General features: G+C 70.9%; 49 protein-coding genes, 2 pseudogenes and 1 riboswitch (2 of these 52 only partly in view). Of the genes and pseudogenes, 18 read left to right on the top strand and 33 right to left on the bottom strand.

Features of this window, described 5'->3' with window-relative positions; all coding sequences use genetic code 11:
- Positions 1–91: riboswitch (SAM riboswitch) on the bottom strand; it reaches 22 nt to the left of the window's first position.
- A gap of 151 nt (positions 92–242) precedes the next feature.
- Entirely contained in the window at positions 243–695 is a 453-nt protein-coding gene (locus OG446_RS35385) for a flavodoxin family protein (RefSeq protein ID WP_328897870.1), read from the bottom strand.
- A gap of 201 nt (positions 696–896) precedes the next feature.
- Here OG446_RS35385 and OG446_RS35380 point away from each other — a divergent pair, with 201 nt between their 5' ends.
- On the top strand, positions 897–2,084 hold the full coding sequence (locus OG446_RS35380) for a four-carbon acid sugar kinase family protein (RefSeq protein ID WP_328897869.1): 1,188 nt from the start codon (positions 897–899) through the stop codon (positions 2,082–2,084).
- A gap of 67 nt (positions 2,085–2,151) precedes the next feature.
- Here OG446_RS35380 and OG446_RS35375 read toward each other — a convergent pair whose 3' ends face one another.
- From OG446_RS35375 to OG446_RS35315, 13 genes are all read right to left on the bottom strand, one after another.
- A complete protein-coding gene (locus OG446_RS35375; protein ID WP_328897868.1) occupies positions 2,152–2,676 on the bottom strand; it encodes an NADase-type glycan-binding domain-containing protein in 525 nt (174 codons plus the stop codon).
- 590 nt (positions 2,677–3,266) lie between these two features.
- Positions 3,267–3,833: a phage tail protein gene (locus OG446_RS35370; protein WP_328897867.1), complete on the bottom strand. Its 567-nt coding sequence runs from the start codon at positions 3,831–3,833 to the stop codon at positions 3,267–3,269.
- 4 nt (positions 3,834–3,837) lie between these two features.
- Positions 3,838–5,808, bottom strand: coding sequence for a putative baseplate assembly protein (locus OG446_RS35365; protein WP_328897866.1), 1,971 nt, complete (start codon positions 5,806–5,808; stop codon positions 3,838–3,840).
- Positions 5,805–6,239, bottom strand: a complete 435-nt coding sequence (locus OG446_RS35360) for a GPW/gp25 family protein (protein WP_328897865.1) — start codon at positions 6,237–6,239, stop codon at positions 5,805–5,807. The genes OG446_RS35365 and OG446_RS35360 overlap by 4 nt, the downstream gene beginning before the upstream one ends.
- A 6-nt stretch (positions 6,240–6,245) precedes the next feature.
- Complete coding sequence (locus tag OG446_RS35355; RefSeq protein WP_328897864.1) at positions 6,246–6,527, bottom strand: PAAR domain-containing protein; 282 nt, start codon at positions 6,525–6,527, stop codon at positions 6,246–6,248.
- 33 nt (positions 6,528–6,560) lie between these two features.
- Positions 6,561–8,444, bottom strand: coding sequence for a VgrG-related protein (locus tag OG446_RS35350; RefSeq protein ID WP_328897863.1), 1,884 nt, complete (start codon positions 8,442–8,444; stop codon positions 6,561–6,563).
- Complete coding sequence (locus OG446_RS35345; RefSeq protein ID WP_328898518.1) at positions 8,441–9,241, bottom strand: CIS tube protein; 801 nt, start codon at positions 9,239–9,241, stop codon at positions 8,441–8,443. The genes OG446_RS35350 and OG446_RS35345 overlap by 4 nt, the downstream gene beginning before the upstream one ends.
- Positions 9,242–9,255: 14 nt before the next feature.
- Entirely contained in the window at positions 9,256–9,693 is a 438-nt protein-coding gene (locus OG446_RS35340) for a phage tail protein (RefSeq protein ID WP_148016756.1), read from the bottom strand.
- Between the two features lie 71 nt (positions 9,694–9,764).
- Positions 9,765–11,387: a hypothetical protein gene (locus OG446_RS35335; protein ID WP_328897862.1), complete on the bottom strand. Its 1,623-nt coding sequence runs from the start codon at positions 11,385–11,387 to the stop codon at positions 9,765–9,767.
- A gap of 130 nt (positions 11,388–11,517) precedes the next feature.
- Complete coding sequence (locus tag OG446_RS35330; protein WP_328897861.1) at positions 11,518–11,661, bottom strand: DUF6760 family protein; 144 nt, start codon at positions 11,659–11,661, stop codon at positions 11,518–11,520.
- Entirely contained in the window at positions 11,658–12,101 is a 444-nt protein-coding gene (locus OG446_RS35325; protein WP_328897860.1) for a hypothetical protein, read from the bottom strand. Before OG446_RS35325 ends, OG446_RS35330 begins: the two co-directional genes overlap by 4 nt.
- Complete coding sequence (locus OG446_RS35320) at positions 12,101–12,544, bottom strand: phage tail protein (RefSeq protein WP_148016754.1); 444 nt, start codon at positions 12,542–12,544, stop codon at positions 12,101–12,103. The genes OG446_RS35325 and OG446_RS35320 overlap by 1 nt, the downstream gene beginning before the upstream one ends.
- Positions 12,545–12,613: 69 nt before the next feature.
- Positions 12,614–14,140: a phage tail sheath family protein gene (locus OG446_RS35315; RefSeq protein WP_328897859.1), complete on the bottom strand. Its 1,527-nt coding sequence runs from the start codon at positions 14,138–14,140 to the stop codon at positions 12,614–12,616.
- 275 nt (positions 14,141–14,415) lie between these two features.
- Here OG446_RS35315 and OG446_RS35310 point away from each other — a divergent pair, with 275 nt between their 5' ends.
- The gene (locus OG446_RS35310; protein WP_328897858.1) at positions 14,416–18,048 is read left to right on the top strand and encodes a phage tail protein; all 3,633 of its coding nucleotides are present in this window, start codon (positions 14,416–14,418) and stop codon (positions 18,046–18,048) included.
- A gap of 45 nt (positions 18,049–18,093) precedes the next feature.
- On the top strand, positions 18,094–18,792 hold the full coding sequence (locus tag OG446_RS35305) for a hypothetical protein (protein ID WP_328897857.1): 699 nt from the start codon (positions 18,094–18,096) through the stop codon (positions 18,790–18,792).
- Positions 18,793–18,988: 196 nt separating this feature from the next.
- Here the strand turns inward: OG446_RS35305 and OG446_RS35300 are convergent, their stop codons facing one another.
- Positions 18,989–20,134, bottom strand: a complete 1,146-nt coding sequence (locus tag OG446_RS35300) for an FAD-dependent oxidoreductase (RefSeq protein WP_328897856.1) — start codon at positions 20,132–20,134, stop codon at positions 18,989–18,991.
- 169 nt (positions 20,135–20,303) lie between these two features.
- On the opposite strand from OG446_RS35300, the gene OG446_RS35295 reads away from it, so the two are divergent.
- The gene (locus OG446_RS35295; RefSeq protein ID WP_328897855.1) at positions 20,304–20,909 is read left to right on the top strand and encodes a TetR/AcrR family transcriptional regulator; all 606 of its coding nucleotides are present in this window, start codon (positions 20,304–20,306) and stop codon (positions 20,907–20,909) included.
- Positions 20,910–20,953: 44 nt separating this feature from the next.
- On the opposite strand, the gene OG446_RS35290 is transcribed toward OG446_RS35295, so the two are convergent.
- The 3 genes from OG446_RS35290 to OG446_RS35280 form a co-directional block, all read right to left on the bottom strand.
- Positions 20,954–22,237: a cytochrome P450 gene (locus OG446_RS35290; RefSeq protein ID WP_328897854.1), complete on the bottom strand. Its 1,284-nt coding sequence runs from the start codon at positions 22,235–22,237 to the stop codon at positions 20,954–20,956.
- Positions 22,234–23,028 carry an alpha/beta fold hydrolase gene (locus OG446_RS35285; RefSeq protein ID WP_328897853.1) on the bottom strand — a complete coding sequence of 265 codons (795 nt, stop codon included), beginning with the start codon at positions 23,026–23,028 and terminating at the stop codon, positions 22,234–22,236. Before OG446_RS35285 ends, OG446_RS35290 begins: the two co-directional genes overlap by 4 nt.
- A gap of 176 nt (positions 23,029–23,204) precedes the next feature.
- Positions 23,205–23,837 carry a TetR/AcrR family transcriptional regulator gene (locus OG446_RS35280; RefSeq protein WP_328897852.1) on the bottom strand — a complete coding sequence of 211 codons (633 nt, stop codon included), beginning with the start codon at positions 23,835–23,837 and terminating at the stop codon, positions 23,205–23,207.
- Positions 23,838–23,931: 94 nt separating this feature from the next.
- On the opposite strand from OG446_RS35280, the gene OG446_RS35275 reads away from it, so the two are divergent.
- A complete protein-coding gene (locus tag OG446_RS35275) occupies positions 23,932–24,894 on the top strand; it encodes a zinc-binding dehydrogenase (protein ID WP_328898517.1) in 963 nt (320 codons plus the stop codon).
- Between the two features lie 118 nt (positions 24,895–25,012).
- Here the strand turns inward: OG446_RS35275 and OG446_RS35270 are convergent, their stop codons facing one another.
- The 4 genes from OG446_RS35270 to OG446_RS35255 form a co-directional block, all read right to left on the bottom strand.
- The gene (locus tag OG446_RS35270; RefSeq protein WP_328897851.1) at positions 25,013–27,076 is read right to left on the bottom strand and encodes an ATP-binding protein; all 2,064 of its coding nucleotides are present in this window, start codon (positions 27,074–27,076) and stop codon (positions 25,013–25,015) included.
- On the bottom strand, positions 27,073–27,834 hold the full coding sequence (locus tag OG446_RS35265; RefSeq protein ID WP_328897850.1) for a DUF4255 domain-containing protein: 762 nt from the start codon (positions 27,832–27,834) through the stop codon (positions 27,073–27,075). Before OG446_RS35265 ends, OG446_RS35270 begins: the two co-directional genes overlap by 4 nt.
- A 52-nt stretch (positions 27,835–27,886) precedes the next feature.
- Positions 27,887–29,962, bottom strand: a complete 2,076-nt coding sequence (locus OG446_RS35260) for an HYR domain-containing protein (RefSeq protein ID WP_328897849.1) — start codon at positions 29,960–29,962, stop codon at positions 27,887–27,889.
- A 209-nt stretch (positions 29,963–30,171) separates the two neighbouring features.
- The gene (locus OG446_RS35255; RefSeq protein ID WP_328898516.1) at positions 30,172–30,798 is read right to left on the bottom strand and encodes a response regulator transcription factor; all 627 of its coding nucleotides are present in this window, start codon (positions 30,796–30,798) and stop codon (positions 30,172–30,174) included.
- A gap of 220 nt (positions 30,799–31,018) precedes the next feature.
- Between OG446_RS35255 and OG446_RS35250 the strand changes: the two genes are divergently transcribed.
- Positions 31,019–32,371: a COG1470 family protein gene (locus tag OG446_RS35250; RefSeq protein ID WP_328897848.1), complete on the top strand. Its 1,353-nt coding sequence runs from the start codon at positions 31,019–31,021 to the stop codon at positions 32,369–32,371.
- Between the two features lie 407 nt (positions 32,372–32,778).
- Here the strand turns inward: OG446_RS35250 and OG446_RS35245 are convergent, their stop codons facing one another.
- Positions 32,779–33,558: an eCIS core domain-containing protein gene (locus OG446_RS35245; RefSeq protein WP_328897847.1), complete on the bottom strand. Its 780-nt coding sequence runs from the start codon at positions 33,556–33,558 to the stop codon at positions 32,779–32,781.
- Positions 33,559–33,793: 235 nt separating this feature from the next.
- Between OG446_RS35245 and OG446_RS35240 the strand changes: the two genes are divergently transcribed.
- Positions 33,794–34,558, top strand: coding sequence for a helix-turn-helix domain-containing protein (locus OG446_RS35240; RefSeq protein ID WP_328897846.1), 765 nt, complete (start codon positions 33,794–33,796; stop codon positions 34,556–34,558).
- Here the strand turns inward: OG446_RS35240 and OG446_RS35235 are convergent.
- Entirely contained in the window at positions 34,537–34,959 is a 423-nt protein-coding gene (locus tag OG446_RS35235) for a hypothetical protein (protein WP_328897845.1), read from the bottom strand. The genes OG446_RS35240 and OG446_RS35235 overlap by 22 nt on opposite strands.
- 309 nt (positions 34,960–35,268) lie before the next feature.
- Between OG446_RS35235 and OG446_RS35230 the strand changes: the two genes are divergently transcribed.
- Positions 35,269–36,720, top strand: a complete 1,452-nt coding sequence (locus OG446_RS35230; RefSeq protein WP_328897844.1) for a Gfo/Idh/MocA family protein — start codon at positions 35,269–35,271, stop codon at positions 36,718–36,720.
- Between the two features lie 23 nt (positions 36,721–36,743).
- The gene (locus OG446_RS35225; protein ID WP_328897843.1) at positions 36,744–37,742 is read left to right on the top strand and encodes an NEW3 domain-containing protein; all 999 of its coding nucleotides are present in this window, start codon (positions 36,744–36,746) and stop codon (positions 37,740–37,742) included.
- A 69-nt stretch (positions 37,743–37,811) separates the two neighbouring features.
- Here OG446_RS35225 and gap read toward each other — a convergent pair whose 3' ends face one another.
- The 3 genes from gap to OG446_RS35210 all read right to left on the bottom strand — a co-directional run bounded on the left by gap (position 37,812) and on the right by OG446_RS35210 (position 41,371).
- On the bottom strand, positions 37,812–38,810 hold the full coding sequence (gap, locus tag OG446_RS35220) for a type I glyceraldehyde-3-phosphate dehydrogenase (protein ID WP_219569391.1): 999 nt from the start codon (positions 38,808–38,810) through the stop codon (positions 37,812–37,814).
- A 111-nt stretch (positions 38,811–38,921) separates the two neighbouring features.
- Positions 38,922–39,878 carry a GlxA family transcriptional regulator gene (locus tag OG446_RS35215; RefSeq protein ID WP_328897842.1) on the bottom strand — a complete coding sequence of 319 codons (957 nt, stop codon included), beginning with the start codon at positions 39,876–39,878 and terminating at the stop codon, positions 38,922–38,924.
- An 80-nt stretch (positions 39,879–39,958) separates the two neighbouring features.
- On the bottom strand, positions 39,959–41,371 hold the full coding sequence (locus OG446_RS35210) for an aminopeptidase P family protein (protein ID WP_328897841.1): 1,413 nt from the start codon (positions 41,369–41,371) through the stop codon (positions 39,959–39,961).
- 191 nt (positions 41,372–41,562) lie between these two features.
- Between OG446_RS35210 and OG446_RS35205 the strand changes: the two genes are divergently transcribed.
- Positions 41,563–42,546, top strand: a complete 984-nt coding sequence (locus OG446_RS35205) for a LuxR family transcriptional regulator (RefSeq protein WP_328897840.1) — start codon at positions 41,563–41,565, stop codon at positions 42,544–42,546.
- Between the two features lie 31 nt (positions 42,547–42,577).
- Here OG446_RS35205 and OG446_RS35200 read toward each other — a convergent pair whose 3' ends face one another.
- Together OG446_RS35200 and OG446_RS35195 are read right to left on the bottom strand one after the other, a co-directional pair.
- Entirely contained in the window at positions 42,578–44,392 is a 1,815-nt protein-coding gene (locus OG446_RS35200) for an ABC transporter ATP-binding protein (RefSeq protein ID WP_328897839.1), read from the bottom strand.
- A 345-nt stretch (positions 44,393–44,737) separates the two neighbouring features.
- Positions 44,738–45,136, bottom strand: a pseudogene (locus OG446_RS35195) (ATP-binding cassette domain-containing protein); the annotation flags it as partial.
- A gap of 29 nt (positions 45,137–45,165) precedes the next feature.
- Here OG446_RS35195 and OG446_RS35190 point away from each other — a divergent pair.
- Positions 45,166–45,454, top strand: a pseudogene (locus OG446_RS35190) (DUF1905 domain-containing protein).
- Between the two features lie 85 nt (positions 45,455–45,539).
- Here OG446_RS35190 and OG446_RS35185 read toward each other — a convergent pair.
- From OG446_RS35185 to OG446_RS35175, 3 genes are all read right to left on the bottom strand, one after another.
- Positions 45,540–46,991, bottom strand: a complete 1,452-nt coding sequence (locus tag OG446_RS35185; protein WP_328898515.1) for an MFS transporter — start codon at positions 46,989–46,991, stop codon at positions 45,540–45,542.
- Between the two features lie 50 nt (positions 46,992–47,041).
- Positions 47,042–47,686, bottom strand: a complete 645-nt coding sequence (locus OG446_RS35180) for a TetR/AcrR family transcriptional regulator (protein ID WP_328897838.1) — start codon at positions 47,684–47,686, stop codon at positions 47,042–47,044.
- Between the two features lie 96 nt (positions 47,687–47,782).
- Positions 47,783–49,036, bottom strand: a complete 1,254-nt coding sequence (locus OG446_RS35175) for a TerD family protein (protein WP_328897837.1) — start codon at positions 49,034–49,036, stop codon at positions 47,783–47,785.
- Positions 49,037–49,294: 258 nt separating this feature from the next.
- Between OG446_RS35175 and OG446_RS35170 the strand changes: the two genes are divergently transcribed.
- The 7 genes from OG446_RS35170 (at position 49,295) to OG446_RS35140 (ending at position 56,423) form a co-directional block, all read left to right on the top strand.
- Entirely contained in the window at positions 49,295–50,302 is a 1,008-nt protein-coding gene (locus tag OG446_RS35170; protein ID WP_328897836.1) for a fumarylacetoacetate hydrolase family protein, read from the top strand.
- Positions 50,299–51,261 (top strand): cyclase family protein, encoded by a 963-nt coding sequence (locus tag OG446_RS35165; RefSeq protein WP_328897835.1) that lies wholly within the window; start codon positions 50,299–50,301, stop codon positions 51,259–51,261. The genes OG446_RS35170 and OG446_RS35165 overlap by 4 nt, the downstream gene beginning before the upstream one ends.
- A 23-nt stretch (positions 51,262–51,284) precedes the next feature.
- Positions 51,285–52,427, top strand: a complete 1,143-nt coding sequence (locus tag OG446_RS35160; RefSeq protein ID WP_328897834.1) for an FAD-dependent oxidoreductase — start codon at positions 51,285–51,287, stop codon at positions 52,425–52,427.
- Complete coding sequence (locus tag OG446_RS35155) at positions 52,424–53,422, top strand: amidohydrolase family protein (RefSeq protein WP_328897833.1); 999 nt, start codon at positions 52,424–52,426, stop codon at positions 53,420–53,422. The genes OG446_RS35160 and OG446_RS35155 overlap by 4 nt, the downstream gene beginning before the upstream one ends.
- Before the next feature lie 4 nt (positions 53,423–53,426).
- Positions 53,427–54,359, top strand: coding sequence for a VOC family protein (locus tag OG446_RS35150; RefSeq protein ID WP_328897832.1), 933 nt, complete (start codon positions 53,427–53,429; stop codon positions 54,357–54,359).
- Positions 54,360–54,430: 71 nt separating this feature from the next.
- Complete coding sequence (locus tag OG446_RS35145; RefSeq protein ID WP_328897831.1) at positions 54,431–55,414, top strand: fumarylacetoacetate hydrolase family protein; 984 nt, start codon at positions 54,431–54,433, stop codon at positions 55,412–55,414.
- A 49-nt stretch (positions 55,415–55,463) separates the two neighbouring features.
- Positions 55,464–56,423 carry an MBL fold metallo-hydrolase gene (locus OG446_RS35140; protein WP_328897830.1) on the top strand — a complete coding sequence of 320 codons (960 nt, stop codon included), beginning with the start codon at positions 55,464–55,466 and terminating at the stop codon, positions 56,421–56,423.
- Positions 56,424–56,431: 8 nt separating this feature from the next.
- Here OG446_RS35140 and pdxR read toward each other — a convergent pair whose 3' ends face one another.
- On the bottom strand, positions 56,432–57,223 hold the 3' portion of the coding sequence (pdxR, locus tag OG446_RS35135; protein WP_328897829.1) for a MocR-like pyridoxine biosynthesis transcription factor PdxR. Its footprint extends 717 nt past the window's final position; 792 of the gene's 1,509 nt are visible here — the last part of the coding sequence; its start codon lies off the right edge, out of view; the stop codon is at positions 56,432–56,434.

Genomic DNA, 57,223 nt, shown 5'->3' with positions numbered 1-57,223 from the left:
ACGGGCCCCGCCTGGTCGTCACCTGGAGCACCCCACCGCGCGGGAGGGTTGCCGGTCAGCAGGCCAGGGCCTGACGCTGACACTCATGACCTGTCTCCGGAACGCTACGCGCGCGGGCGGCGCCACGCAATGCCCTGCAGATCATGGCCGTACGCACCTTGCCGTGAGCCACAACACCACGGCGGCACCGGGCATTCCGCGTGCGGCGTGATTCGCTCACATCCTCTGACGCCTGCGACGGATCAGTCCGTCAGGCCGGCGGCGAGGGTCGCCCCCAGCTCCCAGCACGCCTCGGTGTCGGCCTTGGCGGGTTCTCCCGTGACCGTCACGGCGTCGGTCGCGCGGCGCCATCCGAGACCGGTCGTGATCGACTCGATGGCCCGGACAGCGCCGGTGACGTCGTTGCCGCCGTGCACGTAGTACCCGAAGGGGCGGCCACGCGTCGCGTCCAGGCAGGGATAGTAGATCTGGTCGAAGAAGTGCTTGAGGGCGCCGGACATATAGCCGAGGTTCGCCGGGGTGCCGAGCAGAATGCCGTCGGCTGCGAGTACGTCGGAGGCCGTCGCGGCAAGCGCTGCCCGGCGCTCGACCCTGACGCCCTCGATCCCGTCGGTCGTCGCACCGGAGACGACGGCTTCGAACAGTGCCTGGCAGTTCGGCGAGGGCGTGTGATGCACGATCAGGAGAGTGGCCACACCTCCGCACCCTGCCGTGATCCCCGCGCGGCCGCAAGCCGGGTCCGGCTCGCGCACCGCGGCACCGGCGGACTGTGACGTCCGGTACGGGTCCCGCCGGATCGGGCGGCCGGGGCGATGAGCGAACCGTTTGTCCTGCGTCCGTGATGTCGTCGACCATGGGCCTGTTCACCGATGACTGGTTCGACGGAGAGGCACGGCATGACATCCGGCAAGGACGCCCGGCAGGGTTTCGTCATCCTCGCGGACGACCTCACCAGTGCCGGGGACGGAGCCGCGCCCTTCCGCCGGAGCGGCCACGGGGCACGGATCCTCATGTCCACCCCGGCGGCGGAACTCCCGCCCCGCACGGGCGTGACCGCGGTCGATCTCGGGACCCGGCTGCTGGACGAGGACGCCGCCGCCGCACGCACGGGCCGGGCCGCCCGCCGGTTCGCCGGGTCCGTGCTCCTCTTCAAGACGGTGGATTCGACCCTGCGCGGCCATGTCGCGGCGGAGCTGCGGGCCGCATGGGCGGGATCGCGGCGGCGGGCCGTCATCCTCGCTCCCGCCTTTCCCGCGGAGGGCCGGGTGACGGTCGAGGCTGTCCAGTACGTGCGGGGCGTACCGGTCCACGAGAGCGAGTTCGCCCGCGACCCCGTTCATCCGGTGCGGTGTGCGGACCTGATGACCGTGTTCCCGGACGCCGTCGCGGTCGGACCGGACGGGGCGGCCGAACTGCCCGGCCTCATCGGCCGAGGCGCTCTGATCGTCTGCTCCGCCGCGACGGACGGCGACCTCGGCCGCCTGGTCGCAGCGGTCCCCCACCTCGACGACGTCCTGTGGGTCGGCTCGCCCGGACTGGCGGCCGCCCTGGCCCGACGATGCGCGCGCGAGGACGGACCGGTTCCGCCCGCACCCGCACCGGCCCGCCGTCCACTCGTCGTCGTCGGCAGTGCTCATCCGGCGACCCGGCGACAACTGGCCGCGCTCCGCGCCCGAACCGACGTCCGGGGGGTCACCGTCGGCAAGGATCCCGCCCCGGCGGTGGAGGCCCTGCGCGCCCTGGCCGCACCCGTCCTCACGGTGCAGACACCCGATGAACGTCATGCACCGCACACCGCGCGTGAGCTCGCCCGTTCCCTCGCCTCGGTCGTGCGGACACTCGCCGCTGAGCGTCTGGCCGACGCACTCGTCGTCACCGGCGGAGAGACCGCCGCGGGCGTGTTCCAGGCCCTCGGCATCAACGGCATCGATCTGCTCGACGAGCCCGAACCCGGCGTCGCCCGCGGAACCCCGCTCGGCTCGTCGTCCCTCCCCGTCCTGATCAAGGCGGGCGGCTTCGGCGACGACGAGATGCTCCTGCGGCTGTGCCGTCTGGTCCGGCAACCGCTCAGTACCCGCCACTGAAGGGGCGGGCCCGAACCGACGGCGTGCGCAGCGGGCCCCCGGCCGTCGCGCGGACTCCGGGAGCGTGTCAGGACCGGTGTCCGAAGAACTCGACCTCCGCGACGGCCACCCGGCGCCCCTTGCCCGTGCCGTACGCGGAGTCGACCGTGAGCCGTACGGCGACCGTGTCCGATCCCCGTACGTCGAACGTCTGCTGGCCCGGCTCGTCGGCCAGCCGGACCGTCCGCCTGCTCTCCTTGCCGTCCTTCGAGGTCAGGACCACGGTGATGCGGGCGGGCCTGGCCTGCGTGAGGAATTCGTCCTTCCGCGCCGAAGTCCCGGAGAACACCACCATCTTCAGCAGCCGGACGGGCTGGGTGAACGAGCAGTCCAGGTACTCACCGGCTCCGTCACCGCTCTCCCGCGGGGCCCAGTACCGGTTGTTGAACCCGTCGAAGGCCGCCGTCACCGGATGTCCCGGAGCGGAGCCGGAGCTCCGGAACGCGGACGGCACGACCGCTTCCGGGGCCCCGGTCTCCTCCTTGGCGAAGCCGAGCAGACCGGACAGGTGCGGCAGCGCGAACCAGATCCCGACCGCCAGCAGAAGCAGCACGACCGGCAGCGCGAACCTCGGCCTGCGCCGCCCGCGCCGTGGCCGTGTACCAGCGGCGCGGCTCTTCCCCGGCCCCCGCCGAAGAATGCGGCGCCACCACGGCGGGCGGAGGGCGGGGGGCGGCCCCGGGTCGAGGAGCAGAGCGCACCGCACGCACAGCGTGCGTTCCGGCGCGTTCTCCGCGCGGCAGTTGGGGCACACCACCGGTGCGCCCGCCACCGGTCCCGGCGGTGCGGGGGCAGCGGGCTCCGGGCCGGGCGCCCAGGCATCGGGGCCGGGGGCCGGCCCGTCCAACGCGTCCCCGGGGCGCCGGGGAGCCGCTGCCGCCGTCGGCTGCGGCGGGGCAGCCGGAGCGGTGGGCGGTGCGGTGGGCATGCGTACGGGACCGGGCGCCGGCGCCGGGGGCGGGACGAGGGGCAGAACAGGGTCCGAGTCCCGGCCGGGGGCGGGCGTCACGGGCTCCGGCTGTCCGGCCGCCCGTGGCCCCGGTCCGGCCTCGCCCGCGCTCTCCGGCTCCCACGCCAGGAACGCCTCGCAGGAAGCGCAGAACTCGCGCCCCGGCGCATTCCGGTGGCCACACGCCTCGCAGATCACTGCGCACCACCCCCCGCGTCCCCGGCCGGAGGAAGGATCTCCAGCGTGTACCCGACATGCGCCGGGATCTCGGTCCCGATGAGCTCCTCCAGCCGCACCCGGTCGACAGGCCTTTCCGCCCGTTCGCGGACCCGGATCGTCACCCGGGCGCGCGCCCGGCCCGGCAGCGCGGTCTGCGACACGGTCGACCAGGCCGTTCCGCCGCTCTCGGTGATCTCCGCCTCCGCGCCCGTCTCCAGCCGCACCGCTTCGGCCAGCCCGCCCGCCGTCCCGCGCCGGGCATGCCGTCCGACCGCTCCCCGTACCGTCTCCCGGCGCCGCTCGACGGGCCCGTCCTCGTGCGGCTCCACCGCCACCCATTGGGCCAGCCAGGCCAGGAAGTCCTCCGGGGCGCTGCGGGGGTCGAGGTGGGCGGGCAGGTTGTCGATGGTCAGCAGGACGGGTGCGAGCACCTCGTCGAGCGCGGTCAGGAAGCGCCGGAGGAAGTCCTGCTCCAGGTAGACGGCGGGTAGTTGGTCGATCAGGGGGTGGGGAGTCGGGAGTCCGGTGACGCCGGTACGCATGGGTCTAAGCCCCTCTCACCCGGAGCTGGTGCTCGTAGCTGAAGACCAGGGCGTGCCGGTCCAGCGGGATCTTGGCCGTGGCGTCGGTGCGTTCACCGGTGACCGGATCGGCGCGGTAGAGCCGTACGTCCTCCACGAGGTCCACGCCCGGCACCCGCTGGAGCACGGCGAACGCCTCGCCCGACTGGACCGGTCGTCCGAACGGCCAGCCCTGTCCGTTCGGCCCTCCGGACAGTGCGTTGAAGTACCCGTACAGCGCGGCCAGCGCCGCCTCCCGTACGCGCTCCGCGACCGCTCCGCGTTCGGCCTGCACCGAGGCGACGACGGTGACGCCCTGGTAGTACGGCGGCTCGACGACCAGGCGCGCCCCGATCGGACGGCGGGCCTCCAGGTGCCCGGCGATGAGGCGCAGCGTGTGGGCCGGCGGGATGAGCTCGTCGAACTCGATCCTGCCCTGCTCGTCGCTGCGGCCGGCCGGGACGACGAGCAGCCGCACCCCGTGCGCGGAACCCTCGTCGTCCCCGGGCTCGCCGGCCCGGATGCAGTGCACGCGTGCCGCGTCCGGGGCGATGTCGCGGGCGAGCAGTTCGTAGTCGTGCGGGACGACGGCGCGGTGCAGGGTCCGCAGTGTCATCGGCCCGCGCACCCGGGCGCTGTCGACGCTCTCGCCGTCGACACCACCGAGGGCCGGCCTGCGGTTCTCCACCCGGGCCACGTAGGGGATCGCGCTGCGCAGGACCTTCAGTGCCGACCTGGCGACATTCCCGCGCCGCCCGCCGCCCGTCCGGTAGGACCGCACCCGGACGGTGGCGCCCTTCGGGGGGACCGCGCCGTAGTGGCGGACGGAGCCGTCCCGTTCCCGTACGGCCGGTCCGAACTCGACGCGGCCGGAGTTCGGGTCGAGGGTGATGTGGTGGTCCTCGGGTCCGGAGTGCGCGAAGTCGTCGACCCGGGTCCACCGGGTGTACTCCGGTTCCGGTCCGCTTCCGGGGTCGGCCACCTCGACCACGAAGTCGCCGGGAACCACCGGCGGGCGGGCCAGCTCGAACACCTGGCCCGGCACTCCTTCCGCCGCACCCAGCACCTCGTCGGCGACGGTCTCGGCATGTTCGGCCGCCACGGTCGCACCGATGGTGAAGGCCGTGATCCGCCGCAGGACCGGCGGGGCCAGGTAGGTCGGCCGGCCGTCCTGGGCGTCGATCAGGCGACAGCGCAGCCAGCCCCCGGTGCGCCGCACGACGGCCGCCGGGGTGTGCGTCCTCGGCAGGTGCAGGATCAGTTCGCCGGAGCGGTTGAAGCCTCCGGTGTCGTCCTTCTCGATCTCGCTGACGGTCCAGGCGGTACCGTCCCAGGCCTCCCAGACGAGCGGCGGCCGCAGCGGATCGACGCCGACGCCCTCGACCTTGCAGTCGAGGCGCAGGACGACGACTCCGGCGGGCACCGCGGCCGACAGACCGACATAGAGGCAGTCGCCGGGCGCCGGAGTCGCCCCGAAACACGTCACGTCCCGGCCGATCGCCAGCTCGTCCGTACGATCGGCCGCCTCCCCCGACACCGGCCAGGTGGCGAGGTGCGCGAAGGCGCAGGGAGTGATCGTCAGCTGCTCGGCGGTCGTGAAGACGACCGCTTCCTCCGTCTCCGTACGCACGGTGGCGACCTCCGTCCCGGCCCGCACGACGACCGGGTCGGGACGGGGCGCGGAGAGCCGGAACGTCACATCGGTGTGCGCGGCCGTGGGCGGGTGCAGCCGGACCCCGATCAGGTCGAGGAAGGTGAGATAGCTCTTCTCCGGCACCCGGTTCACGCGGTAGACGAGTTGGTCGACCATGGTGGCGAACGCCTCGATGAGGGTGACGCCGGGATCGGACACGTTGTGGTCGGTCCACTCCGGGCAGCGCTGCTGGACCAGGCGCTTGGCCTCGTCCACCAGGCCCTGGAAGCGGCGGTCGTCCAGATGGGGACTGGGCAGCGTCACGCGCCGGCCTCCTCGTCGTCGTGGGTCGTCTCCTGCGCGTGCTGCGGGATCACGTAGAACGGGAAGACGAGGTTGCGGGGGTCGTTGGAGCCGCGCACCGCGTAGCCGATGTCGATGTAGAGGACCCCGTTGTCCGCCTCGTCGAACCGCACGGTGACCTCGGCGACGTCGATCCGGGGCTCCCAGCGCTCCAGCGCCAGCCGTACCTCGTACGCGAGCTGCCCCGCCGTTCCCGCGTCGGCGGGCGCGAACACGTAGTCGTTGACGGCGCAGCCGAACTCGGGCCGCATCGGCCGCTCGCCCGGGGAGGTCGCGAGGATCAGCCGGATGGACTCCTCCAGTTCCCGATCGCCGCGCACCAGCGCGATGGACCCGGTGGCGTCCGTACGGGGCGGGAACGCCCAGCCGGCTCCGATGAACTGCTGTCCCATCCCGGCTCAGCCTCCGATCAGCACGGTGGCGCAGCCCGACACGACCGGTGAGCCGCAGCCGCTCAGATCTCCGACCCGGGCGGCCGGACTGCCGCCGATCCGCACGGTGGTGCTGCCGGGCGGTGCGATCGCGGACGGCGGGTGGGCGAGGGGGGACGCGCACTGGTGGGCGGTGCCGACCGTGGCTGCGGGCTTCCCGCCGATCAGCACCGACACCACTCCGGGCGGCCCGACCGTGCCGGGGTGGCCGGTGGGATCGGTGACCCGTGCGGCTGCGGCTGACGGCATGCGGTGTACTCCTCGTCCCTTGGTTGCGGCAGGTCAGTTGAGCGTGATCATCGGTGCGTCGACGGCCACCGACCCGCCGCTCCTCACGTCCGTGCGCTGCGTGCCGTTGACCGTGACCTGGCCGCCCCGGACCTCCACGGCGCCGCCGGTGGAGAGCGCGACCTTGCCGTTCCCGCCGTCGAGTGCGACCCCGTTGCGGGACGTCACCGTGACGCTGTCGCCGGTCAGTTCAAGCGCCCCGCGTCCGGCGTCCAGCGCGACGCCGTCGGCCGCCTTGACGGAGACCCGCTCCTTGGCCTCGATCGTCACGCTGCCGTCGCTGTTGATGACGACGGCCGTGCCCCGCCGGTCCAGGTCGATGGTGAGTTTCCCGTCGCCGGTGCGGAGCCTGACTCCCTGCGGGCCGTTCGCCGCGTCCAGGAGTTCGAGCTGGTTTCCGCTCTTGGACGCGAAGGCGCGACGGTTCACCGCGCCGGTGGTGGGATCGACGAGGTCGCCGCCTTCAGCGGGGCTTCCCGCGGTGCCCGGGGGGCCTCCCCCGGGCCGGTCCTTGCCGTTGTACAGCCCGGCCAGCACGTACGGCCGGTCCAGGTGCCCGTGCTCGAAGCCGACCAGCACCTCGTCCCCGACCTCCGGGATGAAGGCCTCGCCGCCGCCCGTACCGCCGGACTGTGCCGTGCGCGCCCAGTCACTGGCGTACTCGTCCGACAGCCAGGGGAAGCGCACCTTCACCCGGCCCGACCCTTCGGGATCCTGGGTGTCCGTCACCGTTCCGCTGACCAGCCCGGTACATCGTCCGGGCAGGCCCGCCGGCCCGTTGCCTCCGGTGAGTCCGAACAGCGAGCGTTCCTGCTGCCCGGACACGGTGATCCAGGTCTCGTATCCGCGTACGGCGTCGAAGACGTGACGCGACGACGTGACGGTGTACCGGCCCTCGAACGGCGCGCCCACCGCGTTCAGCGCCACCGCGCTGCCCGCCCTGACCTCCGGATTGCCCCGGATCGCCGCCTCCAGCTCCGCGAACGACCCGGCGATCCGCTCCGCCAGCGCCTTCGCCGCACGGTCCACCTGCGCCTGCTCCCCGTACGCCGCGTCGGTGACGACGAACCGTGCCTCGCCGAAGGGCGCGGACACCTCGGCTGCCGTCACCCCGAGTTCCAGCGTCGACGACGTGCCGGCCGGGGCCCTGCCGATCACCGGCTCCTTCGCCGCGACGTCCCAGCCGCGCACCTCCACCTCGGACACCTGCTCGGCGGCCGAGACCCCGGCGCGGCAGCGCAGCAGGTTGTCGCCCAGTTCGAGGACGAGCGGATTGCGGTCGGCGCGCGCGGACCCGTCCGGCGCCCCGCTCGCCTCGGCGGGGCGGGTGACGTGCAGCTGCCCGTCGCGTACGTACGCCTGCGCACCGGCCTCCTCGGCGAGCCCGCGCACGAACTCCCAGTCGGTGACGTTGGGCTGGGCCAGGTGCTCGATCACGGGTCCGACGACGTCCACCGTTCCCGGCTTCAGTCCGGCGCGCTGGGCGACCTGGCCGCAGATGTCGGCGAGCGTCATGTTCTGGTAGCTGGCGACCCGCCGCCCCCGCAGCAGCCGGTGCGACTCGTCCAGGCCCCGTACGACGGTGAACGTGCCGGTCTCGTCGAGTTCCACCTCCAGGGCCGTGACCACACCTTCGAGCAGCGGCTTCGGTGCCGTGTCACCGCCTGCCCGGGCCAGCAGCCGGGCCTCGGTGCCGATCTTCAGTCCGGTCTGTTGCAGCAGGACCCGGTCGGGGTCCCGGAACCTCAGCAGGAACAGGTCGGGAAGCGTACGGCTGTCGTCCACGTACCCCTCGACGAGGGTGTTCACGAACTTCGCGGGGAGCGGGGTGCCGTCGAACTCCACCACCAGCGCGCTGGCGACGCCCTGCCCGGTCATCGGCCCCGCCCCCGGTCCGGGTCACTGCCGAGTCTGCTCAGCTCGTCGAGGGCGGGCAGCAGCAGTTGTGTTCCCGGTGCGAGCCGCAACGGGTCGTCGATACGGTTCGCCTCCGCGATGACCCGCCACGCACCGGCGTCGCCGTACTCCCGGTGCGCCAGCGAGGGCAGCGAGTCCCCGGCCGCCACCCGGTGCACGCGCCGGGCGGCCAGCGCGCCGGAGGTCGGGTTCTGGCCGGGCGTCTCCCCGCTGATCTCCTCCATCGTGACCTGGCAGACGGCCCTGATCGGCACCCCCGATGTCGTGAACAGGGTGTATTTTGCGGCGACTTGGCTGACGTAGCCGGGGAACCCCGTGAGCCCGCCCCAGTGGAACACCACCCAGGGCGGTGACGACCGCTGCTGCTGCCGGGTCTCGCTCGTCGGCACACAACAGGCGAAGAGCTGCTCCACGGAGGTCACCACCCGGGTGTCCTGGGTGTCGCTGGCGTCGAAGAACATCTCGACGGTGAGCTTGCTGGGCTGCGAACCCTGGTACTCCGGCGGGCCCGAACTCTTCGCGCCCTTGGCCGGGGTGCGCTTCCAGGATGCGGCCTTGGTCAGGCTCAGCTCCTTGGGGTTGAACTGGAAGTCGATCCGTCCGCACGGACCACCGGGTGTGAGCCCGCCGCCGGTGGGCGGTGTCCGCAGCTCCAGGTAGGCGTGCTCCAGCTTGGGCCTGGCCGAGCCGCCCTTCGCCGCGGACGCCACCCCGGACGTACCGGCGGCACTGAAGGCGATGGGTCCCGCGCCGCTCATGCCGCTCATGCCGCTCAGCCCTCCATCACGTAGCCGTGGTGGGCGATCTCGATCGTCTCCATCGCGACCTTGGGCGACTCGGGCGTGAAGGAGGGACCGGTCCACCGGACGGGCACGACCTCCAGCAGCCCCCACTGGGCCACTTTCCGCCCGTCGCCTGTCCGCGCCTCGATGTGCGCGGTCTTGCGGCTGAAGCCGGTCGTCATCGTGGCGAACCAGCGCGCCACCTTCTCCGTCTCCCGGGTCAGAGGGCGGGACAGCTTGACGTTGGAGTACTTCAGCCGGGTCGGCAACTGCCACAGATGCCCGTTGTTGCCGCCCTCCTCCCGGGTCTCCAGGACCACTTCGCAGCCCAGCCCGTCGCAGGTGTTGAACGACCCGAGTTCGATGTCGTCGATCGTCACGACGAAGCAGACGCTGACGGCGGGGTCGTCGTCCGGGGAGGTGGCCATGGCACGTGCCTCTCGATCGGTGGCTCAGTGGCTCGGGTGACTCCGGTGACTCGGGTGAAGGGCGCTGATCGTCAGTGGCGGGTGTTGATGTGGAACCCGGCGCGTTCGCGTTCGAGCCGGAGGTCGGCCTTCAGGAGCCGGCTGAGCGGCCCGTAGAGCGCACGGACCAGCTCGTCCGTCACGGGCGGCCCTGCCGCCGCTCCCGCACGGGCATCCGCGTCCGCGCCTGCGGGCACGACCTCGGGACCGGCCGGCGCCTCGGGTCCCGGCTCCGGTTCCGGTACGGGAGGCGGCTCGGGTTCCGGCAGCGGTGGTGGCTCCTCGGCGATCTCGGCGTCCCGCTGGAGGACCGGCCGTGAGGTGCCGTGCTGGGGCGCGGCCCCGAAGACGACGCTCCCGTCGGCCATGCGCTGGGCCACCCCGGCCGCGACGGCGGCGGAGCCGGCGGTCGGGAAATCGGCGGGCCGGCCGCCGGTACGGCCGGCCGCCGATGCGGGTAGGGGCGGCGCCCCTCCCGTCCGCCGTTGTACGGGCGGCGCCCCAACCGCCTGCCGCTGTACGGGTGAGGGGCCGGCCGTCTCCCGCTGTGCGGGCGCCGCCTCACGCTGGAGGAGTGCCGCCGGCGGACCGGAAAGCGTTCCCGGGTCGGGGACGGTCCACCGTACGGGTACGGCAGAGGGCCGGCTCGGCGGCGGGCCGGCGGGCTGCGTCGGCGTCCGCCGGCCGCCACCGCCCTCCGGCGCGCGTTGGACGACCGCCCCGGCCGGAGGTGCGGGACCGGTGGCGGACCGGAGGGAGAGCGGCCGATCCCCGAGAAGAGGCGCGGTCGGGCCGTCGGCGGGTGGGAGGACGGGCTGGAGCCCGGCGCGGACGGCCTCCGAGCGCTGGAGGGGGACAGTGGATGCCGGGGTCGCGGCGGCTGCGCCCTCCCCGCCCGGCTCTCCCCCGGAGACCGCACCGGTCAAGGGGGCATCACCGAGCAGCGGGGCGACCGGAACGGCCGCTTCGGTGCCGTCGGACGGTACGGGTACCTCCGGAGCCACCGGCGTTGCGTCGCCCGCCGAAACGGAGGGACCGTCGGCCGGGGTCGCCGGGCCGGGCTCGCTCTGCACCACGGTCGGCCGGGTAGCGGATGGTTGGACGTCCGGTGGCCGATGGGCCTGTCGTTGAGCGGTGGGCGGCAGACCGGGCAGCGGCGCCCCGAGTCCGGGCGTGCGTCGAGGGGGTTGCGCCAAGGGGGCGGAACCAGTGCGCTGAACCGTCGGCGCACCCGGCGGTGCCTCGCCCGTGTCCCGCCCCGCATCGCTCTGCCCGGCCACCTCCGATCGCTGGACGAGCGGCTCGTCGCCCACCAACTGCCGTACGGGCAGCCCGGCTTCGACCGACGAGCCCGCAGCGGTCGTCAGAGCCGGAACACTCCCCCCGTACGCGCGCTGAACAGCCACCGGAGCGGGCTCGCTCCGTAGCCGCAGCGGCATGTCGACGGTCCGCTGGACCGCGGGCGCAGGGCTCCCCGGTGCCGCGAGGGCCACTCCGTGCACCAGCCCGGCGGGTGCGTCAGGGCTGACCAGATGGCCCAGCGGTGTGCCGAGTGCGGTGTCCTGCCGCGTGGTCAGCGCCGTCTGGAATCCTGCGGGGTCGGTCACGAGGTCCTGTCCGGTCACGGACCGCTGCACGGGCGCCAGTCGGCTCACATCTACACGGTCCAGCCGGTCCGGCCGCGAACCGTGCGCATCACCCGGGGCCGGATCAGCACCGAGGGAACGGCCACCGCGCAACCAGGACATCAGCCCCATGAATCTCTCCCCCTCCCTGCGCCCCTCGCTACTGCCCGTTGAGGCGAGCGACCTGTGCGACGAACTTCAGTCGTTCCGGATGTTCCAGATCCAGCAGGTCGTCCAGCGGCCAGTTGAAGTGGTAGGCGAGGTACGCGACTTCCTCGTAGAGCAGGTCGGCCGCGTACGTCACGATTCCCCCAGGCGACCGCCGGCGAGATCCACCGCGAACTCCTCCTTGCAGGACGGACACGACACGGCGGCGCGGGTATGCCCCTCCGCGTTGATCCGGCGGTAGAAGTCCTGGAGGAAGGCCAGGTCGGAAGCGAACAGGTCCTCGATGACTCCCGGGTGGATGTCCTCGACCGTGCCGATCCGGGTCACGACGCGGGAGATCAGGACGACGGACAGGTACGCGGAGTTCTCCCGCACCCGGTCGTCGCGCAACGGCACGAGTTCGTCGCGGGCGGTCGCGAGGCGCATCACGCCGGAGCGGTGCACGGTGCCCGACTCGTCGACGTACCCGCGCGGCAGGTCGAAGGCGAACTCCGTACGCAACGGCTCGTGAAGCCCGGCGCTCTCCCGCTCCGCCGACTCCCCCTGCGGAGCCTGGAACTGGACCGTGCGCCGCATCAGTCGAGCTCCATGCTCTCGTAGGTGATCGACAGTTTCTCCGTGAGGACCGAGGTGTCACCGGCCTTCAGGGTGCCGATCTCCAGCGACTTCGGCCAGGCGTTGATCAGCTTGTACCGCTTGATGGGCAGGCCCTCGTAGTCGTAGACGATGACCGCCCCGTTGCGCCGGGCGCTCATCATGCGGCCGAACCGGGAGTCCTTGATCCAGCGTTCGAAGCTGTTGTCCTCCGTGAGGCCGCGCGTGACGGTGACCTCACCGGCCTTGGGCCGGCCGGGCAGCTTCTTGATGGCGTACTTGCCGTCGGCGGTGTTCTGCTTCAGCTCGATGACGTCCTGCTCCATCTTCAGACCGCTGACCTCGGTGATCTGCTTGATGATGACGCTGTCGAACTCCAGGCCGAAGGAATGCCCGACGGAACTGTCAAGATCGGGAAGCGGCACAACAGGCTCCTTACGCCAGGTTCGAGGACGGGCGGGTCACTGCTGGTCGAAGTGCTGCCGACGGCCCGGTCATTCGTCGACACCCCCGGTGCCGCCGGTCAGCTGGGAGAGCCGGAACACCACGAACTCGGCCGGCTTGACCGGTGCGACGCCGACCTCGCAGATGACCTGCCCCGCGTCGACGCTCTCGGGCGGGTTGGTTTCGCGATCGCACTTCACGTAGAACGCCTCGTCGGGTGTCAGTCCGAAGAGGGAGCCCTTGCGCCACTCGTTCACCAGGAACGCCGAGACCGTACGCCGGATACGTGCCCACAGCGCGTCGTCGTTCGGCTCGAAGACGACCCACTGCGTGCCCGCGAGGATGGACTCCTCCAGGTAGTTGAAGAGCCGCCGGACGTTGAGGTAGCGCCAGGCCGGGTCGGAGGCTAGCGTCCGCGCACCCCAGACCCGGATGCCGCGCCCGGGGAAGGAGCGGATGCAGTTCAGCCCGATCGGGTTGAGCAGATCGTGCTCGCTCTTGGTGAGCTGCGTCTGCAGCGCCACGGCCCCGCGCACCACCTCGTTGGCCGGCGCCTTGTGCACTCCGCGCGTGTCGTCGTTGCGTGCCCAGATCCCCGCGATGTGGCCACTCGGCGGTACGAGGCCGGCGCGTCCGGAGGCCGGGTCGGCGACGCTGATCCAGGGGTAGTAGAGCGTGGCGTACTTGGAGTCGAAGTTGGCCCGGTCCATGCGCCAGCTCCTGACCTGCTGCGGCGAGAGGCCGGGCGGCGGGTCGAGAATGGCGACACGGTCGCCCATCAACTCGCAGTGGCTGATGAGCCCTTGCTGAACGGCGATGACGGACTCCAGGTCGAGCAGCCCGCGTTGGTACGCGCCCATCAGGTCGGGCACGGCGATCATCGTGACCTCGTCCACGGCTTCGAGCCCGCCTAGCCCCGTGCGGCGGTCGGCGTCACCGACGTACGCCTCGGGGGCGAGCGCACCGGCGCCGCCCGCCGCGGGGGCGGCGGGCGCGAGTGCGACCGACTGGACGTCGGGCCTGGCCGGGGCGGCGCCGCGCCCCGTCTCCCGGATCTCGATGAGCTCGGACTTCGCGTTGACGCGGGTCGCGACGTTCTCCTTGCTGCGTTTGGTCGTCACGGACGGGTACGTCTCCGCCACCTGCCCGTCCCGCTTCACGATCAGCTGGAACACATCGGAGGGCGGGTCGTCACCCTCGGCCTCCGCGACCTCCACACTGATCTCACCGGCCACACCCGCCCGGGGCTTGACGGCGTACGGCCCGATCTGGACCTCGGCGCCGGCGGCCAGTTCCCCCGCACCGGTGTCCGCTCCCTCTGCGATGCGTACGACGTAGCAGATGCCGCCCCCGTTGGCGAAGAAGCCGTAGACGGAGGAGGCGAGGTACATGCCGTCGACGAAGTCGCCGAAGGTACTGGCGAACTGGCTCCAGTTGGTGATGAGCGTCGGCTCGTCGAACGGCCCCCGCTGGGCGAAGCCGACGAAGGCGGCGACCGAGGTGCCCACCCCTTCGATCGGCCGGGACCCGGACTCGACCTCTTCGACGTAGACGCCCGGGGACAGGTACGACGGCATATGAGCCTCTCCTTGACGCGCTCCTCGATGTGCTCCCCGCCCCGTTCCATGGCCGGGACCGCGAGTCATTCTCATCACTGGTGCGATCACCGGGAACGGATACTCGGCCGCCCCGCCGTGCACGGACGGCTGCCCGAAGAGGCAGTCCGCCGGCACCTCACGCGCCACGGGGACCTGCCCCGGCCACGGCCCGCGCATCCTCCAGCCGCCCGGTACGCGCGCGGCAGCCTGATACACGACGTCCGGGCGGATCGGTGGCTGGCGGGAGGGGGCGGATGAAGTCGGTTCCGGAGAAGACCCCCACCGCACCGGCCCACCCCGATGCCGCCCCCCGCACGGAGCGGGCCCCTTCGCCGTCCTCACCCGCCCCGGACCGCCGAGCCCTCCAGCGCCTGCAACGGGCGGCCGGCAACGCGGCGGTCTCCCGGCTCGTGGCCCAGCGCTACACGGCCCCGGTCAAACCTGCTCCCGCCCAGGCCCCCGGCTTCCGCAGCATGAAGGCGGCTGTGGCGGCGAAGAAGGCGCGGATCGCCGTCCACCCTCCTGCGGCCGCGGAGTCCAAGGCCTCCCAGGACGCGGCGGTCGCGCCCCCTGATGACAGGGAAGCCCAGGGCAAGGCTGCCAACGCCGAAAAGATGAACGCGGCGAAGCCCGGCGAGTTCGACAAGAAGGCATTCGTCGACGCGGTGAACAAGGCAATTGACGCACAGGCTCCGAAGAACCTCGACGAGGCCGACAAGTTCTCCAAGTCCGGCAAGGCGGAGAAGGTCAAGGCCGAGGTCGACGGCAAGGTCACGGACGGCAAGGAGTCCTCGGCCAAGGACATCGACACGGCGACGAAGGCCCCGCCGGACACCTCTGCCGCCAAGGACAAGCCGGTCACCCCTCTCACCCCGGACCAGCCCCCGGGCAACCCCGGCGCCCCCTCCGCGGCGGACGCGATCCCGGCGAAGCAACCGGCCGCCGTCACGGACTTCTCCGAGGGCCCGGCGCAGAACGACAAGGAGATGGCGGACGCCGAGGTCACCGAGGAGCAGCTGGCCAAGGGCAACGAACCGGAGTTCAACGAGGCCCTGTCGGCAAAGAAGACGGCCGAGACAGACTCCGAGAAGGCGCCCGCGAAGGGCCAGGCAGCCGAGAACCAGCAACTCACCACCGCCAAGGCGGGCGCGGCGGCCTCCGGCGCCGCCGCCATGACGGCCCTCACGGCAACCCGCACGCAGGCGGGCCAGAAGGTGGACGGCGGCAAGGGTGAAACGAAGTCGAAGGACGAGAAGAAGCGCGCCGAGGTAACGGCCAAGCTCCAGAAGGTCTACGACGGCACGAAGAAGGACGTCGAGACCACGCTCTCCGACGTGGACAAGAAGGTCGACACGGCGTTCACGGCAGGCGAGAAGGCGGCCCGCGACGCGTTCACGGCGGACCACAAGCGCCGGATGAAGAAGTACAAGGACAAGCGCTACTCGGGCTGGACGGGCAAGGCCCGCTGGGTGAAGGACAAGTTCGCCGGCCTCCCCGACGCGGCCAACGACCTCTACCAGGAGGCCCGGGGGCTCTACGTCGCCCAGATGCAGACGGTGATCTCCTCGGTCGCGGACCTCATCGGAACGGAGCTGGGCAGGGCGAAGGCCCGCATCGCCAAGGGCCGCACCGAGCTCAAGGCCGAGGTCGACAAACTCCCGGCGGACCTGCGCCAGTTCGGGGAGGAGGCGGCGAAGGACTTCGCGGGCAAGTTCGACGACCTGGAAGCCACGGTCAACGAGAAGTCGGAGCAGCTGGTCCAGGACCTCGCGTCGAAGTACACGGCGGCCCTGAACAAGATCGACGAGGAGATCAAGAAGCTCCAGGACGCCAACAAGGGCCTGATCGACAAGGCGAAGGACGCGATCGTCGGCGTCATCAAGACGATCAACGAGCTCAAGAACCTCCTCCTCGGCATCCTCGCCAAGGCCGCCGGCGCCGTGATGAAGATCATCAAGGACCCCATCGGCTTCCTGGGCAACCTGGTACGCGCGGTCGGCGCAGGCCTCAACCTCTTCGTCACGAACATCGCCGAGCACCTCAGGACGGGCGTCGTCTCCTGGCTGCTCGGCACCGCGGTCAAGGCGGGCCTCGAACTCCCCCAGAAGTTCGACATGAAGGGCATCATCCAGCTCATCGGCTCACTGCTGGGCCTGACCTGGGACAACATCAAGGCCCGCGTCACCCGCAAGGGCGTCCCGGACGAGGCGATGGCGGCGGTCGAGACATCGGTCCCGGTCGCGAAGAGCATCGCGAGCGAGGGCCCGGCGGGCGCGGTCAAGGAGATCCAGGCAGAGGCCGGCGACCTCAAGGCCACGATCCTGGAAAAGCTGACGAGCTACCTGATCCCGACGGTCATCATCGCGGGCATCACATGGATCCTCTCCCTGCTCAACCCGGCCTCCGCCTTCATCCGCGCGGTCAAGGGAATCATCGACATCGTCACCTTCGTGGTGACGCAGGGCGCGCAGATAGCGGAGTTCGTCAACTCGGTACTGGACGCGGTGGTGGCCATAGCCAACGGCGGCCAGGCGGGCGTCCCGAAGATGGTCGAGGCGGCGTTGGCGGCGAGCGTGCCGCTGCTCATCGGGTTCCTGGCTTCGTTGCTGGGCATCGGGAGCCTGGCCAACAAGGTCAAGCAGGTCTTCCATGCGGTGGCGCGGCCGGTTAATCGGGCGATCGACAAGATCGTCGATCTCATCGCGAAGAAGGGCAAGGCACTCTGGCGGAAGCTCGTGGATAAATCCCGGTCAGGGAATCAGGGACCTGACGGAAAGAAGGAGGACAACGAGAAGAGTGCTGCTGCGTTCCCGCCTCCCAAGAAGGGGTTCCAGTCACTGGACAATGAGAGCCACAAGGTTCAGTTCGAAGGAAAGAGCCCCGGCGCCAGGCTGGTCGTGCACAGTAGCCCACAGGACATCGAGAAGTACCTGGAGGACTGGGAAACCGAACTGAGCACCGCCAGCGACCCTGGTGGCGCGTCCCGCGCGGCACTGACGGCTGCCGGGCAGAAGAGAGACGAGGTCAACACGCTGCACAGCGCCTTTCGCGCCCTGCCCTCGGGAGCGAGCACCGCTCAGAAATCATATGACGATCTTCTCGCCGCCCTCGCGCAGCTCGCGACTCTTCTGGAGAAGCGACCGGGAGCCACACCCCCACTGCCCCCACCGGTGCTCCCCCCTATGACCAACGGTGTCCTCGCCAGTCCCTTCAAGGCGAGCTATATCGACAAGGACATCAAGAAGGGGAGCGAAGCGGGGTCGTACGACGGCGCGACCTTGACCGGCTGGGCCAGTGCCAAGGCCTACAACGATCCGGCACCGGGCCGTCCGGACAGCAACGCCTGGGTCAAGATGCATCTGCTGCCCGCTTTCCTCGGCGGGGACGCGGTCGACTCGAACCTGGTCCCGGCGCGAGGCTTCGTCAACAACCCCATGTTCTACAGCGGCATCGAGAACCCTGCCAGGAAGTCCCTCCACAAGGCTGTTTCGGATGCGGCGTACGAGCGCATGGTCTGGTATCGGGTGGGCGTCACCTACTTCTCGGCGCACCCTGGGTTTCCCGAGGAGATCGAGGTCGAATGGGGTGGATACGACCACTCGAACGACACATGGAGCGAGCGTGCACCTCAGGGCGGCGGTGGCTCGTTCTCAGACACGCAGGACCCGCCGAATGACCTGGCCAACGATGTGTTGCGCATCAACGCCCGACGGGTGAATTTCTCCATATTCGACTCTCTCGGAATAACCAAGCCAGATGCAAAGAAGATCAAGGAGGAGTCGAAGAAGAAGGAGTTCGCCGACCTCACTGACGCCATCGGGAGATTTCCGCATCTCGCGACTCAGCTCACTCATGCCGCCACCGCGGGTCGGCTCAGGTTCGACTGACCTTCACCCGAAGACGTGATCATACGAGCGCGATCCGGAGGAGATATGGAAACCGACTACGAGCGCCGACTCCGAGAGATGGTGGAGCAGGTCCAGGCGTGTGAGTCCCTGCGCGTCGACACCTATGACCGGGGTCCGCTGGCCGATTACATGGAGCGCGCCGAAGACGCCTTCCACATCGTGCGAGCCGTGGAGAAGACCCCGCTGCCCACAGCACTGACCTCGAACTTTCACCGACATTCCGGTCTGGTCTTCGCCTGGCGGGCTCTGGAACCCTTCCAGACGATCGCAGGGGAATTCCACCTGAGGCACATCGGTGAGGCGCTGCTCCTCGGAGCAGGGAAGAAGCCAGTCGCCGCGACGGCATCCCAAGAAGAGCGGCTGATCCATGGGTTCAGAATCTTCGAGACCCATCCAGTGGGCGGAACCGGGACTTACACCGCGATGCGGCTCACCCCCGACCAGGCCCCGCCGGAGCTCTGGTACTTCGACCTCAGGCAGGGACCCACCCGCCTCGATCTCGGCTACGGCGACTACCTCGACACCCTGCTGCGCACCAAGGGCCTGTACGACTGGCCGTACCTGTTCGCGGACCCAGATCCGAACAACTACGGCATGAGCGTCTCCCTGCCCTACCTTAGTGAGGGGCTCGACCTAGTCGCCCGGGAGTTCCCCGATGACGACCTGTCGGACCTCCGGGGCCGGCTGGAGGAGCGAATGAGCGTGTTGGGCAAGGACGCGTGACCCTCCGCCTGGAGTACGTCAAAGCACCGACGAGCACGAGGCTCAGCGTGACTGGGCCTGCTCCGCCCTCGGTACGCTGCGCCCACAGGTGGTCGACCGCAACACCCATGGGGTTATTCCGGCCACGCTCCAGGGGCTTGACGCCATGCTGCCGAATAAGCAGGTGGGTGATCAGGCCCGTGTGTTGACGTGCACGTCAAGGTCGGCCCGGGCCGAACCGCTCGTCATCAGCGTCAGGCGCGGCCAGCATGTGCTCAGCGCCGCCCTCAAGCATCCGGGCGATCTCCGCCGAGCGCGGGAGCATCGTCTTCTCGTACGCGCGCACCGCGTCGTCGACGGTCGCCGAGCCGACGAGCGCAAGTGCGAGTTCGCTGGCATCCAGCATGGCGAGGTTGACGCCGACACCCAGCGGAGGCATGAGGTGTGCGGCGTCTCCGAGGAGTGCCACGCCCGGCGCGTACTCCCATGTGTGCGGTACCGGCAGGGCCAGGATCGGGCGATCGACGTAGGGGCCGTCGTTGTCGGTGATCATGCGGAGGGTGCGGGGCGACCACGCCGCGTACGTGTCGAGCAGGTGTGCGCGGATGCCCTCCGTGTCATCGGAACTGAGCCCCCTCGCCCCGATCCAGTCCATGGGGACGCGCTGCATGATGTAGACGCGCATGTGGCCGCCGCTGTTCCGCTGCGCGAAGAGGCCACGCTCCCCGTCGGCGACGTGCGCGCTGCCTTTCCCGACCAGTTCGGAGAGCTCGGGGTGCGCGGTCTCCATGTCGTCGAAATGTGCCTCCAGGAAGCTGACCCCCGTGTAGACCGGTATTGCGGGTGACACCGCTCTGCGCACGCGCGAGAAGGCGCCGTCCGCGCCGATCACGAGATCGGTCTCGGCGGTCGTCCCGTCGGTGAACGTCAGCGTCCGGGGGCCGTGCGCCGGTCCGCTCACCGAATCGAGCGTGCGTCCCCACTGGACCGTCCCCGCAGCCAGTGAACGCAGCAGCAGGTCGCGTAGCTGTCCTCGGTCGATCTCGGGCTTGGTCGTTTCGCCCTCGCCCGGCACATGGTGGGCAAGGAGGTTGCCGGCCGGGTCCAGCTGGCGCATTTCCTGCCCGTCGAACCTGGCGAGCGCGAAGAACTCCTCCAGCAGGCCCGCTTCGCGGAGCGCGAGTTGGCCGTCGTCGTCGTGCAGGTCGAGCGAGCCTCCCTGGTTCCGGGAGTCCGCATCCGGGTCGCGGTCGTACACGGTCACCGCGATGCCGTGCCGTTGCAGGATGCGGGCGCAGGTGAGGCCTCCCGGGCCGGCGCCGATGATGCCGATGCGTGCGCGTGAGGGGTTCGGAGAGTGCATGGGGGATTCCCTTCGTCGGTCGGGGCTCCGGTGACGCCGCGGCGCGGCGATGTCCGGTACCGCGCCCTGATGGGCGGCAGCCCCTACCGGGACCAGGAAAGCAGAACGAGTCAGAAACTGCAATCGTTCAAGTTTCTGCCTCGTTTCAGGTATCGGGTACAGTGATGACATGACCGATACCCCGCCCGTTCCCGTTGGTCGCCGCGAGCGCAAGAAGGCCGCGACCAGGCAGGCCATCGCCGACGCCGCCCTGGAGCTCTTCCTGGAGCACGGATTCGAACGGGTGAGCGTCCGGGACGTCGCCGAACGGGCCGACGTGTCGACGACGACGCTCTTCGCGCACTTCCCGAGCAAAGAAGCACTGGTCTTCGACCGCGAAGCGGAAGTCGAGGCCTGTTTGACCGCCGCCGTACACGAACGGCCCGAGGGTCAGGGCGTGGTCGAAGCGCTCCGCGCGCACGCGCTGACGTCCTGGGTGCAGTTGGAGTCGGATCCGCGTCGGGAGCGGTTCGTCGCTCTGGTGCAGCAGACGCCCGCTCTGCGTGAGTACTGGGAGCGCATGTGGATGCGGCACGCGGGTGCGCTCAGCGCCGCGATCGCGGCGGAGCTCGGCCGGGAACCCGATGATCTCGCCTGCTCGGCACTCGCACGGTTCGTCCTGGAGGTACCGGCCCTGGCCGCGACCCGGCACGATCCGCTCGCGTCCGTGGAGACCGTGTTCGATCTCCTCATCCATGGATGGCAGGCGTCACAGCTCGGGTCGGGCAAGGCGTAACGCAGTCGCGCACGCTCGCCGGCTCATGTCAGGGGACGCTGTCGTCACCCATCGGACTCGGGCACCCTCACCGGCAGCGACTTCAGGCCGTTGATGAAGTTCGACACCAGGCGGCGCGGTGGCGCCGCGAGTTCAAGGCGCCCAGCGGGGAGTACGCGGCACGCCTCCTCGTACAGCGACCGCAGTTGCAGGCGTGCGAAGTGCGCGCCCAGGCAGACATGAGGGCCGTCGCCGAACGAGATGTGCGGGTTCGGGGAGCGGGAGAGATCGAGGGCGAACGGGTCCGGGAAGACGCGTTCGTCGTGGTTGGCCGAGGCGTGGAAGACGACCACCTTGTCGCCGGCACGGATGCGTGTTCCCGCCAGGTCCGTGTCCTGCGTGGCGGTGCGACGGAAGGACAGGACGGGTGGGTGGCGGCGGAGCAGTTCGTCCACGGCCGTGGTGAACTCGGCCTCGCCGTTGCGGAGTCGGTCGAACGCCTCGGGGTGCTCGGCGAGGAGACTCAGGCCTCCGGGGGCTGCGCTGCGTACCGTGTCGTTGCCCGCCACCACCAGCAGGAAGAAGAACATCTCCAGCTCGGGCGCGGTCAGTTCGGGGTCGGTGGCGAGGGCTGTCATCACGTCGTCGGCAGGGTGCTCGCGCTTGTGTGCCGCCAAGACGTGCGCGTAGTCGAACATGTCGCGCAGCGACGCCGGGGAGCGCGGGTTGACCGGCTTCCCGTCCGGGCCGAGTACCGCTGTCCCCGCCTCGTCCGGGTCCTGGTAGCCGATGACGCGCCTGGTCCAGTGGAGGAGGAGCGCGCGATCGGTGTCCGGTACGCCCAGGAGGTCGGTGAGGTTGAGCAGCGCGTAGTCGTCGGTGACCCGGGTGACCAGGTCGCAGGTGCCGTCTCCTGCCCGTGCCTCGTTGACGGCACCTGTGAGCAGGTCGCGGGCTCGTTCACGTACGACCGTCCCGAAGCGGTCCATGCGTTTCGGGGTGAAGGCACGGCTGACGAGTGTGCGCAGCCGTCGGTGGTGCGGCGGGTCCTGGTTGAGCATCATGCGGCGGATGAACGGCAGGTCATCGGGGTCGGGGTCGCGGATCTGGGTGGCGCCGAGGTACGAGGAGTACGTGGACGAGTCCTTCAGGACGCGGACGGCGTCCCGGTGCCGGGTCACCGCCCAGAAGCCGGGGCCCGCCGGCCAGCCCAGCACCTCCGGCTCCCGCTGCCAGGACACCGGATGGTGGTCGCGCAGGCGGCGGTAGCGGTCGTACGGGATGCCACGCGCGTACTGCCTCGGGTCGAAGACGTCCGGTACGGGTGCCGGGGAGACGGCGCCGCTCACGCTTTCGCCTCGCCGTCCTCCGCGTCCGCCCGCAGGAAGTCCTCCATCACCCGGATGACGTCGAGCGGAGCCTCGTCCATCGCGTAATGGCCGCACGAGGGCAGCTCCACGAGCTCGGCGCTCGGGAACCAGCGCATCCACGTGGAGCGTTGCAGGTCCGCGGAGAGCGCCGGGTCCAGCGCCCCCACCACCGCCAGGGCCGGCACCGGCGAACCGTCGATCCGGTCGTGGAAGTCCTCGCCCGCCCAGGAGTCCAGCCAGGCCCGGAACGCGTTCGCGTCGCTGCACTCGACCGAGCGACGCACCATGCGGTCCAGCCATGCCGCCGGGCGCCGGCCTCCGGTGGTGATGTCGAGGATGGCCCGGCGGTTGTCCGGGTTCTGTGCCGCCCCGGCGAACAGCTCCCACTGCTCGGGCGGCAGCGGCAGGCCGGAGGCGGGAACCGGTGACACCCCGACGATTCTGCGCACCCGCTGCGGAGCGGCGGCCACCGTCCGCTGGATGACGGCGCCGCCCATCGAGTGGCCGATCAGCGAGAACCGGTCCCAGCCGAGCCGGTCGGCCAGCGCGAGCACGTCCGCGGCGCCCTCGGCCGTCGTGTACGAGCCGTCCGCGTCGCTGGCCTCGCCGTAGCCGCGCAGGTCCACCACCGCGTACTGGAACGAACCGGCGTCGAGGTCCGGCAGCACCGGGTCGTACGCGGAGCGGTCGGCGAACCATCCGTGCACCGCGATCACCTTGTGCGGGCCGTCGCCGTGCAGAACATGCGGCAGTACAGAGAATGCGGACATACCGGCTCCCGTCGCAGTGCGGCGATGATCGGTCGGTCAACGCCCGCCTGCTCACGGTGACGGCAACCACCGGCCCGCGCAAGGGCACACGCGGGTACCGCCCTGGGCCGCTGATCCTGATCCCTTCCATGGGGTTCAGCGGTGCGGGCGTCAGCGTACTCACCGCTCGACCGCGGTCAGGTGCTGTCCGGTCCTGCGGATGTCAGCCGTGCCGCCGGCGGTAGTGGTGCGTGCCGAGGGCAGGCTTCGAACGCCTGGATCGCCAACCCTGCGAAGCGTCGGGAGGCCTTGACCTGGCCGGCGGTCGATGCGGCGTGGATCCCCTTGTTGGCCATGAGCACGAGAATCAGGTCGTCCATGACGAAGTCGGACCGCAGACGCCCCGCGTCCTTGGCTCGCTGAGCCAGTCCGGCGACCGCTTTCACCGTGTACTCACGGCCTGCGGCCACATCCTTGATCTCCGGGTAGGTCGACAGGAAGGCTTCGGTGAATCCCCGGTCGCGTGCGTGCAGCTCACACATCCTCTCGATCACCAGGCACAGGCCACGCCACGGATCAGGATCGGCGCACCCCTCGTCGGCGATGGCGCGACATGCGTTCAGCTGGTCCGCGAAGGCCTCGGCGACCAACGTCTGCTTGGTCGGGAAGCGGCGGTACAAGGTGGCGGGTCCCACCCCGGCGCGCCGCGCGACCTCCCTCATCGGCACATCCAGGCCGTCGGTGGAGAACAGTGCTCGGGCCGCGTCGAGGATGCGTTCGCGGTTGTCCAGCGCGTCGGAACGCAACGTATGAGGCAAACGGTCGGTCACCACTCTCACTTTACCTAAACGGACAGGGGCGTCCGTTAGCGTCCGGGACATGGAAGCTCTCGTCCTTGAGCTGTCCGAGAACCTGGAAACCATGGTGAAGGCGATCTCGATCCACACGTTCGGAAGTCCTGACGGCCTGGCTGTCATCGACCTGCCGGAACCCGCACCGGCTGCCGGGCAGGTACTGATAGCCACCGAGGCGGTGGGGGTCGGCGGTGTCGACACCCTGATCAGAAGCGGGGCTCTGGCCGCGTACGGCTTCACGGAGGGCCACATCCCGGGCAGCGAGGTCGCGGGCACGGTGACCGCGGTCGGCGAAGGCGTCGACGCGTCGTGGATCGGTGGGCGGGTGTGGGCCTTCACCGGCACCGGCGGAGGCTACGTCGAACAGGCCCTCGCTCCGGTCGAGGAGATCGTTTCCCTGCCTGCGAACCTGTCCGCGGTCGATGCGGTGACACTCGGCAGCTCCGGAGTGGTGGCCCACTTCGGGCTCCGCCACGCCCACTTCGCACCCGGGGAGACGGTTCTGGTCCGTGGCGCGGCCGGCAGCATCGGGATCATGACGGTACAACTCGCCGCTCGGGGCGGCGCCGCCGCCGTGGCGGTCACCACTTCCTCGGCCGAGCGCGGCGAGCAGTTGCGACGTCTCGGCGCGACCCACGTGCTGGACCGCTCCGGCGAAGGAGGGCAACAAGCACCCGCGGGCTATGACGTCATCATCGACGTGGTGGCCGGCGAGGGCATGCCGTCGTTCTTCGACCGGCTCAACCCGAACGGCCGCATGGTGGCCGTGGGTGCTGTCGCGGGCCAGCCTCCGGCGGACTTCGGCACGAAGATCATGGCGGCGTTCCAGAAGTCGATGTCCTTCGCCGCTTTCAGCGCGGCCACGGTCACCGCAGCCGAACGGCGTGCCGTGCGGAGCGAGCAGTTCGCCGCAGCGAGCCGCGGCGAGATCGCCACGGTGGTCCACGAGGTGCTGCCACTGGACGCAGCCGTGCTGGCGCACCAGAAGATGGACGCGGGCGAGGTCTTCGGCAGGATCGTGCTGACACCGTAGTCGTTGATCTTCACGCCGAGATGGCCGCTCCCCTGCTCAGTCGATGGGAGTCCCATGCCGGTGCGTGAAGAAGGAGGTGGACTCCGCCGCGTGGTCATCTCCTGCGCACGCCCGCCCTTCACCCCTGAACCAGCCCCAGATACGGCCCGAACTCCGAGGCCAGCGTCAGCCGTCCCAGCTTCTGGTACTCCCGCTGGATCGCGTGGATCAGCGTCGTCATCGTCACCGCTCCCCCCGTGTCCGCCGCCAGGTACGCCGCCGTCACCGCGATCGATCGGATGTTGCCGCCCGCCAGCTCGAAGTTCTCGGCGCAGAACGTGAGATCGAGGTCCGTGCCGCGCGGGAGCAGCGGGCCCAGGCAGCGTTCCCAGAGCAGCAGGCGTTGTTCCGGGTCCGGCACCGGGAAGTCGATGACGAGGTCCAGGCGGCGGGTGAAGGCGTCGTCGAGGTTGGCGCGGAGGTTGGTGGCGAGGACGGCCAGGCCGTCGAAGGACTCCATGCGTTGGAGGAGGTACGCGCTCTCGACGTTCGCGTAGCGGTCGTGCGCGTCCTTGACGTCCGAGCGCTTGCCGAAGATCGCGTCCGCCTCGTCGAAGAGCAGGACGCCGTTCACCCCCGCCGCCTCGGTGAAGATGCGTTCCAGGTTCTTCTCGGTCTCGCCGACGTACTTGTCGATGACCGTGGCCAGGTCGACGGTGTAGAGGTCGAGGCCGAGGTCGGCCGCGATCACTTCCGCCGACATGGTCTTGCCCGTGCCGGAGTCGCCTGCGAAGAGGGCCGATACGCCTCGGCCCCTGCCGCCTCCCGGGCGCATGCCCCACTCCCCCAGGACCCGGTCGCGGTGGCGGGCGCGGGCGGTGAGTTCGCGGAGTTGGGCGTGGGCGTCGGGCGGGAGGATCAGGTCGTGCCAGGTCACCGTGGGTTCGATGCGGCGGGCCAGGCGGTCGAGGCCGGCCGCGTTCTGGGCGCGGGCTCCCTGGCGTACGTGGCCGGGGGTGAGCGTCCCTCCGTCGAGCTGAGCCGTCTGGGCCGCGCTGCGGGCCGCACCGGTGACCTGTTCCGGGGTGAGGAGGAAGGGGGCGAGGAGGTGGTCCGGGTCGACGGTCTCGGGGAGGGGGGCCGAAGTCGTACGCCGGTAGGCATCGGTCCAGAGGGCGCCGCGTGCCGACGGCTCCACCCTGGGGGCGTGCAGGAGCAGGGGCGGGACCGTCGACCACGAGGCGTCCCACGGCACCCTGCCCACGATGACCGTGGGTACGGGCGTCGCCGTGAGGAGCCTGAGCAGGTGCGGGTGTGCGCGGGACAACGCGTCCAGCGGGGCGCAGACCAGGCCCGCGTCGGTCAGCCGGGCCTCGCGGACCAGGGAACGTACCGCGTCGGCCGGCGCGGGGTCCTGCGCCAGGCGGGCCAGGTCCAGGCCCAGGACGCCACGGCCCGCGAGGGTGAGCGCCGACGCGGCCAGGGCGGTGCCGGCACCGCCCTGGTCCTCGCTCAGGTAGGCCAGGGGGAGCCCGTCGGCGAGGACCCGGGCCAGCGGAGCGGGGTCTCCGACGCCCTCCACCGCGTGCCAGGGCGCCAGGAGATCGGCGAGACGCGGATCCCGGGTGTCGTCGCCCAGCAGGTGGGCGGTGACCCGGTCCGGGACGCGCAGCGCCCGGCTCAGGAACGGGCGGTCCAGGTCCTCGGCCAGGAGCAGCCCGGCATGGCGGAGTGGCGCGCGGGCGGCCAGCCGGCCCCGCGCCTGCGCATCGGCCGGTGACAGGCCGCACAGGCCGAGCGCCAGGCCGATGGACGGGCGGCGGCGGGTCACGTCGTCGTTGAGATAGCCGTAGAACGCCTCGAAGCGGTCGTCGAGATCCGGTACGAGGGCGATGAGCAGGATCTCGACGTCGAGCGCGGTGAGCCCGAAGCCGGCTTTCAGAGCGGTGAGACGGGAGCCGGGAACCTCCACCGGGCCGCCCTCCCCCGACATCGGTTCCGGGAAGCCGCGTGCCCCGTCCTCATCCAGCAGCCGGGCGATGTTCTCGTCCGTGAGGTAGAGCCCCCGGAACGCGTCCTCCGGGTCGGGATCCGTGCGCCGCCGGGCCTCGACCGCGTGGCGGATGCGCTGCTCCACGCCCACCGCGCGGGCGAGGAGGTGGCGCAGGTTCAGGTCCTCGGCGGGGCGGCCCGGGGATGTCATGCGGTGCTGTCCTCCGTACGGCCGTCCTGGGTGCGCCGGTTCTCGGTGATGCGGAGAGCGAGGCCCCGGCGCGACGCCGTGGGGCCGGGTGCGGTCTCGGGTGCCGGACGCCCCGGGCGGCTCCCGTACACCGGAAGGCCGCCGCGGCCCGGCATCGCATCGCGTTGCGGTTCCGGGGCGGGTGGTACCTCCCCGAAGTGTGCCCGGAGCCCTTCCTCCCCCACCGGCGGGCCCGCCGTGTACGTCGGCGACGCGGTCACGGGGACGCTGACCACCAGGTCCAGCGAGGGCTTCAACTCACCTCCCAGGGCGCTCCACACGTCCGCGAACGAACGGTCCTCCGGCGGTGGGAGCGCGATCGACATCGGTACGGCGGCCCCGATCCCGGCGAGGGTCCCGGTCAGGCGTTCCGGGGGCAGGGCCTCGTACGCCAGCAGGCAGGCGAGCAGGGAGGACAGCAGTCGGTGTTCGTCCTCGGGACGCTTCGTCCATGCCGTGATCAGGTAGGACAGTTTGAAGTAGCGGGGCGGGCGGCGTCGCGCGACGACGGTCCCGCGCTCGTCGTACTCGTTGTGGAGTCCGCGCTCCCGTCGCCGCATGTCCTCTCGGATGTCGTAGAGGTAGAGGTTGACCATCGGGGCGTTCACCTTGGCCGCCCATTCCCGGGTCGGTGCGTCGAAGACCACCGCGATCTGGCCGCCTTCGAGCACCTCCGCCCGGATCAGCGAACGCAGTACGTCGTCCACTTCATGGATCACCGGGAGACCGCCCCTCTCACGTCGGGTCCTTGGGTCCGGGAGACCGGCCCGCTCATGTACGGCCCTTGAAGTCCGGTGGCTGGAGGTTGCGCTGGACCACGAGGACCGGCTCCTGGAGCCGGGGAAGGTTCCGGATGCCGGCGCGCAGGACGCGCGGGCCCAGGGTGTCCTTGCGGAGCACCAGCATCTGCACCTCGAACGTGCCGTCGCGGCCCACCCTCACCCCCGACCGGTCGGCCGTGATGCCCAGGTTCCAGGTGAGGTTCACGCGCTCGCCGGGCGGATAGTCCTTGCCGCGGGCCAGGACGGGCTGTCCCGGTCTGGCGACCTGCGGGGTGACGCTGAGGGAGGGCTTCAGCACGCGCAGGCGGTCCGTGTCCCGGTTGTTGGCCGTGCTGCGGTCCGGGACGGTACCGCGCACCGTGGCGCGTACGTCTCCGCTGATCGCCGTCCGGTACGTCGCCGTCTGCGACACCTCGATCCGCCCGCCCGCGGGAATGGTGCAGGGCTTGGCCGCCGTGCAGCGGGTGAGGGTCTGCAGGCTCCGGTCCTTGCCGTCGGGAGGGGCCGGCCAGGTCGCGCCGATGACGACTCCCCTTGCCGTGTCCGGGCCCGCGTTGATGACGGTGAAGCGGGCGCGGGCCGGGCGCGTGACGTACGTACGGTCCGGGCTGACGTCGGCCTTGACGGCGATCTCCGACGAGGGCGGCACCGGTCCCGGTGGCGACGGGGGTTCGGGCTGCGGCGGGGGCTGCAGCACCACGAACCGTGCGGTGTCCGTGCCGGTGTTGCCCGCCGCGTCCGTGGCCGAGCAGGTGACCGTGGTCGTTCCGACGGGGAAGAAGGATCCGGACGCCGGGGTGCAGGCCGCGGGCAGCTTGCCGTCCTGGGCATCGGTCGCCGTCACCCGGTAGCTGATCCGTGCTCCGTCGTCGTTCTCGGGCCAGGCGATCCGGTCGTCCACCGTGACGACGGGCGCGGCGATGTCGTTCACGTCGATGCTGATCTGCTGCTGGAAGTCGGGATCGGCCGCCGCGGCCGGCCCGATGGTGTCCGTCCCCGGCGCCTGGGTACCGAGCAGGAACTGCACGGTGCAGGTGAGGGTGGTGCCCTGCGGAGCGTCGGCCGACACGTCGACGGTCTCCGCGAAGTGAGCGGTCTCGCCGCTGGTCAGCTGTCGGGTGGGCGGGTCGAGGGCGACGGTGAGGTGGGGGTCGCAGTTGTCGAGCCGGTGGCCGACGGAGGTGGGCAGGTTGTCGAATCCGTCCATGATGGCCTGGGCGACCGCGTCCGGCTGGATTCCCTCCAGCAGACGCCCCTGGGTCGCCTCGATGATGCGGGTCGCCTGCCCCGGTGTGGTCGGCGGGTCCTCGACGTAATTCGGGTCGCCCGCGTCCCCGTTGCCGTTCAGGCCGTCGCCGATCGGACTGTCCAGGTCGATGCCGATGACCCGGATGCCCTTGTCCTGCAGGGAGAAGATCGTGTCGTCGATGGTGTGGCCGTTGCTGGGTGCGTGGCTGGAGGCGTCGCCGATCAGCACGATGACCGGGTTGGCCCCTTCACGGAAGACCGTCTTGCCACCTGCCCCGTTGGCTATCTGCCACAGTCCGTTGATCCAGTCCTCGGAGGGGCCGCGGCTGCCGCCCCCCATGCGCGCCTCCAGGCGGTTGACTCCTGTCTGGGCCTTGGCGACGTCATCCGTCAGTTCCTGCAGAACCTCGAATCCTGCGCCCGGGTCGACTTCCTGGTCACCGAAGGTGGTGACGGCGAAGCGCGTGTCGGGCTCCTCGGCCAGGATCCTCTCGGCGATGGCGGGAAAGTTCTTCTGAACCTGCTGAATGGGCACGGGCATGCTGTTCGTGCCGTCCACCAGCAGTACGACTTCCGGCATCGGCGGAATGGCCGGTGTACGCACCGCCTTGTCCACCCCCGTCGACCCGCCCGGGTCGAGTGCCTCGTGCAGACTGGCCGGCGTGACCCACGGTTCGGGCGGTACCGGTACGGCCGTGGCCACGCCCGAACCGGCCGAGGCGGGCGCGAGACCGGCGGCCACCAACATCAGCACGAGCGCCACGGAACGCCGCACACCGGCGTGTCCGGCCCGTCTCGCCTGCTCGGTCGCCCGCACCGAATCACTCCCCCGCGCCCGTGTCTCCACCGAAGAACAGCGCCGACACCATCCCGCAGCTGCCCGTACCGCGCAGCGGGAGGCGAGTCACTTCCCCGGGAAGCCGACGCTGCCCTTTGGGGCAGCCCCGCGTTACAGCCCACCCGGCTCCCACCGCGGCCCGGGCCGGGAAGGGGTGGCCGAGGACCGTGGGAGGGCCGGGTGAGCCCTCAGATCAGTCCCTGCCGCAGGGCGTACGCCACCGCGTGCGACCGGTTCCGCAACTGGAGTCGGGTCATCACCGAATGCAGCACGTTCTTGATCGTGCGTTCGGAGTAGGCGAGTTTCGTGGCGATGTCCGCGGTGTCGTACCCCTCGGCCACCAGCCGCAGCACGTCCACCTCGCGTGCCGCGAGTCCGGTGAAGTGCAGTCCGCGCGGCCCGAGCACCTGGCCCTGGAGCCGCCCCACCTCGGCGAGGAGCCTGCCCAGCAGGTCGGAGGGCAGGTGGCCCTCGCCCCGCGCCACCGTCTCGATGACGTGCACCAGGTGTTCGGGCGTCGACTGCGCCCGCCTGATCACCCCGACGACCCCGCACTCCGCCGCACTCACCAGCTTCTGTTCGTCGATCTCCGTGGTGACCAGCACCGTGCGCGAGTCGCTGGTGCGCTGAACGTGACGCAGCATCGTGAGCACGTCCTCGTCCACCGTGTCCACGACCATGACAACGACTTCGGGGGCAAATTCGTCCTCGCCCCATTCCACTACGTTGACCTCGGGACGGGTCCTCAGCTGGCTGGCCACTCCGGCCTGCGAGATCGGATCCTGGGCCCGTAACGCGACCGTGGTGCGTTCCATGCGTTCCATGCCGATGCTCCCCCTTGGGCAACAGCTGGAAGGCCACTACAAGCACACGCCTCGCAGCCGTTCTCGTCCGCCTCATTGGTCATGAGGCGGTCAGAAGATGCCCTTGTTTGCTGAAGAGAAAACTAAAAGGGTGTCAGGGGCATGGGATCTGCCCGAAAGTGTTCCTTCGAGGCCAATGTCCGACGGCTCCGACGACTCTACAGTCCGCCATATGAGTCTCACGGCAAGTCTCGACGCATCGTCCGTCAGCGCCGCACCGGGCGAGGAGACGGCTGTCCCCCTACAGGTCCGGAACTCCGGCGCCACGGTCGAGGAGTACCGCTTCGAGGTGGTCGGTGCGTGCGCTGCCTGGTCGTCGGTGGAGCCTGCCGTGCTGTCGCTGTATCCGGGCGACACCCGGACCGTCTCGCTCATGCTGCGCCCGCCCCGGGATGCGACCGTGCCTGCCGGAGAGACACCGTTCGGGATCCGGGTGGTGCCCACCGGTGAACAGGACCGGACGGTGGTGCCGGAAGGCCGGGTGACAGTGCTGCCGTTCACGGCCACGACGGCGGAACTGGTGCCGCGCAGCTCGCACGGCTCTCGCCGCGGACGGCACCAGCTCGCTGTGGACAACCGGGGCAACACGCCGGTCACCGTCCGGTTGGGCGCGCAGCCGGGCACCGAGCTCGCCCGCGTCGCGTTCGACGTGGCCGAACTCCAGGTGGGGCCCGGCCAGGCGGAGTTCGGCAGACTGCGGGTAAGGCCCGCGAAGCGGATGTGGCGCGGCACGCCGGTGACGCATCCCTTCCAGGTCTTCGCCGCCACCCAGGTGGCCGAGGGCGAGGAACCCGTGGCGCCGGTGCTCGTCGACGGCTCCTACCAGCAGGAACCGCTGCTGCCGCGCTGGCTGCCCCGGGCACTCGTCACGGCCGCCGTCCTGCTGATCGCCCTGGCCGGCATCTGGTACGCGCTGCTGCGTCCGGCCGTGAAGTCCGCGGCGCGGGAAGCGGTCACACCCGAGGCGGTACGTTCCGCAGCCGCGGCCGACAAGAGCGAGGCACCGAACGGAGGCGATACGGCGGGGGCGGGCGCCGACGGCGGGGCCGGTGACACCGCAGGGGCGGATGCGGGCGCCGGCGCCTCGACGCCCACGCCGAGCCCGTCCGCGGAGGCGGAGGCGGGGGCCAGTGCGGGGGCGGGGACGGACGACGGGGCGGCCACTCCGACGAGTGCGCAGGTCCGGGTCAGGGACTCGGTGGGCGGCGGGACGAACGCCGCGACCGCCCTCCAGGTGCCGAAGGGCCACACCTTCCAGCTGACCGACATCGTCGTGCAGAACCCGCAGGGTGACGCAGGGACAGTCGTCATCTCGGCCGGCACGAACTCGAGTGTGCTGAGTCTCGGGCTGGAGAACTTCCGTGACTCCGACTACCACTTCGTGACGCCGATCCTCGTCCCGGCGGGTGGGAAGGTCACCATGACGATCGACTGCCGGAAGGTGGGCAAGCCGGTGGGCGCCCGGACGCCTGCGCGGTGCTCGGAGTCGCTGTTCCTGGGCGGCACGATGCGGGCCGACGGCTGACGGGGTGCGGGGTGCGGGGTGCGGGGTTCCGTCCTCAAGCGCCGGACGGGCTTGATGGGTGCGGGTCCCCCGCCCCGGTGCGCCGTTGCCCGGCGGTGGGGTCCGGTGCCCCTCCGGGGCGTCTCCTCAAACGACGAACGTTTCCAGTCCCACGCAGCGGACCCCGGTATCCGTTCGTCGTCCTGCGGGGACTCCCCTGCACGGCCCCGGACCGGCCGCCTTGCGTCTGCGGCAGCAGTCCCACCGGCGTGCAGACGCGGTCGATGCCGGGTGGGGGCGTGCAGGGGAGTCCCCGCAGAAAATGGCGTACGACCCGGGTACCTGTTCGTCGTCGGGTGCACACGCCATTTTTGAGGAGTCTCCCCGGAGGGACCCCACCCCCACCCACCGGACAAAGGCGGACACGCTCAGGCCGGTGGTGCCTCTTCCTCCTCCTCGGCGCTCTTCTCCTGCGCCCGCTGGACGAACGAGCCCTGCACATCGGCCGGCTGCTCGTCCTCGTCCTCCGTGGCCGCCCGCTGCACGGCCGGAGCGGCGGCCGGAGCGGGATCCGAAAGGACCCGGTCCGCATTGGTCACGGCCTCCCGCTCGAAACGGTCCGAGGGGTCGCTGACCCGGATGCCTCCGGGGGCCTCCGTGCCCTCCACCGGGCCGCTGCGCTGCTGGATCACATGGGTCAGCTCGTGGGCCAGCGTCGTCCGGCCCTGAGGTGAGGACGGGTCGTACGCGTCGCGTTGGAAGACCACGTTGTTGCCCACGGTGTAGGCGTGCGCACCGACGCCCTTCGCCGACTCGTGGGCCGAGGAGTCGTTGTGGATGCGCACGTCGGAGAAGTCCGCTCCCATCCGGGCCTCGAGGTCCGTCCGGGTCTCGGTGTCCAGGGGGGCGCCGCCGCCGGAGGAGATGACGTCGTGGACGGGCGACCTCGGCTCGTCGTCGGACTGTTCCGGTGTTCCGGCCCTGGAGCGCTGGATCATGGGGCCGAGCGCGGCGTTGCCGACGCTCCGCTGGAGCACGCCCATACCGGCCGTTCCGAGCACGTCCGCCCGGCCGGTGGCCGCCGCCCGGAAGACGTGGTGGGTGTCCGAGGCCGCGGAGGCCTCGCCGTGAAGATGCTCGTGCTCGCTCTCCCGCGTCGGACCGTGGTGGTCCTGTTCGTACCGCTGGCTGTGGTCCTGTGCGTTCATCGCCGTCTCCCTGGCGCACCGTCGTGGGCGCGCGCACCACGCCCTGCTGCCGGTCTCCCACGTTCTCGGCCGCGTCCCTGCCCCGTCCAGGCCACCCCTGACGGGCCAGGGGCATCCGGCACTGCCTCTTGGGGCAGCCGGACGGTACGAACGGGCCCACGCGCGCACGCCGGGACCGCGGCTCATTCCCTCGGGGGAATGGACCTGAATCCTCCGGCACCGGTACAACGGGCCCGTGGACTTCCCCCGCGCGTTACGCGACCGCCGCACCCGTCTCCGTCTCAGCCAGCTCGACCTGGCGCTGCGCGCGGGCACGACTCAGCGCCACCTCAGTTTCATCGAATCAGGCAGGTCCGCTCCCGGCCGGACCATGGTCGTGCGGCTGGCCGAGTCGCTGGAGCTGCCGCTGCGCGAACGCAACGAACTGCTGCTGGCGGCCGGGTACGCGCCCGCTTACGCGGAGAGTTCGCTCGACGGCCCGGAGCTGGCCCCTGTGCGGGCGGCGATCGATGGCATTCTGCGCGGCCATCTGCCCTGTCCCGCCATCGTCGTGGACCGGACGGGCGACCTGATCGCCGCGAACTCCGCCTTCGGTCTGATCACGGAGGGCGCGGCTCCTGAGCTGGTCGGCCCCGGCCGGAACGTCTACCGACTCGCCCTTCACCCCGACGGGGTGGCTCCCCGTATCCGTAACCTTGCGGAATGGGCGCGCCACATCCTGGCCGGCCTCGGTCACCTGGGGGACCTGCGCGACGAGCTCTCCGGGTATGTGCCCGGTCTGGAGCCGTCCGCCGGGCAGCTCGGATTCGCGGTTCCGCTCCACCTGTGTTCGCCGTTCGGCGACTTGCGCCTGATGACGACGGTGACGACCTTCGCCACCGCCGTCGACGTGACGCTCGCCGAGCTGAAACTGGAGGCGTTCCTGCCGGCCGATCAGGAGACGGCAGAAGCCCTCGCGGCGGCGGCCCGGTTGGCGGATCAGGCCCCCGGGAACATGTAGTCGGCCTTGATCCGGTCGTGCTCGTCGAGGATCAGGATCTCCAGTCCGCCACCGATCACTTCGCCGGTGCCGGTGGACACCGTCTGCCAGGTGAACTTGACCATGTCGTGCAGGCGTACGGCGTCGTTGCTCGAACGGAAGGTGAGGCCCGCCTCCTTGACGAACTGTTCGTGGCTGCGTGCTACTCGGGTCTCGAACGCGTCGATGCCCTGGGCCTGCAAGGTCGAGTGGTCGAAGCCAAGTCCTGCCGCGATCTCCCGCATCTCCACCGGTGGTTGCAGGAAGTGGGTGCCGTCCTCGGCCCACAGCTGCTCGATGGCTGCGCGGCGTTCGCCGGCCTCCGGCACCACCCACTGGGCGATGTATCGGTCGGCCAGGTCCTGAGGGTCGATATCGGTCATGTCTGAACTCCTTGCCCGGTGGATCGCTTCTGACAAGATCCTGCGCCGGGCACGGAGTACCGGCAATTCCCTGCCGGGAATGGGGCCGGCGACCGGACGTGTGCCCCGGCCGCGCGACGAGCCGGGCGGGAGGAACAGCCGATCCCGTCCCGGAGGCATTCCACCGGCCACCGGAACCACTCTGACATGCCGCATGCTTGCTAATGCTCGAAAGTCGGTGACGGTGAACAACTCTTGACATGTCACTGTCGTTCCCGCGAGAGTCGACCCCGCCAGTGATGCCGGTCGCGTAACGAGGAGCGTTGTCGCATGCCTGAAATCCCTGAAGTCTCACGCCGTTTGGTCCTGGGAGGAACACTGGCCACCGGAGCGCTCGCCGTCGGACTCGGATCGGCCGCATCGGCGTCGGCCGCTCCCGGTTCCGCCGCCGCCTCCCTGCTCACCGAGAGCGCCGTGCCCCGCCGTGCAGCGGGTCAGAAGTCCATGGTCAACGTCCCCTTCGAGCCCCACGAGACCGTGCGCGTCGGGGTGATCGGGCTCGGCAACCGGGGCTCCGGGATGACCACCGGCTGGTCCGTGATCCCCGGCTGCGTCGTCACCGCGGTCTGCGACATCCGCGCCGACCGCGCCCAGCGCACCGCCGACCGGCTCGTCACAGCCGGAAAGCCGCGCCCTCGGGAGTTCGGCGGCTCCGACGGCAGTTACGCCGAGATGCTCAAGCGCGACGACATCGATCTCGTCTACATCGCCACGCCCTGGGAGTTCCACTACGAGCAGGGCAAGGCCGCGCTCCTGGCCGGCAAGCACGTCATCGTCGAGCTCCCCATCGCGACCGAGCTCGACGAGCTCTGGGACCTCGTGAACACCTCGGAGCGCACCCGCAAGAACCTGATGCTGTCGGAGAATTGCAGCTACGGCCGCAACGAGCTGGCCATGCTCAAGATGGGTCACGAGGGTGTGTTCGGCGAGCTGACCAACGGTCACGGCGGCTACCTCCACGACCTGCGCGCGCTGCTCTTCTCCGACACCTATTACACCGACTCCTGGCGCCGGCTGTGGCACACCCGCTCCACCGCGTCCTTCTACCCCATGCACGGGCTGGCGCCCATCGCCGCCGCGATGGACATCAACCGCGGCGACCGGATGACGACGCTGTCGGCCACCGCGACGGCGCCGAAGGGGCTCGCCGACTACCGCGAGCGCTTCATGCCGAAGTCCCACCCGTCCTGGAACGAGACGTACATCAACGGCGACCTGGTCACCTGTCAGATCCGGACGGCGAACGGCCGGACGATCCGGGCCGAGCACGCCGTGAGCGCACCCCGTCCGTACAGCCGGATCAACTCGCTGGTCGGCAGCCGGGGCATCTTCGAGGACTACGCGGGCACGTCGACGACCGACGCGCGCGTCTACTTCGAGCCGGACCACAGCGGCGACACCTGGCGCGACTTCGAGACGTACCGCAAGGAGTTCGACCACTGGCTCTGGAAGGAGCTCGGTGACGAGGCCGAGAACGGCGGCCACGGCGGCATGGACTACGTCCTGCAGTGGCGCACGGTCCAGCTGATGCGGGCCGGGCTCGTCCCCGACATCGACGTGTACGACTCCGCCTCGTGGTGCTCGGCGGTTCCGCTGAGCGTCAAGTCCCTGGCCGCCCAGGGGCGTCCGGTGGAGATCCCGGACTTCACCCGTGGCTCCTGGGTCAACCTGCGCATGGGACTCGACTCGCGCACCACCGAGATGCCCCCCGTCGCCCCATGACCTTCCAGCCCGAGGAGCACACCATGAGAACGGCCCGACTGATCAACCCGCTCAGAGCCGCCGTGGCGGCGGCGGTCCTGTTCGTTCCCGCGCAGGCCGCCTCCGCCGCGCCCGCGCCGCCGGCCGCGGCCGCCGAGTCGCAGACCGAGGTGACCGTCTCTCCCGTCGACCTCGACGGGCCGGTCATCTCGACGGTGAAGGTCACGGTGAGGAACTCCGCGGCGGAGCGCCTTCGTTCGCTCAAGGTGTCGTTCGCCGGGCCGGTCGGATGGGCGGTCCAGCCGTCCGTGCAGAGCGTGTCCGGCTCCTTCGCGACGGGTGCCTCGGCCACCGCGACGTTCCACATCCAGGTGCCGGAGAAGCGGTCCGGGTTCGTGATCCGTACGTTCACGGCGACGGCCACGTACCAGGGCGGCGACGGCCTCGGTACGGCCACGGGCATCCGGACCGATCGCTCCGGCTCACCGCAGGCGAACCTCGCGGCGGCGTACAACGGAGTGGCGATCACCGACGAGTCCGCCACGACGGCCGGGAACTACGACGGCGAGGGCAACAGCTTCTCGGCGCAGAGGCTCGCCGCGGTCGGTCTGACACCCGGAGCGAAGGTCGACGCGCTGGGCGCCGGCCTGACGTGGCCGGACGTGCCGGCCGGCACGAAGGACAACGTGGCGAGTGCCGGGCAGGCCGTCTCCCTGGCCGGCCAGGGGTCGAAGCTGGTCTTCCTCGGCTCGGGCGTCGGGAGCGGTGCCACCGGCAAGGCCACCGTCTACTACACCGACGGCACGTCCACCACGGGGTCGTTCGGCTTCCCCAACTGGTCGTTCGACCCGGTCGACGCCCACGGCGCGACCCTGGTCGCGTCGACGGACGGACGCAACCGGCCGGACGGGTACGGCAACGCCACGGTGAAGTACCGCGTGTTCGCCCATTCCATCGCGCTGGACCCGTCCAGGACGGTCGAGTTCGTGGTGCTGCCCGCCAACGGGAACGTCCACCTCTTCGACATGGCGATCGCCTCCTGAGCGTCGTCCACGCACGGCCGGGGCCCCGGTGGCCGGCGCCGAGCGCCTGCCGCGGGGCCCCGTGGCCGGTCAGCCGTTGGCGAGGAGCTGGAGCGTGTCGATGACACGGTTCGAGAAGCCCCACTCGTTGTCGTACCAGGCGACGACCTTGATGTGCCGGCCCTCGACGCGGGTGAGCTCCGAGTCGAAGATCGACGAGGCCGGGTTGCCCGTGATGTCGGACGAGACGAGGGCGTCCTCGGAGTACTCCAGGACTCCTGCGAGCGGCCCGTCCGCCGCGGCCCGGTACGCCGCCAGGACGTCCTCGCGCGACACGTCGCGGGCCACCGTCGTGTTCAGCTCGACGATCGAGCCGACCGGTACGGGGACGCGGATCGAGTCGCCCGACAGCTTGCCTTCGAGGTTCGGCAGCACATGACCGATCGCCTTGGCGGCACCGGTCGTGGTCGGCACGATGTTCACACCGGCGGCGCGGGCGCGGCGGGGGTCGCGGTGCGGGCCGTCCTGCAGGTTCTGCTCCTGCGTGTAGGCGTGCACCGTCGTCATGAAGCCGTGCTCGATACCGGCGAGTTCGTCGAGCACCTTGGCCAGCGGCGCGAGTGCGTTGGTCGTGCACGAGGCGTTCGAGACGATCGTGTGCAGGGCCGGGTCGTACGCGTCGGTGTTGACCCCGAACGCGAGCGTGACGTCGGCGCCGTCGGAGGGCGCGCTGACGAGCACCTTCTTCGCGCCGGCGTCGATGTGGGCGCGGGCGGCCTTGGCCGACGTGAAGCGTCCGGTGGCCTCCAGCACGATGTCGACGTCGAGAGCGGCCCACGGGAGCTGCGCCGGATCGCGCTCGGCGACCACCTGGATGCGCCGGCCGTCGACGACGAGGACGTCCCCGTCGAGGGTCACCGGGCGTCCCAGCCTGCCGGACGTCGAGTCGTAGGCGAGCAGCCGCGCGAGAGCGGCAGGCTCGGTGAGGTCGTTGACGGCGACGACCTCGAGGTCGCTGTCGCGCTCCAGCAGCGCGCGCAGCACGTTGCGTCCGATGCGGCCGAATCCGTTGATGGCGATGCGAGTCATGGGGTGTCCCTTCGTCCCTGCGGTTCGCCACCAAGGTTCGCTCGCAGCACCCCCGTCGTGGCAGCGGCGTGAGCGCCACGGTTCGAAAGGATCGCGCCACCGGTTGCCGGGCTACTCGGCGCGGGCGAAGGTGCGACGGTACTCGCTCGGGGTGGTGCCCAGGATGCGCTGGAAGTGGAGCCGCAGATTGGTCCCCGTTCCGAGTCCCGTCTCGGCGGCGATCTGCTCGATGCTCTGCTCGGAGCGCTCCAGCAGTTCGCGGGCCACATCGACGCGGGCCCGCATGACCCACTGCATCGGGGTGTAGCCGGTGTCCTCGACGAAGCGCCGCGAGAGCGTGCGCGGCGAGACGGCCGCGTGCCGGGCGAGCGCGTCGAGGGTGAGCGGCTCACCGAGGCGGTGCAGGGCCCACTCGCGGGTGGCGGCGAAGCGTTCACCGAGGGGCTCGGGCACGCTGCGCGGCACGTACTGCGCCTGGCCGCCGCTCCGGTAGGGCGCCGCCACCAGCCGCCGGGCCGCGTGGTTGGCCGCTGCCACGCCGAGGTCGCCGCGCAGGATGTGCAGGCACAGGTCGATGCCGGATGCGGCGCCCGCCGAGGTCAGGACACTGCCTTCGTCGACGAACAGGACGTTCTCGTCGACCCGGACGAGGGGGTGCTTCGCCGCGAGCGCCCGCGCGTAGTGCCAGTGTGTCGTCGCCCGTCTGCCGTCGAGCAGGCCCGTGGCGGCGAGGGCGAAGGCCCCCGTGGAGATGGCCGCGAGCCGTGCGCCCCGGTCATGGGCGGCGACGAGCGCGTCGACGACGGGCTGCGGCGGGTCTTCGCGGTCCGGAAACCGGTAGCCGGGGATGAAGACGATGTCGGCCCAGTCCAGCGCGTCCAGACCGTCGGCCACGTGGTACGACAGCCCGTCGCCGCCGGTCACGAGCCCGGGCGCCGCGCCGCACACCCGTACCTCGTACGGCATGCTCGCGCGCGTCGTGAACACCTGCGCGGGGATCCCGACATCGAGCGGTTTCGCGCCCTCCAGGACGAGGACGGCGGTGCGGTGGAGACGGGAGGCTGACACGGGACACAGCGTACGAGGGACCCGGCCGCGCCGGTGAACAGGCCGTGGCCCGTCGGCGCGGCCGGGTCCTTCGCCGGTGCTCAGCCCGCGAACCGGGCCATCCACGCCTCGACGTCGCCGGCCGAGCGCGGCAGGCCCGCCGACAGGTTCTCGTGGCCGTCCTCGGTCACGAGCAGGTCGTCCTCGATCCGGACTCCGATGCCGCGCCACTCCTCGGGGACGGTGAGGTCGTCGGGCTGGAAGTACAGACCGGGCTCGACGGTGAGCACCATGCCCGGCTCCAGGGCGCCGCCGACGTACTCCTCGTTCCGGGCCTGGGCGCAGTCGTGCACGTCCAGGCCGAGCATGTGCCCGGTGCCCGCCATGGTGAAGCGGCGCTGGAGGCCGAGTTCGAAGGCGCGCTCGGCCGGGCCCTCGATGAAGCCCCACTCGACCAGCCGGACCGCGAGGTGGCGCTGGGCCGCGTCGTGGAAGTCGCGGTACGCGGCGCCCGGCTTGACGGCGGCGAAGCCGGCTTCCTGGGCCTCGTACACCGCGTCGTAGACCTTGCGCTGCACGGGCGTGAACGTTCCGCTGATCGGCAGCGTGCGGGTGACGTCGGCGGTGTAGAGGGTGTGGGTCTCCACGCCGGCGTCGAACAGGAGCAGTTCTCCCGGGCGCACGGGGCCGTCGTTGTCCGTCCAGTGCATGATCGTGGCGTGGTCGCCCGCGGCACAGATGGTGCCGTAGCCCACGGCGTTGCCCTCGAGGCGGGCGCGGCGCAGGAAGGTGCCCTCGATCCACCGCTCGGACGAGGCCACGGCGCCGGAGAGCTCGCCGACGGCGTCGGTGAAGCCGCGCACGGTGGAGTCGACCGCCTTGCGGAGCTCGCCGACCTCCCAGTCGTCCTTGACGAGGCGCAGGTCGCTGAGGGCCTCTTCGAGGGCGTCGTCGCGCTCCTCGTCGGTGCTGACCGCGGCCTCCAGGACCGGGTCGACACCGCGCACGATCCGGGTCGGCACACCGGCTGCGGCCGCCAGGTCGCCGGCCGCGGTGCGGACGTCGCGGCAGGGCAGGCCGAGCACGCGCTCCGACTCGGCGAGGGAGCGGCGACGGCCCATCCAGAGCTCGGCGGTGGGGCCGGTCCAGAACTCGTCGTTGTCCCTGCTGTCCCGCGGCAGCTGGAAGCAGTAGGCGTCGTGGCCGCCGTCCGGGCGCGGTTCGAGGACGAGCGCGCCGTCCCGGGCGCGGTCTCCCGTCATGTGTACGTAGGCGGAGTGCGGGCGGAAAGGATACGTGTCGTCGTTGGAGCGGACCTTGAGGTTGCCCGAGGGGATCACGAGACGTTCGCCGGGGAAGCGCGCGGAGAGGGCAGCACGGCGGAGGGCGGCGTGCGGGGCCTGCTCGTCGGGCTGCAGGTCGTGCTGCTCGGTGTCGGCCCAGCCGGTACGCATCAGGGCGGACAGTTCCTCGGAGATCCCTGAGTAGAGACCGTTCTTTCGGCCTTTCGCCACGTCATGCTCCTTCTTCGGGTTCTTCGGGACGGTTCCTCGGCGGCGGGGCCGAGGGGAGACCTCCGGACGTTCGCCTTCGCTGCCGCCGGCGGCTCTCGGACGGTATCCCGCAGGCCGGGCGGGTGGCGCCCAGTTCTGCCACTGGCACAGATCGGCCAGGGCATGGGCGGAAGCGGTCGATAATGGCGGGTATGACGAACGTGAGACTCGGGGAGGCCCTTCGGCTTCTGGGCATCGACCGGGCGGCCGGCGAGGTCTACCTGGCCCTGCTGGAACTGGCCCCCGCCCCGCTGGACGCGATCGGGTCCGCGGCAGGCCTCGGTCGTGCGGAGGTCGCCACGGCTTACGCGGCGCTGGTGGACGCCGGTCTGGCCAGTGCCGCCGAGGAGGGCGAGGGCGTGGTGGCCCCGGTGCCGCCCGCCGCGGGGCTGGAGGTGCTGGCCCGGCACCGCGCGGCCGAGGTCGAGGAGTCCCGCATCGCGGTCGGGGGCGCGTTCGACTCGTTCCGGCGGCAGCGGCTCGCCGCGTACAACGACCATCTCGTCGAGGTCGTGACCGGGGACGCCGTCGGTCCCCGGATGCGTCAGGCCTGGGCGAGTGCCCGGGCGCAGATCCGGCAGTTCGATTCGCCCCCGTACTTCCCGCTGCCCGGGGCGACGGACGACGCGCTGGCCACTCTGGCCCGCGGGGTGACGCAGCGTGTCGTGTACTCGCGGGCGTCGCTGGAGCATCCGGGACAGCTGAAGGACGTCATCGAACCATGCGTCCGGGCCGGGGAGCAGGCGAGGGTTCTGGCGTCAGTGCCGGTCAAGCTCATGATCATCGACGATGCGTACGCGCTCGTGTCGTTGTCGATCAAGGAGGCGGACGTGCACAACACGATGCTGATCGTGCAGCCCTGCGGTCTGCTCTCGGCGCTCGTGGCGCTGTTCGAGCAGTCCTGGCAGAGCGCCCTGCCGTTCCACGGCCGGGCCACCCGGCCGGGCGGGCTGCCACCCGCCGACCGCCGGCTGCTGTGGCTCCTGGCCGGCGGGGCGAGCGACGACGTGATCGCCCGCGAGCTGGGCATCAGCCGCCGGACGCTGTTCCGCCGCCTGTCGGTCCTGATGGCGCGCCTGGGTGCCGCGAACCGGTTTCAGATGGCGTTGCAGGCCCAGCGCTCGGGATGGCTGTGAGCGGACGCGGCCGGGCCGCGTCCGCCCGGCTTCAGATCAGACCGGCCTTCGGCTGGGCCGGGTCGTCGAGGAAGCCGCCGGACTGGTGCTGCCACAGCTTGGCGTAGGCACCCTCCGACGCGAGCAGTTCGTGGTGCGTGCCCTGCTCGATGATCCGCCCTCGGTCCAGGACCACGAGCCGGTCCATGGTCGCGACCGTGCTCAGGCGGTGCGCCACCACGAGCGCCGTCCGCCCGTCCATGAGCCGCCACAGGGCCTCCTGGACGAGGATCTCGCTCTCCGAGTCCAGGGCGCTCGTCGCCTCGTCGAGCAGCAGGATCGGCGCGTCGCGCAGGATCGCCCGGGCCAGGGCGACGCGCTGGCGCTGTCCACCGGACAGCTTCACGCCCCGCTCCCCCACCATCGTGCCGAATCCCTCGGGCAGCGCGTCGGCGAACTCGGTGACATGTGCGGCCTTGGCCGCGCGGCGGATCTCGGCGTCGGTGGCCTCGGGCCGGGCGAACGCGATGTTGTCCCGCAGCGTGCGGTGGAACATCGCCGGGTCCTGCGGTACGTACGCGATCATGCTGCGCAGGTCCGCCTGGCGCATTCTGCTGATGTCCTGACCGCCGATCAGAATCCGGCCGCCGTCGATGTCCGTCATCCGCAGCAGCAGTCGGCTGAGCGTGGTCTTGCCTCCGCCCGACCGGCCGACGAGGCCGATCTTCGCACCGTTGGGTACGGACAGGTCGAGGGACTCGAAGAGTGGCGGCGCTCCCGCGTGGGCGAACGCCACCTGCTCGAAGCGGACGTCGGCGGCCCGGGAGCGCAGTGGCTCCGGCGACTCCGGGTCACGCAGGGCGGGCGGCGTCAGCAGCAGTTCGGTGAACTGGGCGGCCTCCGTCATCGAGCTTTCCAGCCGGCGGTAGATCTGGTTGAACTCGAACATGATCCGGGTCGCGTTGGAGTAGTACATGAAGGCGACCACCACCGCCTCCACGCCGTTGCCGCCTACGCTGAGGGCGACGGCGAGCAACAGGCCCAAGGCGTTGGTGAGTACGGACATCGGCGCGACGAGCGTGTCGATGCGGAGGTTTCCGTAGTCCCAGGAACCCAGGGTGAGCCGCCGCGACTCCGCGACGCGGGAGCGGTGCTCGGCGGCCTCGCGCTCCTCGGCGGCGAACGCCCGGACGGTGTCCATGTTCATCAGGCTGTCGGCCACGTGTCCGGACACCCGGGCGATGGCCTCCTCGCGCTTTCCGACGAGGGCCTGCCGACGGCGGATCAGAGGGGCCGCGCACAGCGCCGTGAGGGCGATCATCGTCAACAGGACGACGACGAGGAGGGGTTCGTAGCGCCACAGCACCACAGAGCCGAAGATCAGCGGCACGAAGCTGCCCACGACGGAGAACGTCAGCGTGTCGACGAACTCCTCGAAGCGGGAGGCGAAGCTCAGGACCCGCTTGGTCAGCGACCCGGCGAAGTTGTCGTGGAAGAACGCGGTGTCCTTGGCGTAGAGCTCGTCCATGCCCTGCACGTACAGGTGCTCGATACCGAGGGCGTCGAGGCGGTTGAGGAAGTGCACTCCGACGCGCCAGCAGATCTCCGCGAGGAGCAGCACGCCGGCGAAGGCGAGGACGTAGGGGAGCATCGAGCCGATGTCGTCGTTCCCGTCACCGGCGAGGTGACCGACGAGCTTCGCGACGACGAGCGGGGCGATGTAGTTGATGCCGATGTTGCCCAGTGCGGGCATCAGCATCGCGGGTAAGGTCAGCCGTTTTCGGCGGGTCAGTTCCCTTCCGTAGTAACGAAGTGCGAGGAGCACGGAGCCCCTGCCCGGCGCTTCGTGCGATTCAGGCGATCCCATGGCAACCCTGTGTGATCGTGCGGCCGCCCGCCACGTTTGCTGCGACGGGGAGAGGCGCTGCCTCACCGGCCGTGCGGAGTCCGGTTTCGAGTGGAGTGCCCTCGCCGGGGTGGTCCTGCGGCACACGGCGCGCGGCGGTGTGCCGGGGTGAGTACGAGGAGGGGTCGGGCGAGGGGCTCCAGTCTCCCGCCTCCGTGCCGGTCGAGTCCAAGCGTTTTTCGCCCGCCCGCGAGCAACCGACGACTTCGCGGACCGGTACCGGTCCTCCGTACGACGGCCGCCATGTGGGCCCGCCCCTCGTCGTGCCCGCCCCCTGGTGCGCGGGACCCAGCCGGCCCGGACCGGCTACCTACCGGCCCGCGCCGCCTCGCGGCGCCTGCGCTGCTCGGCCACGTCCGCCACCGGTGAGGAGAGCAGCAGGGTGCGGGTGTAGCTGTGGACGGGCTCCGAGGTGACCGTCGCCGCGTCGCCCGTCTCGACGATCTCGCCCCGGTGGATCACGGCCACCCGGTGGCTCATGAAGCGGACCACGGACAGGTCGTGGGAGACGAACAGGTACGAGACGCCGGTCTCCTCCTGGATCTCCAGCAGGAGGTCGAGCACCGTGCGCTGGGTTGTGAGGTCGAGCGCGGAGACGGGTTCGTCGCAGATGACGAGGCGGGGCCGCAGGGCCAGGGCGCGGGCGATAGCCACACGTTGGCGCTGGCCGCCGGAGAACTCCCTGGGCAGGCGTTCCGCGGCGTCGGGTCCGCCCCGACGAACGGATCGATCCCATGCACGTCGAGTTCACCGGCCGCGTCGTCGAATGGCGGGGGCCGTCACCGTTCTACTTCGCCGCAGTGCCCGAGGAACAGGCCGCCGACATCCGCGAAGTGGCCTCGATGGCCACGTACGGCTGGGGCGCGGTGCCTGTCGAGGTCCGTATCGGCGAGACCGACTTCACGACGTCGCTCTTCCCCAGGGACGGCGGCTACCTGCTGCCGCTCAAGAACGCCGTACGCCGGCCGCAGGGGGCTCTCGACGGGCGACGACGTGACCGTGCGGATGACCGTGCGCCTCTAGTCGGTGCGTCCACAGCCGCCGGCCGGGATCGAAGTCCGGGAGAAGGCGCGGACCACAAGCCTCAGAGGCACCACCTGTCGGCCCATCACTTTCCGGTCTCGGAAGGGGATTTGAACCCGGCTCGGCCGCCTCCCGGCCCCTGAGACGATGCCGTACGCCGTGGGCGCGCCGAGTCCCGTTGCCGGGCGCGCCGCCGTCCGGCTTCGCCGTCCTGCCGCGCCGGGAGCAGCCGGGCGGGCAGCAGGCCGAGCGCGGCGAGAGCGGCCAGGGCCAGCAGTGCCGTGCCCATGACGGGGCCGGACGTGGACGGTTCCACGCCGGGGAGCAAGGCGGCGGACGGATGAAGCGGCATCGTGCCGGCGGCCACCGCGATGCCGAGCGCGGGGCCGACGTTCATGGCGGTCTGCTTGAGTCCTCCGACGACTCCCGCGAATCCCGGTGGTGCGTCGCCGACGACGGTCCCGGTGGCGGTGACCATCACGACGGCAAAACCGGCTCCGAGTACGGCGAACGCCGCGCTCCACCACACCCAGGGACTGGACGGGCCGAGCGCGGACAGGCCCACGACGGCCAGAACCACGAGGGCCTGCCCGGTGATCGCGGCACGTCGGGCGCCGTACCGGCGGAGCATCGCGTGGGCGGCGGGCGCGCCGAGGACCATCATCACGGTCAACGGGAGAACGCGCAGGCCGGTGGTGAGCGGGTCGAGCCCCAGGGCGTTCTGCAGGACGAAGGTGGACACGAACAGCGCGCCGAACATCGCGCCCGAGGTGACCAGCAGGATCGCCATCGAGGCGACCACCGGCACCGACCGGGCCACGACAGGCGGCACGAAGGGCTGCGAGCTGCGGCGTTCACGCATGACGAGCGCCACCGCGAGACACACGACGAGAACAAGTCCGAGGAACGTCTGCGGTGCATCCCATCCGCGCTCCGGGACGCCGGTCAGGCTGTGGACCAGCACAGCGAGAACCGCTGCGAAGAGCGCCGCGGTGACGAGGTCGGTCCTCCCGCTTCGGACACGTGGCGCCTTCGGCACCCGCACGGCCAGGGTGAGCGCGGCGATGGCCAGCGCGACGGGAACGTTGACCAGGAACACCGCCCGCCAGCCCAGATGCGCGACGAGGAAGCCCCCGAGCAGCGGGCCGGTCCCCGCCGCCACCCCGATCGCGCTGGTCCGAAGGGCGACCGCCGCGCCGAGCCGGTCGGGCGGGTACACGAGCCTCAGCAGGGCGAGCGTGGCCGGTTGCAGGAGTGCGCCGAACACGCCTTGGGCGATGCGCAGGACAATCACCCAGCCGGCTCCCGGCGCGAAGGCGATGCCTGCCGAAGCCGCCCCGAAGCCGAGCACGCCGATGGGCAGGAGGCGCTGGTGGCCGTACCTGTCCCCCAGGCGCCCCGCGATGACGAGGAACGCGGCCACGGCCAGGAGGTAACCGGTACTGGTCCACTGAACCTGTGTCACGGTCGCCCCGAGATCACGTTGCAGGTCGGGCTGTGCCACGAGCAGCACGGTGCCGTCCAGCGCGACGATCATTGCTCCGGCCACGGCGGCCAGGAGCGCGATGCGCGGCCGTCCGGCCCCCGTCACGCATTCACCGGGCCGAGATGGGCGTCGAGCACCACCATGAGGAGCCGGTCGAGCGGGTCGGCCGCTTCGCCCTCGGGAGCGGCACCCGGGGAAGCTACGTCCAGGGCGAGTTGCAGACTGCCCCAGGCCCACAGCTGGGCGACGCCGTGCAGATTGCTCCACAGGGCCGCCGCGGTGACGGCCGGAGGCGCGGTGGGCCCGGCCGCCGTGCGCTCCGCCGTGTGGCGGGACACCAGCTCGACGAGATGCGCGAAGAGCGGGAGGGTCGACTCGCGCAGCGGGGTCAGGTCCGACGGTCGCGTCCCGCTGTCCAGGAGGTCATGACGGAACATCAGCTCGAACATGCCGCGGTGTTCCGAGGCGTAGTGGAGATAGGTCCGTGCGAGTACCCGCAGCCGGTCCCGCGGCGATGCGTCCTCGTCCGCTGCGGCCTCGAACCGGGAGGCGAGGTCCGCGAAACCCCGTCGAGCGATCGCCGAGAGCAGGGCATGGTGCGTCGGGAAGTACCGCCGTGGCGCCCCGTGGGAGACCCCCGCGCGGCGGGCGATCTCGCGCAGCCCGAGGGAAGCGGGTCCGTCGGTCATGACGACGTCCACGCCGACGTCGATCAGCCGTTCCCGCAGAGAGCTTCCAGGTTCCATGCAGACAGTGTCTACCAGTACGCGGTAGACACTGTCTACACGGGACTTCCGCATCAGCCCTGCGAGACCCTGACGGTGCGGTGGGGGCCGGCCCGGTCAGTCCTTGCTCGCCCCCTGCCACGTCAGCCCCCAGCCGTACTCGAGATCCGCGGCCTGCTGCTTGAAGATGCCGGGCGGCGGCAACAGGTACTTCGCCTCCCGACGGACCATCAGTTCCCCGCCGATGTTCTCGATCAGCGCGATGGCGGCCACCTGGGAAGGAACGGTGCATTCGTCGAGGTGCATCTCGATCGGCGGGCCGACGGGCGGGTACAACGTGGCGACGCCGTTCAGTCCCGCGAAGCTCGACGCCCCTGCGTAGATGACCACGAACACCAGAAGGCGCTTGATCTCGGCGGCGTGATCAAGGTTGATCATCAGATTCTCGCCGGTGTCACTCGTGCCCGTCCGGTCGTCCTGGTCGAGTTGGACGTAGGGCGGCTGGTCGAACGAGCCGAACTGGTTGTTGATGGGGTGGACGATCCCCGTCGCCCCGTTCCGGAGCTCCCACAGACAGGAGAGGTCCAGGTCGACGTCCTCCAGCCGGACGGCCTCCTCACCCTTTCTCATCCAGCCGCGCGGTGGCCGACGGGCGCTCCACGAGAGATTGACCCGCATCCCTCCCGAGGTCGCTCCCTGCTTGGTCAGCGACACCGAAGGCGCTGCCTTCGTCAGCGTGATCTTCGACAGACGCACGGGCTGGGCGGGAACGGGCTGCGGAGGCGGAGGCGGAGCAAGGGGTGCGGGTGCGGCGGGGCGTGGCAGGGACACCGGCGCGGGCGGTGCGGGCTCGTCGACGCTGATCCCGAAATCGGTCGCCAGCCCCGCCAGGCCCGAGTCGTACCCCTGGCCCACCGCCCGGAACTTCCAGGCACCGTTGCGCCGGTACAGCTCCCCGAGCACGAACGCGGTCTCCGTCGTGGCGTCCGTGGCGTCGAACCGCGCCTCCTCGGCGCCACTCACCGCGTCGAGCACCCGCACGAAAAGGCCGGCCACCTGGCCGAACGTACCCTCCGTGGACGCCGCGACCACGACGGTCCCGATCTCCTGCTCCACCGCCGAGAGGGCGACATCGATCGTCTCGACCGCACCACCGCCGTCCTGGCGCCTTCCTTCATGGCGGACGGCTCCACCGGGGTGAACGGGCTGGTTGTAGAACACGAAGTCGTCGTCGGAGCGCACCTTGCCGGCTGCCGTCAACAGGAGAGCCGACACGTCCACATCGGGAGTGCCGGGGCCCTCGCGCCACCCGAGCTCCACCCGCACACGGGCACTCCGCACCGGCGTATTGGCACCCTTGCGCAACGACATGGAAGTCCCTCCCCGTGACCTTTCCGACTTCCGCAGCGTACGAAACTTCGCCTCCGCCCCCGCCCCGAACTCCGTAATTGCTTCTGTTCCGGGGGAAGTTGTGAACCCGCGGATCCCGGTGCCGGCCGACGTCGGTCGTGCCGTACCGCCGGATGCGCACGGGCGGGAATAAACGATATGGATGACGATCATCCATAGAATCGATTTCCCTGATCATGGCCTGCTGAGACAGATTGGTCGCATCGCAATCAGGAGGACTTGTTCGTGAAACCTGAATCCGCGTCCGCGCTGTTCGCCGGACCGTTCGCCCTCGCCACGCTGTCGGAGCCGGACGGAGCGCGATTCCCCGCGCTCGTCACGGCGGACGCCCAGGTACTCGACCTGCGCGTGGCCTTCGGCGACCCCCGTCTGACCGTCCGCGGGCTGCTGGACGTCTGGGGCTCTGCCGTGCCCCGACTTGCCGCGCTGGCCGCACCGGCCGACGACGGCCCGGAGCTCCGGCCCCTGGCCGCCTTCCGGGTGCACGCTCCGGTCGAGCCGCGTCAGGTGTTCCAGTCCGGCGCCAACTACCGGCAGCACGTCATCGACCTGCATGTCGCCCACCGCGCCCCCGGAGACGACCGGCCCGAGGAGGAGCGGCGCGCCGAGGCGGCGGAGATCATGGACCGCCGGGCGGCGGAGGACCTGCCGTACGTCTTCATCGGCCTGCCGAGCGCCATCACGGGCCCGTTCGACGATGTCGTGCTCCCCGCCTGGGCCGAGAAGCCCGACTGGGAACTGGAGGTGGCGGTGGTCATCGGCCGGCCCGCCCACCAGGTCTCCGAGGAGGAGGCCCTCGACTACGTCGCCGGGTACACGATCGCCAACGACCTGACCGACCGCGCCACGGTCTTCCGCCGCGACATGCCGCAGATCGGAACGGACTGGCTGCGCAGCAAGAACGCGCCCGGCTTCACCCCGCTCGGCCCCTGGATCGTCCCCGCCACGTCAGTCACGGACCCCGGCGACCTGCGCCTCGTCCTGAAGCTGAACGGCGAGACCATGCAGGACGAGTCCACCGAGGACATGATCTTCAGCGTCGCGCGCATGGTGTCGTACGCCTCGCAGAGCGCCCGGCTGCTGCCCGGCGATCTGGTCCTGACCGGCTCCCCGGCCGGCAACGGCATGCACTGGGGCCGGCTGCTGCGTGACGGGGACGTCATGGACGGTTCCGTCACGGGTCTCGGCGCCCAGCGCACGCGCTGTGTCGCGGAGGACGCCTCATGACCTTCGACCGCCACGACCCCGAGGGCTCGATCGCCCGGGCCGCGAAGGCCTGCTCCAACTGGGGCCGTTGGGGCGAGGACGACGTGCTGGGCACCCTCAACTTCCTCGACGCGGCAAAGCGACGCGAAGGCGCCGCTCTCGTCCGGCGGGGTGCCAGCTTCTCCCTCTCCCAGCGGTTCGACATGGACGGGCCGCAGAAGGGCTGGCGTCGGCGCACGAATCCGGTGCACACCATGCTCGACACCGGTACCGACGCGGCCCTGGGACTCCAGGGCTTCCCGCACGGTCTCGGGGGCGCCGACGACGTCATCGCGATGCCGTTGCAGTGCTCCACGCAGTGGGACGGGCTCGGCCACATCTTCGACCACGGCAAGGCGTGGAACGGCAGGCCGGCCGACAAGGTCGTCACCTCCGAGGGAGACCTGGTCACCGGCATCGAGCACATGGCCCCGCACGTCGCCGGCCGCGGCGTACTGCTGGACGTGGGCCGTGTCGTCGGGGACGGCGGCGAACTTCCCGACGGCTTCGCCATCACCGGGGGCCACCTGACGGCGACCGCCGAGGCCCAAGGGGTCGATGTCGGCCGGGGTGACATCGTCCTGGTCCGCACCGGTCAGCTCAGCCGGGTCCGCCGCGAGGGCTGGGGCGACTACGCCGGCGGTGCCGCCCCCGGACTGTCGTTCACCACCGCCGGGTGGCTGCACGGCAGCGAGATCGCCGCCGTCGCCACCGACACCTGGGGCTTCGAGGTCCGGCCCAACGAGTTCGAGCACGCCTTCCAGCCGCTGCACCAGGTCGCCATCCCCAACATCGGCCTGCTGATCGGTGAGATGTGGGACCTGGACGCGCTCGCGGAGGACTGCGCGGCCGATGGCGTGTACGAGTTCTGGCTCACCGCCGCCCCCCTCCCCATCACCGGGGCCGTCGGATCGCCCGTCAACCCGATCGCCGTCAAGTAGCCTCAGGAACAAGGGAGTTCCCCATGAATCAAGCCCGCAACGAGGCCCGTACGGTCCTCGTGATCGGGGGCGGCGCGGCCGGAAACGCCGTCACGCTCCTGCTGCGCCGCGCCGGGGTCGAGGTGCACCTGATCGAGGCCAGGGACGACTGGAACGCCACCGCCGGATCGGGCATCACCCTCCAGGGCAACGCCCTGCGGGTGCTGCGCGAACTGGGCGTGTGGGAGCAGGTCGAGGCGTCCGGCTACGGCTTCGGATCGGTCGGCATCACCGCTCCCGACGGGACGGTGCTGCATGTCCAGGACGACATCCGCAGCGGCGGCGACGACCTCCCCGCCACCGTCGGCATGCAGCGGCCGCAGCTCCAGCGCATTCTGATCGACGCGGTGCGCGCCAGTGGCGCATCGGTCCGCCTGGGTGTCACCGCCGAGCTCCTGGACCAGGACGCCTACGGTGTCCGTGTCCGCTTCAGCGACGGCTCCGAAGGCCGTTACGACCTGGTGATCGCTGCGGACGGGCTCGGCTCCACCACGCGCGCCGCCATCGGCATCACGGCGAAGCCCGAACCGACCGGCATGGCCATCTGGCGGATCGCCGCACCCCGCCCGGCCGGCGTGACCCGTACCGACCTCGCCTACGGCGGACCGGCGTACATCGCCGGATACTGCCCCACCAGCGACAGCACCCTGTACGCCTATGTCGTCGAGGCCAACCGCGACCGTGCCTCGATCCCGCCGGAGTCGTACGCCGACGAGATGCGCCGCCTCACCCGGCACTACGGCGGCTTCTGGCCTGAGATCACCGCACACATCACCGACCCGGCGAAGGTCAACTACACCTGGTTCGACCGGATGCTGGTGGAGGGGTCCTGGCATCGCGGCCGGGTCGTGCTCATCGGCGACGCGGCACACTGCTGCCCGCCCACGCTCGCTCAGGGCGCCGCTCTGTCGCTGGAGGACGCATGGGTCCTCGCGCGGTTGCTGACCGGTTCCGACACCTGGGACGACGCGCTGCTCCAGGCGTACTTCGAGCGACGGATCGCCCGGGTCCGCCCGGTGGTCGAGGCGTCCGTGCAGATCGGGCAGTGGCAGCTGGACGGGGTACGCGATGCCGACGTACCCGGCCTGATGGGCCGCACCATGACGATGCTCCGGGAGCTGCCGTGACCGGGCCCACCGTCGATGTGCACGCCCACGTCCTGCTCCCCGGGATCGAGGCGCTCGTGGCCGGCCTGCCCGGCCACGCGGCGGCCAGGGAACTCGACGCCCGGCGCAACGGTGCCGAGGCGCTCGCGGTGAGCGGGCCCATGGTGCGTGAGCGCGTCCCGGCGCTGACGGACGTCGCCGTGCGCCTAGCGGCGATGGACCGGCAGGGTGTCGACGTACAGCTGGTCAGCCCGTCCCCGTCGCACTACCACTACTGGGCGGACGAGCAGACCGCGGAGAAGGTGTGGCGGCTGGCCAACGAGGCCACCGCGGCACACTGCGCGGCGGCTCCGGACCGGCTGAGCGGGCTGGGGCTCGTACCGCTCCAGCACCCGCACCTGGCCGTCGAAGCCCTCGACGACGCCCTGGGACACGGGCTGCTCGGGGTGGAGATCTCCAGCCACGCACCGGGGCGCGAACTGTCCGACCCGGCGTACGAACCCCTGTGGTCCAGGGCGGAGGAGACGGGCGCGGTGCTGTTCCTGCACCCCTTCGGGTGCACGCTCGACGAGCGCCTGGACCGGTGGTACCTGTCCAACACCGTCGGCCAGCCCACGGAGAACGCGGTCGCGCTCTCCCATCTCATCTTCTCGGGGGTACTCGACCGCCACCCGGGGCTGAAGGTGATGGCGGCGCACGGCGGCGGCTACCTGCCCACCCACATCGGCCGCTCCGACCACGCCTGGTCCACGCGCTCCGACGCGGGGGCCGGCTGCGCCCACCTGCCCAGCAGCTACCTCAGGCGCCTGTACTTCGATTCGCTCGTCCATGACCCGCACGTACTGCGGGAGCTGGTCCGCGTCGCCGGGGCCGACCGCGTCCTGCTCGGCTCGGACTTCCCGTTCGACATGGGCAGCGAGGACCCGGTCGGCGCACTGCGCGCCGCACGACTCACCGATGCCGATTTCCACGCCGTCCGGGGCGGCAACGCCGCCGCCCTCCTCCGGAAGGACTGATCTCATGCGCCTGCTCACTCATCTGCGCCACGTGGACCTGGCCGTACCCGACTACGACAAGCAGCTCGACTTCTACGCCGGGGTGTGGGGCCTGACCAAGGTCGCCGAGGACTCCGGGATCTCGTTCCTCGCCGCAGAGGGCTCCCCCGAGCAGTACGTCGTACGGCTGCGCAGGGCCGAGGAGAAGCGTCTCGACCTCGTCTCGTACGGCGCCGCGAACCCGGCCGACGTGGACACCCTCGCCGAGCGGCTGCTGGCCGGCGGCGTGGAACTGATCAGCCGGCCCGGGAAGGTGGACACCCCGGGCGGCGGGTACGGCTTCCGCTTCTTCGACGTCGACGGCCGCACCATCGAGGTCTCCGCGGACGTCGACGTCCGGCAGCACCGCAAGATCGAGGAGAAGGAGGCCATCCCGGTCAAGCTCTCCCACGTCGTCCTCAACTCCCCCGACCTGAACCGCACTCGGGAGTGGTACGAGCGCCACCTCGGCTTCGCGCTCTCCGACACGCTCAGCTCGCCGCACATGGGTGAGGTCATGCACTTCATGCGGATCAGCAACCAGCACCACTCGATGGCCATCGCCCAGGGCCCGCACACCGCCCTGCACCACGTGTCCTTCGAGATGCGCGGCATCGACGAGTACATGCGCGGCTCCGGCCGGGTCATGCGGGCCGGCTTCAAGAAGATCTGGGGCCCCGGCCGGCACATGGCGGGCGACAACACCTTCACCTACTTCCTCGACCCGCACGGCAACACCGTGGAGTACACGACGGAGCTGGAGAACCTCGACGAGGACACCTGGCACCCGCACGTCTACGACTTCTCCAAGCCCGAGGTCGCCGACCAGTGGGGCACCGCCAACGCGATGAACGAGATCGTCGCCAAGGAGTCGTTCAACGACCCCGACCGCGGCGTGTTCGTCGCCCCGCCCGTCTGATCCCGCCATCCCCGGTGGCGGCGTGCGCGGGAATCCCGCGCACGCCGCCCCTGTCCTCCAGGAGCCCTGTCATGCGTTTCGCCTCCTACGAGCATCAGCACCGCCACGGAGTGGCCGTCGTGGAGGAGGACGGCACCCTCTTCCCGCTGCCGGACGTCTCCTCGCTCACCGCGCTGCTACGGGAGACCGACGGCCTTCCCGGACTGCTCGCCGCGGGTGCGGCGGCACTCGACGCGCCGGCCGGTCCGCAGGTGTCGCAGGTGCGACTGCTTCCGCCCCTCCAGCCTTCCTCCATACGGGACTTCGTGACGTTCGAGGAGCACGTCGAGGGGGTGCGCCGGTCCGTCGACGGCGTGGCGGGCGTGCCCGAGCAGTGGTACGCGGCGCCGACGTTCTACTTCACCAACCCGCACGCGGTCTACGGCCCGGGCCAGGACGTGCCCGTGCCGCCCGGCTCGGCGGTCCTGGACTTCGAACTCGAGGTCGGCGCCGTCATCGGCCGGGAGGGCCGTGACCTCACCCCGGAACAGGCCCGCGACCACATCGTCGGGTACACGGTCTTCAACGACTGGTCCGCACGCGACCTCCAGTCGGCGGAGATGAAGGTGGGCCTCGGCCCCTGCAAGGGCAAGGACACCGCGACCACCCTGGGGCCGTACCTGGTCACCGCCGACGAACTGGAGCCGTTCCGGGACGTGGACGGCTTCCTGCGTCTGGCGCTCACCGCCGAGATCAACGGGGTGACGGTCGGCACGGACCTGCTGTCCAACATGAGCTGGACGTTCGAGGAGATGACCGCCTACGCGTCCCGCGGCACGCGCGTCGTCCCCGGTGACGTCCTCGGGTCGGGGACCTGCGGCAACGGTGGCTGTCTCGCGGAACTCTGGGGCCTGCGCGGCGAACAGAACCCGCCTCCCCTGCGGCCGGGTGACACCGTCAGCCTGACCGTCGAGGGCCTCTCCACGCTCACCAGCACCGTCGTTCCCGGTACGGCTCCCCACCCCCTGCCGGCCGGTAGGCGCCGGGGCCGGGAACGCCCGGGCGGTGGATACTGACGTCACGGCACCCGGGCCGGCTGACAGGGCACCTGAGCGAGGGCAGAGCATGGGCACCGCCACCGATCGCCGCGGCCCGCGGGCGGCCACCGTCCTGCGCGGCCTGCGGGCGCCCCGGCTCACGCCGTGGCAGCACCTGTACGAGCCACCGGCTCCGCCCGCTCCCGGCGCCCTGCGCGCCGTGTTCCTCGGCGTGTCCACGATCCTGCTCGACGACGGCGACTCCGCCGTCCTCACCGACGGGTTCTTCAGCCGCCCCGGCCTCCTGCGCATGCGCTTCGGCCGTCTGCGACCGGACCGCGCCCGCATCGATGCCGGCCTGCGGCTGGCCGGAACCGGCCGTCTCGACGCCGTGTTCGTCGTCCACTCGCACTACGACCACGCCCTGGACGCGCCCGAGGTGGCTGCCACGACGGGCGCCCGGCTCATCGGCTCCCCGTCCACCCGCAACATCGCACTCGGCCAGGGTTTTCCGGACGACCGTTTCCAACCGGTCGTCACCGGCGAGCCGTTCGCCGTCGGACGCTTCACACTCACCGCCCTGCCCGCCCGGCACAGCCCGGGCGACCTCGCACCCGGCCGGATCGACCGGCCGTTGCGGCTCCCCGTCCGTGCCACGGACTACCGGACCGGCGACTGCTACACCCTGCACGTCCGGCACGGTGAGCGTGAGCTCCTCGTCCATGCCAGCGCGCACAGCCTGCCGGGCGCCCTCGACGGGTACGGCGCCGACACCGTGTACCTGGGGATCGGCGCGCTCGGCAAGCAGGACGAGTCGTTCCGGGAGGAGTACTGGGCCCGGCTGGTCACGGCCACGGGGGCCCGGCGCGTCGTCCCCGTCCACTGGGACGACTTCTTCCGCCCCCTCGACCGCCCTCTGCGGCCGTTCCGCGCCTTCCTCGACGACTTCACGGCCACCATGGACTTCCTGACCCGGAAGGCCGCGTCCGAGGGGGTCGCCCTGGCCCTGCCCGTGCTGGGCCGCCGGGCCGACCCCTGGCCCCTGTGACGCGGGCGTCACGCCCCGGCGCGTGCACCACCGTTCCGGAGCACTTCGCCGAGTGTCGCGACCCCTTCGGCGATGTCCGCGGGTGTGCTCGCGGCGTAGCCCAGGACCAGCCCCGGCCTGTGGGGTCGCTGGCTGTGCCAGGACAAGGGGTGCACCTTCACGTCGCGGGCCAGTGCCATGGCCGCGAGCTCCGTGTCGGCGAACTCGGCGTCGAACGTGATGGTCAGGTGCAGTCCGGCCGCGGCGCCGTGCACGGTCGCGCTCGGCAGGTGGGCACCGATGGCCCGGATCATGGCGTCCCTGCGGTGGCGGTGGTGCCTGCGCAGGTGACGCAGCTGGCGTTCCATCGCACCTGATTCCATGAACCGGGCCAGGACGAGTTGCGGCAGGGCGGCGTTGCCGAGGTCGGCGAAGCGTTTGGCGTCCACCAGTGCGTCGCGGTACTTCGGCGGGGCGAGTACCCAGCCGATGCGCAGGGCCGGTGCGAGGAGCTTCGAGACGCTTCCGGCGTAGAAGACGTTCTCGGGGAGCACGGACCGCAACGCGGGCACCGGGGTCCGGTCGTAGCGGTGTTCGGCATCGTAGTCGTCCTCGATGATCAGTCCGCCGTGCTCGCGGGCCCAGCGCGTCAGTTCGCTGCGCCGGCTGCCCCGGAGGACGACGCCGGTGGGGAACTGGTGGGCGGGTGTGAGGAGTACGGCCGCCGCACCCGTGGCGCGCAGCTCGTCGACGCGCACGCCCTCGGAGTCGACCGCGACGGGCGGGGTGTCCAGCCCGCAGTTGCGCAGGTGCTGACGGGC

The sequence above is a fragment of the Streptomyces sp. NBC_00236 genome (genome assembly GCF_036195045.1).
In the GTDB taxonomy this organism is placed as follows: domain Bacteria; phylum Actinomycetota; class Actinomycetes; order Streptomycetales; family Streptomycetaceae; genus Streptomyces.
The sequence above is the reverse complement of the archived record's forward strand: the minus strand, read 5'-3'. Positions and strand labels throughout refer to the sequence as shown.

Excerpts from the sequence above, each read along its gene's own strand:
- OG446_RS35380 (WP_328897869.1), top strand. The coding sequence starts at position 897 with ATGACATCCGGCAAGGACGCCCGGCAGGGTTTCGTCATCCTCGCGGAC.
- OG446_RS35370 (WP_328897867.1), bottom strand. The coding sequence starts at position 3,833 with ATGCGTACCGGCGTCACCGGACTCCCGACTCCCCACCCCCTGATCGAC.
- OG446_RS35360 (WP_328897865.1), bottom strand. The coding sequence starts at position 6,239 with ATGGGACAGCAGTTCATCGGAGCCGGCTGGGCGTTCCCGCCCCGTACG.
- OG446_RS35355 (WP_328897864.1), bottom strand. The coding sequence starts at position 6,527 with ATGCCGTCAGCCGCAGCCGCACGGGTCACCGATCCCACCGGCCACCCC.
- OG446_RS35350 (WP_328897863.1), bottom strand. The coding sequence starts at position 8,444 with ATGACCGGGCAGGGCGTCGCCAGCGCGCTGGTGGTGGAGTTCGACGGC.
- OG446_RS35345 (WP_328898518.1), bottom strand. The coding sequence starts at position 9,241 with ATGAGCGGCGCGGGACCCATCGCCTTCAGTGCCGCCGGTACGTCCGGG.
- OG446_RS35340 (WP_148016756.1), bottom strand. The coding sequence starts at position 9,693 with ATGGCCACCTCCCCGGACGACGACCCCGCCGTCAGCGTCTGCTTCGTC.
- OG446_RS35325 (WP_328897860.1), bottom strand. The coding sequence starts at position 12,101 with ATGCGGCGCACGGTCCAGTTCCAGGCTCCGCAGGGGGAGTCGGCGGAG.
- OG446_RS35315 (WP_328897859.1), bottom strand. The coding sequence starts at position 14,140 with ATGCCGTCGTACCTGTCCCCGGGCGTCTACGTCGAAGAGGTCGAGTCC.
- OG446_RS35310 (WP_328897858.1), top strand. The coding sequence starts at position 14,416 with ATGAAGTCGGTTCCGGAGAAGACCCCCACCGCACCGGCCCACCCCGAT.
- OG446_RS35305 (WP_328897857.1), top strand. The coding sequence starts at position 18,094 with ATGGAAACCGACTACGAGCGCCGACTCCGAGAGATGGTGGAGCAGGTC.
- OG446_RS35300 (WP_328897856.1), bottom strand. The coding sequence starts at position 20,134 with ATGCACTCTCCGAACCCCTCACGCGCACGCATCGGCATCATCGGCGCC.
- OG446_RS35295 (WP_328897855.1), top strand. The coding sequence starts at position 20,304 with ATGACCGATACCCCGCCCGTTCCCGTTGGTCGCCGCGAGCGCAAGAAG.
- OG446_RS35285 (WP_328897853.1), bottom strand. The coding sequence starts at position 23,028 with ATGTCCGCATTCTCTGTACTGCCGCATGTTCTGCACGGCGACGGCCCG.
- OG446_RS35270 (WP_328897851.1), bottom strand. The coding sequence starts at position 27,076 with ATGACATCCCCGGGCCGCCCCGCCGAGGACCTGAACCTGCGCCACCTC.
- OG446_RS35255 (WP_328898516.1), bottom strand. The coding sequence starts at position 30,798 with ATGGAACGCACCACGGTCGCGTTACGGGCCCAGGATCCGATCTCGCAG.
- OG446_RS35250 (WP_328897848.1), top strand. The coding sequence starts at position 31,019 with ATGAGTCTCACGGCAAGTCTCGACGCATCGTCCGTCAGCGCCGCACCG.
- OG446_RS35245 (WP_328897847.1), bottom strand. The coding sequence starts at position 33,558 with ATGAACGCACAGGACCACAGCCAGCGGTACGAACAGGACCACCACGGT.
- OG446_RS35235 (WP_328897845.1), bottom strand. The coding sequence starts at position 34,959 with ATGACCGATATCGACCCTCAGGACCTGGCCGACCGATACATCGCCCAG.
- OG446_RS35230 (WP_328897844.1), top strand. The coding sequence starts at position 35,269 with ATGCCTGAAATCCCTGAAGTCTCACGCCGTTTGGTCCTGGGAGGAACA.
- OG446_RS35225 (WP_328897843.1), top strand. The coding sequence starts at position 36,744 with ATGAGAACGGCCCGACTGATCAACCCGCTCAGAGCCGCCGTGGCGGCG.
- gap (WP_219569391.1), bottom strand. The coding sequence starts at position 38,810 with ATGACTCGCATCGCCATCAACGGATTCGGCCGCATCGGACGCAACGTG.
- OG446_RS35205 (WP_328897840.1), top strand. The coding sequence starts at position 41,563 with ATGACGAACGTGAGACTCGGGGAGGCCCTTCGGCTTCTGGGCATCGAC.
- OG446_RS35200 (WP_328897839.1), bottom strand. The coding sequence starts at position 44,392 with ATGGGATCGCCTGAATCGCACGAAGCGCCGGGCAGGGGCTCCGTGCTC.
- OG446_RS35185 (WP_328898515.1), bottom strand. The coding sequence starts at position 46,991 with ATGATCGTCGCGCTGGACGGCACCGTGCTGCTCGTGGCACAGCCCGAC.
- OG446_RS35180 (WP_328897838.1), bottom strand. The coding sequence starts at position 47,686 with ATGGAACCTGGAAGCTCTCTGCGGGAACGGCTGATCGACGTCGGCGTG.
- OG446_RS35175 (WP_328897837.1), bottom strand. The coding sequence starts at position 49,036 with ATGTCGTTGCGCAAGGGTGCCAATACGCCGGTGCGGAGTGCCCGTGTG.
- OG446_RS35165 (WP_328897835.1), top strand. The coding sequence starts at position 50,299 with ATGACCTTCGACCGCCACGACCCCGAGGGCTCGATCGCCCGGGCCGCG.
- OG446_RS35160 (WP_328897834.1), top strand. The coding sequence starts at position 51,285 with ATGAATCAAGCCCGCAACGAGGCCCGTACGGTCCTCGTGATCGGGGGC.
- OG446_RS35150 (WP_328897832.1), top strand. The coding sequence starts at position 53,427 with ATGCGCCTGCTCACTCATCTGCGCCACGTGGACCTGGCCGTACCCGAC.
- OG446_RS35145 (WP_328897831.1), top strand. The coding sequence starts at position 54,431 with ATGCGTTTCGCCTCCTACGAGCATCAGCACCGCCACGGAGTGGCCGTC.
- OG446_RS35140 (WP_328897830.1), top strand. The coding sequence starts at position 55,464 with ATGGGCACCGCCACCGATCGCCGCGGCCCGCGGGCGGCCACCGTCCTG.